Consider the following 50,514-nt stretch of genomic DNA (forward strand, 5'->3'; position numbering starts at 1 on the left):
CCCGTACGCGAGAGGGCCCCGACCGGCATGTGCCGGTCGGGGCCCTCCTGGCTGTCCGGGGTCGGCTCGCGCTCCTCCCCGGCTCGTGGCCGTACTGTCAGACGGTCACGCGATCGCCGGGACACCGAGCATCGCGGAGGCGTGCTCGAACGCGTCGGCGGCGCGCGTGGGCGCGGGGCTGCGCGGCAGGCTCCGGCAGGTGAACCCGAGCTTGGTCAGGGCCCGGACGACTTCGGCGGAGCTGAAGTCGCGGCGGTCCTGACGGGTGATGACCTGGCCGACCTGCTTGACCGGATAGGTGCGGCGGCCGACGATCACGGACTCACCCGTCACCTCCTCGGGCTTGACGCCCTTCATGGAAGCCAGGACGCCACTCTTGGTGAGTTCGAACGGGAAGCGGGCGATGACACAGCGCACGATGCCTCACAGGGGAGAAGGGGGAGATGGTTCCGCCGCGGTGAAGGCGGCTCAGCGGGCGGGGGCGAGGAGCCCCCGGGCACTGTCCTGGCCGTCCCCCGGGCACCGGGCGACGAGCGGGCGGTGGCGCGAGGCGCGCCCGGCCGCCGGGGTGGTGGGCGGCCCGCCGTCGCCGGTGATGTCGCGCAGCCGGAGCCGGTCCGAATAGGCGGAGCTCTCGCGGACGGCGGTGAGCTGCGCCCGCGTGACCAGTCCGGTGCACACGCCGTCGTCGTCGGTGACGCTCAGGTGCCCGGTGAGGGCACTGGCCATGACGGACAGGGCCACCTCGACGGTCATGTCGTCATGGACCCGCGGTCCGGTCGTGTCCATGGCTTCGGCCACCGTCAGGTGCAGCGGCGCGGCGTGCGCCGAGCGGGGTTGCGTCTGGACCAGCGTCACGACGTGCCTCCTGCAGAGATGGATGAACCTTCGGATCACGCGGTGTGTCAGGCCGCCGCGTCGAACGCGGCCTGCCTCGCGCCCAGGCGCCGGGACGTCGAACCGGGGCCGCGCCGGCCGCGGGCGGACGACGTGCCGCGCTTGGGCCGTGCGGGCGCCGGCGCGGTGATCGTCACGGGGATGCCGGACGGGGTGCGGGCGCCGGTGATCCGGCTGAGCGCTTCCTCACCGGAGCGGACCTGGGTGGTCAGGGGGGTGATGCCGGCGGCCGCCATGAGGCGGGTCATGTCACGGCGGTGGTTGGGGGTGACCAGCGTGACGACGCTGCCGGACTCCCCGGCACGGGCGGTACGGCCGCCGCGGTGGAGGTAGTCCTTGTGGTCGGTGGGCGGGTCCACGTTGACGACCAGGTCGAGGTTGTCGACGTGGATGCCGCGGGCCGCCACGTTCGTCGCGACGAGGACGGTGACGTGCCCGGTCTTGAACTGGGTGAGGGTGCGGGTGCGCTGCGGCTGTGACTTCCCGCCGTGCAGGGAGGCGGCCCGGACACCGCAGTCCAGGAGGTCCTGGGTGAGGCGGTCCACGGCGTGCTTGGTGTCGAGGAACATGATCACCCGGCCTTCGCGCGCCGCGATCTCCGTCGTCATGCGGTGCTTGTCGGCGGCGTGCACGTACAGGACGTGGTGCTCCATCGTGGTGACCGCGCCCTGGGAGGGGTCCACGGAGTGGACGACGGGGTCGGCGAGGTAGCGGCGGACCAGGAGGTCGACGTTGCGGTCCAGGGTCGCGGAGAACAGCATCCGCTGGCCCTCCGGGCGTACCTGGTCCAGGAGCGCGGTGACCTGGGGCATGAAGCCCATGTCGGCCATCTGGTCGGCCTCGTCCAGGACGGTGACCGCGACCCGGTCGAGCCGGCAGTCACCCCGGTCGATGAGGTCCTTGAGGCGGCCGGGGGTGGCCACGACGACCTCGGCGCCACCGCGCAGCGCGGCCGCCTGCCGGCCGATCGGCATCCCGCCGACGACGGTGGCCAGGCGCAGCTTCACGGCACGGGCGTACGGGGTCAGGGCGTCGGTGACCTGCTGGGCGAGCTCCCGGGTGGGCACCAGGACCAGGGCCAGCGGCTGGTGGGGCTCGGCGCGCTGACCGGCGGTACGGGCCAGCAGGGCCAGGCCGAAGGCGAGGGTCTTGCCGGAGCCGGTCCGGCCGCGGCCGAGGACGTCACGGCCCGCCAGGGAGTTCGGCAGCGTCGCGCCCTGGATCGGGAAAGGGACGGTCACGCCCTGCGCGGAGAGCGCGGCCAGGAGCTCCTGGGGCATGTCGAGGTCGGCGAACGCCTCGACGGAGGGCAGTGCCGGGGTGATCGTCTTCGGCAGGGCGAACTCGCCCGACGCCGAGGAGGCGCGCCGGCCGTAGCCGCCGGAGCGGCCGGGAGCGCCGGAACGGCTCGGCGCGGACGAACCGGAGCGACCGCCCCGGACGGGGGCCGCGCCGGAGTCGTACGAGTGGCCGCCGGTGTGGCGACGGGTGCGGGAGGAGCGGCTGTTCGTGCGTGCGGGGTTCATTCAGAACCTTCCTGGATACGGTACGCATCAAGGAATTCCCGCAGTGGAAGAACGGTGCGGAGAATCGCAGGCACGGACCGAATGGAATGCGAAAGCGAACGCGGACCACGGGGAAATCCGTGTCGGCGCGGGGGGAAACGGGATGGCGCACGGAAATGGATCCGGCGCACCGGCGGAGCGGGTGAGGCTCCGGGGAGGCTGTTCCCTCGGATCCCGGGTGGAACCACTGCGGAAAAGCGTGCAGCTGGGGCCCGCACCCCGAGGGATGCGGGCCCCAGCTGCAAAATGTGCGTGAGCGTCAGGCGGAGACGATGTTCTCGGCCGTCGGGCCCTTCTGGCCCTGCGCGATGTCGAAGGACACCTTCTGGCCCTCCTGGAGCTCACGGAAGCCCTGGGCGGCGATGTTCGAGAAGTGGGCGAACACGTCAGCGCCGCCACCGTCCTGCTCGATGAAGCCGAAACCCTTTTCCGCGTTGAACCACTTCACGGTGCCAGTAGCCATGTCATATCTCCTTTGGGCATTGCCTCGGAATCCGCGCTTTACGGATGCCGTGTCGCCGCGATGATGCCCCGACCGGAAAATGACCGGAAAGACGAAGCGCTTCCGTCCGGCCGTAGCCGGGCGGAGGCGCTTGAAGTTTTTTGGGTACCAAAACTGCAACTGACTTCGACAGTAGCACGCCATGACGGATCGCGTGGGGCGAACATTTTCCCCGGCGTGGTGCCCGTAAAAACTCTCCCGGCGAGGACCGTCAAATTCTCCGGCCGCGAAGACAGGTATTCATTCCCCGTGGCGAGGGTCCCGCCGGGACCGGTCAGTTCCCCTCGGCCCGGGCATCGACGTCGGTGGAGGATCTGCTGGTGGCCAGCCAGGAGCGGGCGGGGCCGGCGACGGCCTCGGTGTCGACGGTGAGGTGGAGCCGGGTACCGCCGCCCGGGGCGGGGTAGCTGCGCTGTTCCGTCGCGTCGAAGCAGCGGCGCAGCACTTCCGCGACCGCGCGGGCCGCGTCGGGGCTGGCGGCGACGATCCGGACCTCGGCGTTTCCGGCCACCGGGACCGCTTCCGTCTCGTGGGGGTCCAAGGGGGGTGTCCTTCCGTCAGGGCGGTGCTCACCGCCGGGTGTTCCCGGGTACCGGGGGAGAGGGCCCGTCGCCCCCGACGAGGTGCCCGGAGCGTACTGCCCGGTTCTTCCTGATCCCCGGAGACGACACCCGCGTGGGAGCCGGTGCGCGAAGTGCTCCCGGTGCTTCCACCGTACGCCCGTCCGGCGCGCCCCCACCCGCCGCGACCAGGCATTTCCGGGGGCCGTACGGGAGGCCGGGCCGGGCGGCGACCCGGCGCCGGGGGTACCGTGAAGGGGACGGCAGTGCCGCGTTCGCCGGCGGGCGCCACCGCAGGCTTCGGCGCCGGTCCGGGCCGGGCGCGGCCGTACTCCGCAGACGGGCGGACCATGATGGCTGACGCCGAAACCCCGCGCACGCCCCCGATGCTGTTGCCGGACGCGATCCATTCGGCGGTCCGGCCCGGTATCGCCCTGCTGCGGCTGGAGACCACGCACACCCGGGAAGGAGTCCTGGACGGGGCGTGGTGGCCGCGCTCGCGCGACGTCGAGAGCGAGCTCCCCGCACTGATCGGCGCGCTGACCGAGCACCTCGGACCCATCACCCGCGTGGCCCTGGACGCCTCGGCCTGGAACGGCCTGCCGGCCCGTCTGGTCGTCGACGACCGCGTCATCCACCTGGACACCGACCCCGTCGGAGACGACACCGTCCTCGTCACCCGCGGTGACAAGGACCACTTCGCCCTGCTGGTGGTACCGCCCGGCACCACGCCGGACGCCGCACGCGCCGCCATGGCCCGCGCGGTCCGCGCCGACAACATCACCTCGGCCGCCGAGATCCTGGTGGCGTCCGGGCCCGCCCCCCTATCCGGACAGGCGGAACCGGCGTGATCCGGAGGGCGGACGTCCGTCAGTGGCGCACCCAGGACGTGGTGGGCGGCCCCCATGACGGTCTTCCGGTCACATCGACTCGTCGTGGAGGTCCTCTTCGCGCAGCAGGTCGTCCTCACCGCGGCGCGAGGTCTCCTTGCGCCCCTGCTCCCGTCCCCGTTCACGGGACTGCTTTCCCGGCTGGGGGTGCGCGGGGTCGCCGGGACGCTGGTGCCCCTGCGCCTCGCTCCCCTTGCCCGGCTCCTGACGCTTGTGCTGCGCACCGCCCATGACCGCGACTCCTTCTGTCGTGCGGGGATCGTCGTACGGGGACTGCCGTGCGGGGATCGGATCCCTCCCGGACCACGCTCACACGCCCCGTGGCGGACCGCATCACGTCGACTGCGATACGGGGCACTCGGGTGACGGCACAGGGGTTCAGCCGGCCGGACCGGCCTGGTTCGGCACCAGGGCGGATCCCCTCCGGAACCGGAGCCGCGTCATCCAGGAGCCTCCGGGCCGGAAGGCCCTCCGCCACAGGCTCCCCGAGGACCGGTAGAAGCGGTCCGGAAGGAACACGGCGTCCGCGACGATCATCACTCCGGAGAAGACGGGAAGCCCCAGGAGGACCGCGATCCCGAGGTGCAGGCCCACCAGCATGATCAGGACGGGGTATTTGAGCCTGCCGAACAGGACGAACGGGAACGCGACCTGCAGCAGCACCGTCAGGTAACCGGCGATGGCCACCGCGACCGGGTGTTCGTCCAACAGGAGGGACAGCGCGGGCCACGGGCGGAAGAGGTCGAGGTTCAACACGTAGTGGAGGGCGGTGCCGTTGCCCCAGGAGCCGCCCTGCACCTTGTACAGGCCCGCTGATCCGTAGAGGAAGCAGACCTGGGCGGCGATGACGAACATGCCGCAGTTGTGCAGCACGGTGCTCGCCGTGTCGCGGAACTCGCGGAACCGGCGCCGGTGCCGGCCGCCGTCCACGGCCGCACGCGCCTTCCTGCGTGCGTCCAGCGACCAGCGGCGGCCGCACGCGGTGAAGGCGAGGTACACGGCCATGAGGAGGAAGAGGTTGTCGCCTCCGTCCGTCATGAAGACCGCCCGGGCGTGGAACGACGCCACCACGACCGCGAACAGCACGGACACCGCTCTGGTCCGCCAGCCCAGCATGAACAGGGCGGACGTCACGACGGCAGCCGCGTAGCAGGTCTCGAAGTACGCCCGGCTGTCGGACAGCGTGAGAAGGCTGAACCACTCGGTCTGGTCGAACAGCTGCCGCGCCAGCGCGGGTGTCCAGGGCGATCCCGGACCCCAGATCTCGTCGCGGTGCGGAAACTCGCGCAACAGGAAGACGAGGTAGAGCAGTCCGTACCCGATGCGCAGGACCGCAGCGGCGTACAAGGAGACCGGCCGGTCGATGAGCAGGGCGATGAGCACGCTCATGCGGTCGAGTACGCGCTGCCCTGCCGGCCGGGCGGGTGGCGCTGCCGCTGCCGGTGCCGGGTCAGTCCGTTCCATGGGGGGCCACCTTCCACCAGGGCAGGTAACGGGTGTCGATGGGAGTGGCCGGGCGGGTGGCGCCCGACGCCGTCGGAGCGGTGACAGGGAGCGTGATCACCCGCAGCTGGACGGAGTCGAAGGGGCCCGGCCGGTGGGCGGCGACGCGGGCCGCCGTGATGTTGCGCAGGTACGTCCGCATCATGACGGCACGCTCGGAACGCGGCTCGTCGTCACCGCCGAACGCTTCGAGGTAGGAACTCCAGGAGCGGCGGAGCATGTTCTGCGCCGTGTGGCTCGGAAAGGCGTTGTGCTCGACGGCGGACTTGTCCACGGCGCTCAGGTCGAACCAGCCGCTCGTCCGCACACTGCCGTCAGGGGCGGTGTGCCTGGTCCTCGCCGAGATCTGTCGGTTGACCGACTCGGGGTCCGGGGCGAAGAGGCGCCAGTTCTGCTCGAAGAGCGGATAGACCCATGCGTTGACCGGCCCGCTGTACAGCTGGGAGACGGCGTTCGCCGGAGCCACGTGCAGAAAGACCACGAGCACATGGATCAGCGTCGCCGCCAGGCACAGCACGATGAGGGCCGCTGTTCCCGGCCCCGGCGGCCGTCGCGGCCCGCGGTCACCCGAGAGCGATTCCGGACCACCGTCGCGGCCCTTCTCCGCCGGCTCGGCTCCTGAGCGCTCCGTTCCCTCCACGTCCGCTGAAGTGACGCCACTCGGCACGACCCCACCCGGCCTTCCCATCCCGACTGTTCATCCATCCGATCCTTCCGGCTTGCGCGAGCGGGGGGGGGGGGGGGGGGGGGGGGGGGGGGGGGGGGGGGGGCTCTCCCTCTTTTTTTCTTCTTTCCCTTCCTCCCTCCTCTTTACCCCCCCCCCCCCCCCCCCCCCCCCCCCCCCCCCCCCCCCCCCCCCGCCCCCCCCCCCCCCCCCCCCCCCCCCCCCCCCCCCCCCCCCCCCCCCCCCCCCCCCCCCCCCTCCTCCCCCCCCTCCCCCCCCCCCCCCCCCCCCCCCCCCCCCCCCCCCCCGCCCCCGTCCTACTGGTGCGTCACCCGTGACCGCCTGGCCGTCCAGGCCCCCGCGGGAGCCACGGGCGACTCACCGTCTTCGGTCCGCCTCGTGTGCGGAGTGTTCACCCGTCGTGGCCCGGGCCGTCGTGTTCGCCGTGCTGATCCCCGTGATCGGGCCGGCCCGGCTTTTCGTGCTCGTCGTGACCGGGGCCGCCGGGGCCGTCGTGACCGGGCCCGCCCGGGCCGTCGTGACCGGGCCCGCCGGGGCCGTCGTGACCGGGGCCGCCCGGGCCGTCATGACCGGGGCCGCCCGGGCCGTCATGACCGGGCCATCCGGGCTTGTCCGGCCAACCGGGCTTGTCCGGCCATCCGGGCTTGCCGGGCTTGCCGGGGGGCGGCTTGGGAATCCCGCCGGTCACGCCACCGTTGGTCCCGCCCGTCGTCGCGCCCGTGACGCCACTCGTGGTGGTACCCGCGATGAGACCGCCGCCCGACGTCACTCCGCCGAGCACGCCGCCGAGAAGACCGCCGTTGGTGCCACCCGTCGTCGTGCCACCGAGAACGCCACCGAGAACGCCACCGGTCGTGGTGCCACCTGTCGTCGGGCCACCGGTCGTGGTGCCTCCCGTCGTGGGGCCACCGGTCGTGGTGCCTCCCGTCGTGGTGCCGCCGGTCGTGGTGCCTCCCGTCGTGGTGCCGCCGGTGGTGCCGCCGGCACACGATCCGCGGTTGATCACGTTGGTGTCCATGGTCACCGCGCCGTTGCGGGCCAGCGCCCGTCCGTCGATGTCCGCACCCGTGGTCAGAGTGATGGAGGTGAGGGCCATGATGGTGCCGATGAAGTCGGTCTCGGTGCCGAGCGTGGCCGAACTGCCGATCTGCCAGAACACGTTGCACGGCGAGGCCCCGTTGATGAGGGACACGCTGCTGGAGCTGGCCGTCGTCAGTGCCGAACCGACCTGGAACACCCACACGGCGCTGGGGTCGCCCTGGGCGTCCAGGGTGAGCGTGCCGGTGAGTCCGAGGGTGGACGGGGCGGTGTACACACCCGGAACCAGCGTCAGGCCTCCGGCGTCCGGGGGAAGGATCGCGTCCGTGGACTGCCCGGCGGCGTTGTTGTACGCCACGACCAGGTCGCTCTTGGCCTGGAGGCCCACGGCGTCGACCGGGCCGGAGTGCATGGTGCCGTTCACGATGCCGGGGGGAAATCCGCTGATGGCGGTTCCGGGACTCACCCCGAGGTCGCCGGTGATCACCGAGGGGCCGGTGTTGGTGATCTCCGAGCCGGCCAGCACGGCAAAGCTGGCGGCCGTGCCCAGAGGTACGGGTGTTGCGATGGCATGAGCCCGGATCGGCGTCACGGCTACCACGGCAGAGGCGATCACCGTGGCCAGTGCCGTCGCGATCCAGACAGGCGTCGTGCGCTTGAGCGCCGCGCCAGAGATTTTCAGCGTCATCGAGGGGCCAACTCCTGTGAGTGGATGGTGGCGTATCTGATGGTCTCGGCCGCATGGGGCCGTCTCACTGTCGCTGGCATATTACGCAGCAACCTGCGAAAGGCCCGGGATTTGTCCGGCGATTTCTTCGCCCTCCGGCATTCGCCTCTACGGGTGAATAACGCACACAGCCGAACGGCTTTAATGGGCCGTGTGGGGGAAATGGTGATCCCGCGTGTCCGCGGCCCGGGCGGTGCGGATTCGTGAGCCGACGGCGCCGGCGAGAGTGGCTGGATCCCGTGCGCGACACGGTGCCGAGGCGGCTCCAACTGCCCGCCGGCACCTGGCAGTCTGCTCGCCGGAGCAGGATTCTCGGAGCGGAGGAACGCACCCCGTGGGCGTCAATGTCAACCCCACCGTCAGCAGGCGCCGACTGGGATCGGAGCTGCGCCGGCTCCGGCAGACCAGCGGCATGACGACGCAGCAGGTGGCGGAGCGCCTGCTGATCTCGCAGCCGAAGATCAGCCTTCTGGAGAACGGCCGCCGCCTCGTCAAGCCCCGCGACGTCCGCGATCTGTGCCAGTTGTACGCGGTCCAGGACGCGCAGCTCGTCGACGACCTGATGCGGCTGGCCCGGGAATCGGGCCGGCAGGGCTGGTGGAACGCCTACGGTGACATCCGCTACGGCGCCTACATCGGCCTGGAGGCCGAGGCCGCCTCGATCCGGACCTACGAGCCCCTGGTGATCCCGGGCCTGCTGCAGACCCCCGCCTATGCCCGGGCGGTCATCGCAGGAACGATCCCTCACGCCGCCGACGACCAGGCCGCCACGCGCCTCCAGGTACGGCTGCGGCGCCAGCGCCGGCTGGCCGTCCCCGGCAACCCGCTGCGCTTATGGGCCGTACTGGACGAAGCGGCACTGCGGCGCGTCGTGGGCAGCCGCGAGGTCATGCGCGAGCAGCTGGAGCATCTGAACAGCCTCGGTGTCCAGCCGCACATCACCGTGCAGGTCCTCCCTCACGAGGTGGGGGCGCACCCGGGCGTGTCCGGACAGTTCTCGCTGCTCGAATTCTCCGATGCCACCGATGTGAGTGTGGTGTATCTGGAGAGGTTCACCAGCGACCTCTACCTGGAGAAGCAATCCGATGTGCGTCTCTTCGGCGATATGTATGCCCATTTGCAAGCCCAGGCGCTGAGCCCCGACAGCACGCGAGAGTTCCTGGCCGAAGTCGTGAAGACATACGTCGGCACGGAATTCCGGGCGGCGACCTGAGGAGCGGTGCCGGAGGGCGGGCACCGCAGGCGGCTCAGCCCGTTCGGGCACCGACCGAGTCGGCGTCCTCCATGAAGGACAGCATCCGGGCGTTGACCACGTCGGGGTGGTCGATCTGCGGGCCGTGCCCGGTGGCGGTGATGATCTCGGCTCGGGCGCCGGGTATCAGGCGCGGTACGCGTTCCAGCTGCCGCTTGGGGTGTACGAGCAGGCTGTGCTTGCCCATGATCACGTAGAGCGGGGTCCGGATGGAGCGCAGCGCGTCCTCGGCCAGCGGCAGGGGTGCGGGGCGGCGGATCCGGTACGCGCGGGCGCCGAGCTGGATCCACTTGCGCATCTCGGGGACGGCGATCACCGGCTGGTCCAGCCACTTGGCGAGCCGGGGGCGCAGCGCCTCCGGGGCGAAGGTGGCGAACAGGCTCACGAAGACCCAGGCGAAGAAGCGCAGGCCGACCTTCTCCAGGCCGCCGGGGTCGAGGGCGGTGACCGAGGCGAGCCGTCCGGGCCGCCGGTGGGCCTGGTTGAGGACGAGCCAGCCGCCGTAGGAGGAGCCGACGAGGTGCACCCGGTCGAGGCCGAGCGCTTCGAGGGCCTCGTCCATCCACTGGGCGGCGCGCTCGGGCTGCCACATGGGCTCGCGGTGGACGCTGCGGTTCGCGTCGCCCGGGGTGTCGAGGGCGTAGACGGGGCGGTCGAGGCTGAGCCCGGGGGTGTTGGGGTACCACATCGCCGAGCTGTAGCCCGCGCCGTGGATCAGGACGATCGGGGTCCGTGACTCGGCCGCGGGGTCCGCGGGCCCGTACCGGTAGACGTGGGTGGTGCCGAAGCTCGTCTCGACGTCCGACTCGGAGCGGACGGGTGCCCCCATCGCGTAGAGGACCTCGGCGGCGGCGAAGTAGCGGTCGCGCAGGGTGTCGTTGACGTAGCGGCCGACATCGCGGCGTACGCGGGCGGTGTTCTCGGGCACGGCGGCACCTCCTGTGAAGATCCGTTCTTCGTGGTACGACCGTACCATCAATGTGGTACATCGGTATCATGAAGGTGTCCGGGTAGCGGAGCGCGCCCACTGTCGACAGGCGGAGATGCCGAACATGCCGAAGCGTGTGGACCACGAGGAGCGGCGCGCCCAGATCGCCGAGGCGCTCATCCAGGTCGCGGGGCGGCGGGGGCTGCATGCCGTCGGCATGCGCGACGTGGCCGCGGAGGCCGGTGTGTCGCTCCGGCTCGTGCAGTACTACTTCGAGACCAAGGAGAAGCTGCTCTTCCACGGCCTGCGGCACCTCACCGACCGCTTCACCGCGAGGGTGGCCGCCCGCCTGGCCGCCGCGGGACCGGACCCGGGCCCGCGCGCCACGGTGGAGGCACTGCTGCTGGCCTCGCTCCCGACCGACGAGGAGAGCCGTACGTTCCACCTGCTGTACAGCTCCTACGCGATCCTGTCCGTGACCGACGGGGCGCTGGCCGCCCAGCCCTTCATCGACAACCCCGACGCCGCGGAGAACGCCCTGACCGGACTCCTCGAGCAGGCGCAGGAGGCCGGCCTGGCCGACCCGGACGCCGACGCGCGCACGGAGGCGATCAGCCTCCTCGCGATGACGGCGACCATGGGCACCAGCATCCTCGTGGGCCAGCGGAGTCCGGAGGCCACGATCGCCGTGCTCCGTCACCACCTGGACCGGATCTTCACTCCTGCCGGCACGTCCGGGAGGGGAGCGGGACCGGCCTGATGCCGGCGGCCCGCCCGCGGCCGGGGCGCGCGTCGGGCGGGTCGGTGATCGTCACTCCGTGCTCGTCCCCGTACGGGTTGTGCGACGGGACCCGGGGTTGTCGGCCTCCGCATGGGGGTCGTGGAGCCGATCACGCGGAACGCTCCAGGGCGGCACGCCAGACGGGGCTGTCGACGTAGTGGTTGTCGAAGCGCTCCGAGGACTCGGCGATCTCCTTCGGGTCCGCCTCGCCGCGCATCACCCGGCCGAGCAGGCGCAGGTAGTCGAACCTGCCCATGCCGGGAGTGAAGACGAAGAGGACGTCCGCCTCGCAGCCCGGGGCGGCCGCGAAGGCGTGCGGCGTGCGGGGCGGCACCGCGAGGAAGTCGCCCTCCTTCAGGACGGTGACCTCCTCGCCCACCAGGACCCGCAGGGCTCCGCCGATCACGAAGAACAGTTCTGTCGCCCGGGTGTGGAAGTGGGCCGGCGCTCCCACCGCGCCCTCGGCGAAGGTGGACCGGTAGCTCGTGATGCCGCCTTCCGTGCCGTCCGAGTCGGCCAGGAGGGTCATCACGCTGCTCGGGTCGGCGCAGGTCTCGGCATCCGTGTGGCGGGTCAGCACCGCCGCCGGAGGAGTCTTGGACGCGGGCACGGAGGGTGTCTTCTCGTTCATGATCATGGTCCTAGGGTGGTGAGTGGTTGTCGTACGGGTCGTCACGGGCGTCGCGTGGGAGGCCGGGCGGGCCTTTCAGCCGCCCGGGGTGACCAGAACCGCGATCGCCGGGGCGAAGGCGCCGCCGAGCTGGTAGCAGAGGTTGAACAGCCCTATCGCCGTGGGGCGTTGGGCGGGCGGCGCGGCATGGGTGGCGTACACCGCGAGCGTCGCCTGGCCCGCGCTGGTCGCGAGGACGGCGAGCGCCGCGACCAGCAGGAGCAGGGGCGGCCAGGGGGTCAGTGCCGCGGTGAGCGGGGCCAGCGCCCCGGCCGTGAGCAGGACGGTCAGCACGCGCGGACGGCTCATCCGGGCCGAGGCGGCGGCCAGCGCCATGGAGAGCGCCGAGCCCGCGAGGAGGGCGACCAGCTGACCGGTGCCGATGGTGGCGGTCGACCAGCCGGTACGGTCGCGCAGCAGCTGCGGGACGGTGAAGAGCAGCGTGAAGTACGAGGTGGCCAGGGTGCAGGCGAGCGCGGCGGAGACGGCGAACGTCCGGCTGCGCAGCAGCGATGCCGGGACGAAGCCCGTGGGGCGGGACCGTACGTGCAGGGCCAGCAGCACGGCCATGGCCGACGAGGCGGACACCGCCGGGAGCGGGTAGCGCGGGATGAGTACCAGGGCCGTCGCCGTCAGGGCCAGCAGGGTTGCCCCGCGACCGTCGAAGGGGGTGCTCTGTCGCGGTGCGGACAGGTCGGCGTGGCGCATGACGGCCGGCACGGCGAGGAGCGCGACCGCCCCGACGGCGAGGGACACCCGCCAGGAGGCCGAGTCCGCGATCGCCGAACCGAGCAGCGGCCCGACCGCCCCCAGTGTTCCGAAGCCCGCCGAGATCACGCCCATCCGGCGGACCGAGCCGGCCAGGTTCATCGCCGCGGTGACCAGACCGGCGCCGCCCACCGCCTGGGCCGCCCGGCCTGCCATGGCCAGGGGCAGCCAGGGCGCCACGGCGACGACCGCGGTGCCGGCCACGACCAGGACCGTGCTCAGCCGGAGCAGGCTGCCCAGCCCGCGGCGGCGCAGCAGGCCCGCCATCAGCGGGGTGCCGACGGCGATGGCCCAGGCGAAGACCGTCACCAGCCAGGTGGCCGTGGTGGTGCGCACGCCGAGCGAGCCGGCCATGTCGGGGAGGATCAGGACCGGGCTGTTGGCGCTCGCGGCGAGCGGAGTGGCCAGCAGCGCCAGCCACATGACGGGAACGTGGCGCCGATGTCCCGGCACGTCGGCCGCGGGAGCCGGGGTCCGCACGGGGCGGCGGGAACGTGTCGCGGACACGGCGTACTCCTGTCGTTCAGCCTTGATAATCTCAACGTTGAGATAAAAGCAGCTCGACTCTCTCAGCGTCAAGTATCTCAACGTTGAGAAGATGTCCATTGAGAGGAGTGCGGGATGAGCGATGCCGTGGACGCGATCATCGGTCAGTGGGTCAAGGAGCGCCCCGACGTGGCGGAGGACCTCTGGCCGGTGGAACTCTTCGCCCGGATCCAGCGGCTGGCCCGGGTCGTCGACAAGTCCGCCAAGGCCTCCGCCGCCGCGCACGGAGTGGAGCACGGCGAGTTCGACGTGCTCACCACGCTTCAGCGCTCCGGGCCGCCCTACGCCCTCACGGCCGGGGCCTTCCTCAAGGCGTCCATGGTGACCTCCGGTGCGATCACCAACCGCATCGACAGGATGGAGGCCAAGGGCCTGGTCGAGCGGGTGCGCGAGGGCGACGACCGGCGCACCATCAAGATCCGCCTCACGGAACACGGACACGAGGTCACACGGGCCGCCTTCGCCGACCATCTGGCGAACTACGCACGGCTGCTGGCCGACGTGGACCGCGACCTGGTCACGAAGACCGCCGAGGGCCTCCGGCAGGTACTGGAGACCCTCGGCGACACCAGCATCAAGTGACGGCCGCCCCCCGGTACGGGCCGAAATCGGGCGCCTCGACGCGCATGCGCCCGCTGAACACCCTCTCCACGGCGACGCGGAGGGCCTCGGCGTCGGATCTCGTCTCAGCTGTCGACGAGCCCGCGGAGGAGGTCCAGGCCCGCCTGCCAGTGCCCGAGGCCGCTGCCGGAATTGATGTGGCCGCGGCCTTCGACGAGGTGGCCTCGCGCCCGCCACTCGTGTGCGAAGGACGCGGACGTCTTCGGCTCGCAGTAGGGGTCGTCGTCGCTGGCCACCATCAGGCTCGGGCACGGCAAGGGGCGAGCGGACAGGCCCAGGAACGTCGGTGCGGCCTCACTCGGGAACGCCGGCCCCCGGGGATCGGGAGGCGCGACCAGGAACGCCGCCACCGTGTCGGGTCGCGCCTGCTCCAGCCAGTGCGCGGCCGCCCAGCAGCCAAGGCTGTGAGCCACCAACGCCACCTGGTCGTCGCGCCGGGAAGCGATCTCGTAGGCAGCCTGAATCGCGGCGACCCAGCCCAGCAGGTCCGGCCTGCTCCACGAGGCGGGCGCGATCCGGACCGCCGAGGACTCCCAGCGCCCCTCCCACAAGCTCTGCCAGTGGCCCTCGTCCGAACCGTCGATCCCAGGAATGATCACGTACGCGACCATCGTCCACCGCCCTTCTCATCGTGGCCCCCGTGCTTCGCGGGGGGCGCGCTGGGGCGATCCTCGATGGAACGGCGCCGCAGACCGGGCTCAGCAAGTGATCTCAAAGAAAGTGGGGGCGACAACGATGGAATCACTCGATGAGATCGACCGAGCCATCCTTGACCTGCTCCAGGCCGACGGCCGGCTCACCGGAGCCGAGGTCGGACGCCGGGTCGGGCTGTCCCAGCCGGCAGCCGGCGCCCGCATCCAACGCCTGGAGAAGAACGGGATCATCACCGGCTACCGCGCCGTCGTCGCCCCGGTCGCGGTGGGGTTGAACATCCACGCCGTCGTCCGGCTGCGCACCACCCACGCGCAGCTGACCCAAGCGCTCACCCTTGTCGCCCGGACTCCCGAGGTCGTCTCGACCCTCCGCGTGACCGGCGAGGACTGCCTGGTGCTCGACGTGTACTGCTCTCACGCCGAACGCCTCGAGCAGATCGTGGACTCCCTGGCCCGCCACGGACCGGTCACCACCTCCCTCGTCCTGCGCAGCTACCCGCCCAAGTCCCTGCCGACGGCACCGTAGACAAGGCCCTGACCCTCAACACGGGTCGCTCTCACCCCTTGTAGGAGTCGATGAGCCGGGCAAGGTGCTCGCCCGCGACCGTCAGCGGCGTCTCGCTCCTGGCGACCTGGGCGGTGAGCTCGGCGCCTTCGAGGGTGCTGATGACGGTGATGGACAGGTCGCTCGCGTCGTCTTCCGGGAATCCGGCTTCGCGAAGCGTGCCCGCCACCAAGTCCCGCCAGTGCTGGAAGGCCTCAGCGACGGCCTGCTCGATGTCGGGGGCCCGCCCGGTGGTTTCCAGCGCTGTCGCGCTGATCGGGCAGCCGTCCACCCATCCGGATTCGCGCAGGAGGCGGGCGAGTTCGCGGGCGCAGGCGGCGATGGCCTTCGCCGGGTCGGCCTCCGCGGACAGCGAAGCCGACAGCAGCTCCGCGAACTCCTGGTCGGCGTGCTGGACCGCGGCCACGCCCAGCTCCTGCTTGCCGCCGGGGAAGAAGTGGTAGACCGAGCCGAGGGTGGCCTTGGCCTCCTGGGCGACCTGTTTGATGCCGGTCCCCTCGTACCCCTGCCGCTGCATCAGCAGAGAGGCCGCGCGGACGACGCGCTCCCGAGTGCCCGGCTGTGGTGTGTTCGCCATGCGGCCAAGCCTACTGGATAGAGCGTTCGTTCTAGCTTGTGGACCGCGTGAGCGCCGTGCTAGCTTCCGACTAGTTAGAACGTTCGTTTTAGCGACTCTTGGACGCCAAGGAGCTGGAAATGGAGCACAAGCGGATCACCGTCAACGGCCTGGACCTGGCCTACGTCGAGGCGGGGGAAGGGCCGCTCGCCCTGATGCTGCACGGCTTCGACACGCCCCACCTGTACCGGTACCTCATGCCCGCGCTGGCCGGGGCGGGATACCGCGCCGTGGTCCCCACCATGCGGGGGTTCGCCCCGTCCCAGGTGCCGCCGGACGGCAGCATGCGCCTTCCCGACCTGATCGCCGACGCCAACGGCCTGCACGAGGTGCTCGGCGGCGGGTCCGACGCGGTCCTCATCGGGCACGACTGGGGCGGCTTCACCACCTGGGGCGCCGCCGCGGCCGCACCCGAGCGGTGGGCCAAGGTGGTCGTCAACGACGTACCGCCCTTGTCGTTCTACGACCGCAACAGCGCGGATCCCGGCAGGATCGAGAGGTACGTCCACTTCTACTTCTTCCAGATGGCCATAGCCGACCAGCTCGTCGCGGCCAACGACCTCGCCTACCTCGACTGGCTCTGGGAGCACTGGACGGGGACCGTCCCCGGCTACGACTCCACCGAGGACCGCAAGGCGATGAAGGAGGGACTCAACACGCCGGAGAGGCTCCACCTCGGCCTGGAGCTCTACCGGCAGAACTTCCCGGCCGCGACATTCGGCACCCCGCAGTGGGAAATGGTCCGCGTGCTGGACAAGCTGCCGTCCCAGCCCACCCTGTACCTCCACGGAACCGAGGACCCCGTGGTCGACGAGGCGACGCTCGCCGAGATCATCGCCATGCTGCCCCCCGGATCGGACGGCGCGATGATCGAAGGCGCCGGCCACCATCTCCTTGCCGAGAAGCCGCAGGAAGTCAACGAGCGCATCCTCGCCTTCCTGGCCCGCTGATCGCGCGAAAGCCCGCCACCCGGACCTGCCGCCGCGTGAGTCCGGCAACAACCAAGCCCCAGGTCTCTGACCTGGGGCTTCGTGGAAGAGCGGATGACGGGAATCGAACCCGCGCCATAAGCTTGGGAATCCCCCGACACGTGCGTGCCTTGATGGTCGCTGACCTGGGAAAGCGCCCGTGTGGAGCGCCGTCTGGCAGATCGCCGAGGAAGGCATCGAGCGACCACGCGAGTGGACCTGCGCCGAACCCGGTCGGGAGCGCATCGGGTGGTGCTCAGGCGGCGCCGGGGTCGTACCTGGACAGGGAGGCCTTGACCTCGCGGGCGTATGGGCCTTCCCACCAGGGGATCGTCTCCACCAGGACCGGTTTGGTGCCCGAGGCCAGGACGAGGGCCCGGCCGGGGGGCATCGAGCCCAGGTCGGAGACCTGCAGGACGCGCTCGCGGCGGACCGACTCGTTCACCGTGCGGTTGCCGGACCAGCCGCCGAACTCGGACTCCCGCGTCGCGGAGTACTCGCGAAGCTCGTACTCGCCCGCGAGCTCCGAGAGGTCGCCGAGGAAGCGGGTGTCGGAGACACCGCCGCCGTAGACCCGGATGTTCGCGGCGGACCAGAGCTTCTCCATGCCGCGGTCCCCCCACACCTCGACGCCTTGGGCCCAGGACTGGAGGATGGTCATCAGGACGATGCCGCGCGAGCCGTAGTGCGAGTAGAGGTCGGGCAGCGCGCGCCAGCGGCAGACGTTCGCCGCCTCGTCCAGGACGCCGACCATCGGGAGCGACAGCCGGCCGCCGCGCTGGGTGGTGGCGTACTCCTCGGCCGCCTCGACGACGGCCACGGTCAGGGCCGTCACCAGCGGGCCCGCGGAGTCACTGCCCTCGCGGGAGAGCGAGTAGAGCGTCGAGCGGGTGCGGACGAACTCGCGGGGATCGAACTCGGGGCGGTCGTCGGTCGGGCCGAGCGGGGTCACCCACTTGTTGACCTCGGGGTTGATCAGGCAGGACGCCATCTGCTGGGCGACGCCGTAGATGCCGCTGCGCTGCTTGTCGGGAGCCGTGATCACGCCGTTCAGGGAGTCGGCGGGCATGACGTGCCCGGCGCCGCGCAGGATGCGCTCGGGGGTGTCGTCCTTCGGGTTGGACAGCCAGGTGTAGATCTGGGTGATGGAGGTCTTGGCGGTCGCCGCCGCGAGCAGCAGGTTGGCGAGGAGGTCCTGGCCGGCCGGATCGAAGAACGCGTCGGTGGAGGCGTTGGCGTCGCGCGAGCCCGAGGCGAAGTGGTCGGCCAGCTTGCGGGCCTTGGCCACGTCGGTGACGTACGAGAGGGGGTTCCACCACCAGGTGGGCGGCTCCTGGGCCACCTGCTGCGGGTCGAAGACCCACACCTGCCCGTGGGCCTGGCGAGGTCCGCGCGTGCCGTCGACGATGTCGCGCTTGTTGGAGGTGACGAGCACCGCCCCCGGGGCGGACAGGATCGCCGGGATGGCGCGCCGGGTCGTCTTGCCGGTACGCGGGCCCCAGATGTCGACGTGCATGTCCTCGAAGGAGCCGAACAGCGGCTGCCGGCCCTTCACCGACCGGCCGATGAAGACGCCGGGCACCTGGGCCTTTACCCCGAGGCGCTCCGCCGTCGCGGCAGCCCCCTTCATGGTGAGCTTGCCGAGCTCCGCGCCGTCCGTCATGTGCTTGGCGGCCCGGTCCACGTCGGGCTTGTCGCGCAGCCGCCGGCGTATCCGGTACCCGGCGGTGACCAGGCCCGCGAGCAGCAGTGCCTCGGCGGCGGCGAGGGCGTTGGCCGCGCCGCCCGGCCAGGAGTAGTCGCCCTTGGCCAGGGCGATGGCGAAGGAGAAGGGGTTGCCCGGGGGCTCCGGCTGTTCGGTGAACGCCGCGCCGAGGCGGGCCGCGAGCCAGGCGGCGGACAGGAGGGCCAGGACGCTGACGACGAGGAGGACGATCTCGATCGTCCAGTCGTCTTCGGCGCGCGGCTTCTTCTGTGGTTCGGGGGCCATGGTCAGGGCGTTCCTTCCGCCGGGCCCGGGGTGGACGTCGGCATCTCGTTCTGTCGGTGGTCCGGGGCGCTGCGCGCGCCGCTGGTCTAGGGGAAGCTCCCGGCCGTGGGCACCCGGTAGACGCCCGTGATCTCCCCCTGCCACTCCCAGGGGCTGAACTCGACGTTCTTGCCGGGCCTCGGAGCGTGCAGGATCGTGTGCTTGGCGGGATCCCAGACGATGCCGACGTGCTCGGAGCGGTTCGGGCCGCTGGGCTGGAAGAAGATCACGTCGCCCGGCTTGGACTGGCTCAGGTCGACCTTGTACTTCGCGAGGTTGGGCTGCTGGTCGTAGGTGGTGAAACCGAGGTTGATCTTGCCGCCGCTGGCTTGGTAGTACATCCACTGCGTGAAGCTGGAGCAGTCGAAGGACGTCGGGTAGTCGCCCTGGAGGCGGGGGGCGCCCCACTTGTAGGGCTTGCCGATGCCGCGCTGGGCCCAGCCGAGCGCCGCGCGGACGACCGTGTCGTCGACGTCGGGCAGGGGTCCGGTCGAGCCGGCGCCGTCCGGCGGGACGGCCGTGCCCTTGCCGTTCTCGGCGCAGCCGCGGTAGTCGGTGTCCTTGCCGTTGCCGCTGCCTCCGGGAACGCCGCCGTAGTCGGGGCTGGCCGTGATCTTGCCGGCCAGCCATGACGCCGGGTCGATCTGGCCCGGGCCGTTGTCCTGGCCACTGCGGAAGGGGTCGTCGACGCCCGGCATCAGCACCTCCCAGTGGAGGTGCGCGCCGGTCACGTTGCCGGTTTCGCCGACCTTGCCGATCAGGTCGCCGCGCTTGACGGTGTCGCCCGTCTTCACGGAGATGCTGCTCTGGTGGGCGTACAGGGTGATGACGCCGTTGGCGTGCTCCAGGCGCGTCTGGTTGCCGTACGCGCCGCCGCTGCCGATCTTCACGACCTTGCCGTCGGCCGGGGCGTGGATCGGGGTGCCGGTGGGCGCTTCCAGGTCGACCCCGGTGTGGTAGCCGAGGCTCCAGTGCGGGCCCTCCTGGTGGTACTTGGTGCCGAGCTTGTACGAGCCCTCCTTCATCGGCCACTGCCAGTCCTTGCCGCTGGTCGTCGCGGGCGGGTCGTCCGGGCGGAACGGGGCCGCGAGCGGACGGGAGAAGCCCATCGGTGCCATGGCCGTCGTCGTGCCGCCCTGTCCGGCTCCGTCGAGGGGCGGGGTGGACCAGCTGCGGGGGCCCTTGGAGCGGATGCTCAGCGCCTCGCTCGGCTGGGCGTTGTTGCCGACGGGCTCGGGGATGTCCGAGGTCTTGCCCAGGACCGGGAAGGAAGGATTCTTCTCGACGGTGGTCTTCAAGTGCGCGTACCAGCGGTTGATGAGGTCCTTGTCGCCGGTGAGGGTGCCGCGGTAGCGGGCGGCCTGGGTGAGGACCACGCGGGGGTAGACGGTGTTGGTCTTGAGCGAGCCGGAGTAGCCGAGCAGCGCGTCCCAGGCGTTGGTCTCCGCCTTCAGGGCGTGCATGTAGTTGGCCGCGGCGAAGGCCAGGTCGTCGATGCTGTAGCGGTCCTTCTGGCCGTCGCCATTGCCGTCCTCGCCATACTGGCCCCAGGCCCAGTCACCGAACTGCAGCAGGCCCTTGTAGCCGAAGCCGTTGTCGCCGCCGGGGGCCGCGGACTTGTCCTGGCCGTACCTCGTCTCCTGGTACATCTGCCCGGCGATGATCGTCCAGTCGAGGCCGTCGTAGCGCGCGGCCGCCCGCATCGAGGCGAGGATCATCTTCGGGGGTATCTCGTCGCGGGCGGTGTCGCTCGGCATGTACATCTTGCCCGCGGGCATGATCGGGTTCGTCGCGGCCTTGTCGCCCGTGTTGCCCGCTCCCGCGTTCTCCCCGTAGTTGCCGCAGGCCGCCTGGGCGGCGCCGCCGCCCAGGCCGCCCACGAGAGCCATGATCAGGAGCATGACGAGGAAGACGATGCCGAGGGCCGGCATCGAGCCGACGCCGGCGATGATCAACACCCACTTGAGGTTGTTCTTCTTCCCGCCTCCGCCTTTGCCGCCTTGTCCTGAAGCGACTTGGGCCGCGCTCTTGGCGGCCTTCGCCACCTTGGCCGCCTTTGACGCCGCCGCCAGTACGGCAGGAGCCACCACGGGTGCCTCACCCTCCCTTGGGCTCGGGCGCGCCCACGTTGCCCAGGCCGTAGATGTCGAAGCCGTTCACCTGCCACTTGCCGCCGCTCTTGCGCGCGCTCACCAGCCAGGTGTTGGTCTCGGTCTCGGTCTTGCGGCCGTCGCTCGAGCGGGTCGCGGTCACTTCCACCACGCTCGAGATCGCCTGACCGCTGCCGCGCGCGAGCTCGTCGGCGATCAGCGCGTCACGGCGTACGAAGGCCTGCCCCGCGGAAGAGCACTTGGCCTGCTGACAGGTGGCCCATGCCTTGTTGGCCGGCAGCACGGTCAGCTTCTTCATCGTCTCGCCGCCGTCGGTGAGCGCCAGCAGGCGGGGCGCCCAGGAGGCGTTGTCGTCGGTGTACTTGAAGGTGCTCAGGCCCGACATGTAGGCGGCCATCGCGCGGTGGGCCTCGTCCAGGTCGGCGGGCTGGACGATGGGGGGCACCCCGGCGGCCGACCCGGCCTGCGGAGCGGCGCCCCCGGCGGCGGAACCTGCGCCCGCACCGGCGCCCGTACCCCGTGTGGCTGCCGTCGCGGTCGCCTTGGGCTTGGCATCGGCCCCGGGGTCGTCTTCGCCGTCGAAGACGGTGAGGACGACCAGGCTGCCGACCAGTAGGGCACCGAGCAGTGCCAGCGCCAGTACGGCACTTCGCTTGTTCTCGGCAGGTGAATCCACCGTCCCGGGCCTCCCTCAGTCAGGTCGCCGAGACACCGTAGGTGGCGGGACGGCCGGACGGACGTGCGATTTCCTCGCGGGGAAAGTTGGGGAAAACGCGGAGGAGGGATGAGGAAAACGGCTCGACCGGTGGGTGGTTGACGGATGCGGAGAACCGTGAGGATCGCCACGCGCGCCCTCACCGTTCTCTCACAAGGGTTGCGCCTCGGGGTCGTACTCCTCCAGCGGGAGCGGGTCGAAGGGGTACGCGGTGTGTCCGCCCACCTTGGGCGAACAGGCGGCGAACGGGCCGAGGTCCGTGTCCATCAGCACCCGCAGGTGCGGATCGGCGTGGTGCAGCCACCACGTCGACAGGCCGAGGGTGGGCTCCAGGCGCAGTTGTTCCCAGGCGAGCCAGAGCGCGGAGAGGCGCGCGCCGGCCTCGGGGTGCTCCCACCAGCGGGGGCACCAAGTGGCGGAGGAACCGTTCAGGCGGCGGCGGACGGTCGGGGCGAGGAACTCGCTGACGAAGGCGAAGACGTCGGAGAAGTAAAGCTCGACCTGCTCGCCGGGCGCGGGTACGTCTGCGGGGCCGGTCACTGTCCGATCTCCGGGGCCTTGGGGGCGGCCTCGACCGCCGGGTTCATCACGCCGTGCGTACTCGCGACGGCCGGGGCGGGACGGGGCGGTACGACGAGGGTGCGGGGGAGGGTCGCCCCGTGTAGGAACGAGGCGCCGTGCACCGGTACACGGGGCTCGGGCCGGGCGGGCGCCGTGGGCGCCGACGCCGGCTGGTCCGGCGCGGGTTCGGTGAGCTCGGGGTCCTGGAACGTGAGGTGGCCCCCTGGCTGTCGGGGCTCCGGCGCGGTGAGCTCGGGTTCAGTGATCTCCGCCTGGCGCCGGTTCAGTTCGGCGTAGCTCTCCACCGCGTTCAGCTTCCCGACCGCCGCGGCGTGCGCCTCCTTCAGGTGCTCGGGGACGTCGATGGCGGCCAGCTTGCCGGCGAAGGAGGCGGGGGACTTGTCTTCTCCCTGTGCGTAGTCCTCCCTGCGCAGCTGGCACCGTACAGCCGGGTCCACCATGAGGTCGCGGATGTCCGCCGGCAGGTGCCCCTGGTGGGGGAAGTCGACCAGGAAGTCCACGTTCTCCTTGCCGACTCCCTCCGGTCCGAGGACCCGCTTCAGCTCCGTCGCACCCAGGACGGAGCCTTCGCCGATCTCGGCCGCGAAGACCAGCACCTGGCCTTTGGCCGCCTCGGCATAACGATCCGAGACGCGGGGCCAGATCTCGGCAGTGGTCTTCTGCAAGTCGGCTGCGCTCACGCCGTAGTCCGACGTGAGCACCTCGGCCATGAAGCGGTTGCCCAGGTAGTACCCGTCCATCCGGCCTGCTGCCGGAGTGTCCTCCAGAACCTGGTACCCGCGTGTTTCGCCACACGCCTGGGCCAGGAACCGGTGCTTTATCTCCCGGTCCATGCCCTCGGGCTGAGACTGCCAGGACCAGAGCGCCCGGTCATCGCCCCGGTCAGGGCGGGTGACCTCCTCCTTCTCGGCGACGCTCCGGATGAAGGACATCAGGTCGGGGAGTTCGTTCTCGCCTGCAGGCTCGATGCCTTCCTGCAGGGCGAGCTCCCTCTGTCGGTCGTGGGCCGCCTGCCGGTCCGCGAACATCTGGGCGACGAGCTTGCGCGCGTCCGCTCGCGAGCGCGGCTCTCCGGCCTTGTGCTTGGCCTCGAGTCGCTGCGCGAGCTCGATCTCTTCCCGTGTGAGCGGTGCGACTGGGCTCACCGATCACCTGCGAGGAACTCGAGCGGTGCGTAGACGTCCACGGAGATGGCCGAACCACCGGGGCCGCCGTCTGTGGTCCAGGTCTGGAACGACACCGACTGGCTCAGCGTGATGCAGGGCTGCCCGGGGACAGCCGCCTCCGGCGCCCAGCAAGCGAACCGGAACGGGTTGCGGCTCAGCGCCCGTTCCTCACGGTCGCGCCAGTAGGCGGGGTGGGGAGGCTCGGGGAAGTCGGGGGAGTCCCACTGCCCGGACCAGGTCGGGGCACCCAAGGCCGCCTCGGCGGCCTTGAGGTAGGAGGACCACACCTCCGCCGCGGCCGTGTGTACGTCCGGGTTCTCCTCCCCGGAGCCTGCGGTGATGTGCCATCCCTGGTGGCTGAGGCTCGCGAGGGGGCTCCAGTCGCCGCCCAACACCGGGAACAGCGTCCAGTCTCCTCCGCTGCGCGTGCGGACCCAGAGGCTGCGCTCGGTCGTCTGAGGCTCCCAGCCGTAGCGCTCGCACCACGCGTCGAACTCCGCCGTCCCGCCCTCCGGCGGGCCTGCCCAGACCGACGGCCAGTCCTCGACCGCGCGCAGGCCGGTCAGTTCGGCGGCAAGGTCCTGGGGCGTCCGGCCGGTGGTCTCCGTCAGCATGTGGGGCTCCTTCGTGCGTGGCGTGCAGTTGACGGTATCTCGTCAGGAAAGCAAGATCCCCAACACGAAGACGGCGACGACGATCGCGCCCATGATGAGGCGGACCTTCGGATCCTCGCGCTCCCACAGCTCGTGGACCACGGCCCAGCCGGTCAGGCGTGCCGCGCGGCCGTTGTGGATGGTCGGAGCGTCTGTCGGCTCGTCAGGACGCGCGTCGACCTCGGAGTCCTCGACTTCCGCGGTGTAGAAGGCGTCCGCCCCCGTCACCCCCTGCTGCTCCTGCGCGACCACCACCAGGCCCTCCAGGAGGTCCGGCATGGTGTGCGGCGTGAGGGGGTACGCGACCGTGCCGTGCGGGGTGCGCAGGCAGAGCTTCGACTGCCAGGGGTTTCCCGGCTCGTAGCCGGAGATCCAGGCGTGCTCGGCCTCCACCAACGGCGGTTCGGGGGCCTCGGGGGCGGTACCCGCGTCCTGCCACGGGTGAAGCTTCTGCTCGCTCAACTCTCGTCCTTCGGGAGGTCGGGGACGGCTCCGCGCCCGCGACTGGGGCACAACCCGGCATTGTGACGGAGTCGTGGGCGGGTGGCCGCGCCGTCGCCCCTCGGTTTTCCTCACAGGGATTCCTTATTTTTTCCTCACCTCTCCCCGCGAGGAAAAGCGGGAGGGGAATGTCGGTTCGATTTGCCACACTGCCGTCCGCACCTGGTCTCGCCAGGGCCCGCCGCACGCCCGACCGGCGGACGGGGATCACACGCGGGGAGAGAGCCGACTCGATGACGGACCACAGCAGTTCTGCGGACGGGATCGGCGAGGACCGGCCCGCCGGGCACCCCGCACAGCAGGCACCGGGTCCGTACGACTCCCCGGCCGTGCCCCAGCTCTCCGCCGAGGCGGCCCGCAGCCAGGTGGCCGCCGCGTGGGTGCGCGTGGCCCCGCAGTCCAACGTGCCGCCGGGTCAGGCGGCCGTACCGAGCTTGCCGCCGCGCGCGGACAGGCCCGCCGCCGAGTCGAAGAAGGGCAAGCGGGAGCAGGCGAAGGCCGAGCGCAAGGCCGAGTACGAACGCAAGAAGGCGGCGCGCAAGGCCGCGTACGAGAGCAAGAAGGCCGCGCGCGACAACCGCAAGGGGGGCGGGAAGGCTTCCGCAGCCGGGATACCGGCCGCTGCCGCCGCACCCGCTGCTGCCGCGGACCCGTCCGCCGCCGCCGTGACCGCGCCCGGCCGAAGCGGCGCCAAGGGGCCGGACGCCCGGTTCGAGGTGCCCCGCCCCGGAGGCCGGCTGCCCTCGAACGGCAGGAGCACGCACGTCGCCCTGCGCGCGACCCTGATGATCACCGCCTGCGCGTTCGCGCTCGGGTCGTGCGGTGTCACGGGCCTGGTCATCGGCAGGTCTTCCGTCTCCGTGCAGCCCGCTGCCCTGGACGGCAAGGACCTGGACCGCTACCGCCTGACCGACTTCCCGGTGCAGTCGGCGGCGGTCTTCGCCGAGGAGTACGCGTCCCTCTGCATGACGTACTCGCCGGAGAACACCGACAAGCGCCGCGAATCCCTCTCCCGTTACATCTCGGCCGGCGTCGACCGCGACTGCGGCTGGAACGGGAAGGGCAAGCAGCAGGTCAAGCAGGCGAACTGGGACGGGACCGTCGAAGAGCTCCCCGAGTACGGGAAGAACGGCCGGTACCTCAACATCCAGGTCACCTACACGGGCGGCCGCACCACCACCTTGTCCGTACCGGTGTACGTCAAGGACCTCGCCGGTGCGTCCGGGCTGCGGGTCGTCGGCAACGTCGGCGAGATGCCGCTGCCGATCCGCGACACCGCGCCCGCGCTGGAGAAGGGCGAAGAGGTCATCGACCAGGAACTGTCCACGCAGCTCAGGGACCAGGTCCTGGCCGGCTACTTCAAGGCGTGGGCCGCGTCCGACACCACCGCCCTGACCCGTTTCACCACCCCCGACGCCACCCCCGCGGCGGTCTCGGGCCTGGCCGGCGTGCTGAACTCACCGGTGGTCCAGGAGGTCCAGGCGCTGGCGCCCGAGGGCACCGAGGCCGGCAAGAAGGTCACGTACAGCCAGGGCCAGGCGGTCCCGGCACGGGTGACGGTCGTCTGGGGCGGCGGAGGGGCCGACGACGCGAAGGCGGAGGTGGCCCTGAAGCGCTCGTACCGGGTGACCGTGGTGAACACGGCACAGGGCTGGTTCATCAAGGACATCCGCGGCGGTGTCATGGACCCCACGGGCGGGCGGGCGGACACACCCGGCACGGCCTCCCCGAGCGCCGCCCCGGCCGCAGGAGCGAGCACCCCGCCCGCCCCGTCCGGCTCGGCCTCTCCGTCCGGCTCGGCCTCCCCCGGCGCCTCCCCATCGCCCAAGCCGTCCGCTTCCCAGTCGGCCCACTGACGCGTCATCGCGCAAGGCGGCGTACCGACCCTCCTGCACGACTGCACGACGCGACACCCATCCGTACGCCCCTCACAACGAAGGACACGCCATGATCCTGGCAGCAACGACCCTCGAAGGCATGTTCGGCAAGATCCAGGGCATCCTGGCCGGCCTCGGCCTTACGGTGGCCTCCTGCGCCCTCCTCATCCTCGGCATCCGGATGCTGCTGTCGATGAAGCGCGGCGACGGCATGCGCGAGGCCTTCCAGGGCTTCGGCATGATCGCGCTGGCCGCGTTCATCATCGGTGGCGCCGCCGGCCTTGCCGGAATGCTCATCAGCCTCGGCGAGCAGATCGGCGGTAAGGGCTGATCCCGGGGACGGGCCGTGAGGAACGGAACCCGGCCCGCGACCTTGGACGTGCCGCCCGCGATCGCGGCGCGGAGCACGCGGCCACACCAGAGAGGGGGACCGACTGATGACGCAGGACACGCCGGACGCACCGGCGCCCATGGTCGCCTATGACCACACGGACCTGCTGAACCGGCCCAAGCGCATCTGGAACTGGGGCAACATCCCGCTTCCCGGTCTGCTCCTGCCCGCCCTGGGCGCCGCCTTCGGTTTCGGCGTGCTGTGGTTCGTGGTGCTGCTGACGCTGTCGGCCCTCCTGCCCTTCCTGGGCCTGTCGCTCATCACGTCGGTCCTGTACCTCGGGCCGCCGGTCGGCGTCTACTTCGTCTGGGGCCGGCCGCTGCCCTCGTCCCTGACCCTCCGCCAGCAGGTGGTGGTGTGGGCCGATTACTGGATGCAGCCCAAGCGCCTCCAGGGGCTGGCCGCGGACCGCGAGCCGGAGGAGCTGCACTGGCAGGTCATCCTCTGGCAGCCGGGCGCGAGCCGCTGGCACAAGCGGTACGACGCGGCACTCGTGACGGCGGCCCTGCACGGCTCCTCGTACGCCGCGTCCGCTCCACCCCCGATCGCGCCCTCACCGAGCGCACCCGCCGAGACCGCAACCACCGAGACCGCAGGATGACTCCTCCATGTTCGTGCTGATCTTTTTTGGCGGGGCGGTCGCCTTCTTCCTGATCGCCATGCTCCTCGCGTCCACTTCCTCGAAGAAGAACGCCGGGGCCAAGAACGGCGGCTCCGGTAGCCCGGGGAAGCCGGGCGGCGGCTCCTCCCGTGGCCAGGCCCCGGCCAAGCGGCGCGAGGAGATGCGGCTGCCCTACCGGTACGCCGACGACATGATCTTCGTCCACGGGGACTCCGTCTGGACGGGCATCGCCCTGCCCACGGCCATCGACGAGTACCTCAATGCCGTCGAGCTCCAGGCCATGGCCGAGGCGCCGGCCCGCGCGTTGCTCAACCTCGCCCGGGGCGACCGCAACGTCGAGTGCCACTACCGCAAGGTGTACCGGCCGATCACCGCCCAGGACTGGGCCGAGCAGCTCAACGCCGTGGCCTGGGAGCCGACGGAGAACTACAAGGCGTACAACTTCCGCAAGGCCGAGTACCAGGAGCGCATCGGCGCGCAGCGCGAGCGCAACATCCTGCTGGTCAAGCTGGGTTCGATGAAGCGGAAGTCCGGCGGCAACCACGGGGTGCTCCCCGGCGGGGACGACCCGGTCGAGGAGTCGGGCGTCACGCGCTCGGTGCGGGACGCCGCCGACGCGGCCGCGGCCGGTGCCACGGGCGTGCACGACGAGTACCTGTCGCCGGAGCTGCTGGCCCAGTGGACCCAGGTCGCGCGCGAGATCCACGAGGGTCTCGAGGGCCTCGGCGGCAGTCCGCTGAGCCGCGAGGAACTGGTCTGGCTGATCCGCAAGCCGCTCCACGGCGACCTGCCGATTCCCGCCGAGCCGGTGCTCGGCAGCCGGGCCTGGGGCCCCGATCAGTTCGACCTGGTCGTCGACTTCTCCGGTGAGAACCGCAAGACGCACATCGTGCTGCACCAGTACGACGAGATGACCGGCGAGCGGCGCACCAGCTACACGACCACCCTCGTCGCGGCCAGCTGGCCTACCGAGACCCGCTTCCGGCAGTCCACCGCGTGGGCCCGCTACGCGGCGCAGCACGTCGACTTCCCGGTCGAGATCGACATGCGGTTCACCCTCATCCCGTACCTGAAGTTCCAGGACCGGGCGAAGAAGATCAGCGGCAACCTCGTCGACGAGATGAACGACATGGCCAACTCCGGCCGTTCCCCCGGCACCCAGCTCGCCGCGCAGGTCACCCGTGCCCAGAACCTCGTTGACGACGTGGAAGAGCACAAGATGCCGGGCATGGAGGCGCAGATACGCTTCACCATCTCCGCCTCCGACCTATCCGAGCTCGAGCGACGCCGCCGCGTCCTGGAGATGCAGTTCAAGCAGGACCTGAAGGTCACCCTGCTGCGCCCGAGCCGCCAGCAGTGGCGCCTGCTGCAGTCGCAGCTGCCGGGTGACGCGCCCAAGCTGCCGATCGCGCCGTACCTGCGGCTCCAGGAGGTCGAGCAGCTCGGCGCCGGGCTGCCCACGGCCGGCACCGAGCTGGGTGACAACCCCGAGCGCCGGTCGGGCAAGCAGCTCGGCTGGGTCGGCAACCTGGTCGGCTGGGCCGGCAAGACTCCGGTCCACTACTCGCTGCACGTCGGCCCTGCCCGCAACGACGGCGGGGGCGTGGCCATCGTCGGCGCGTCCGGTGGTGGCAAGTCCTCACTGGCCCTGCAGAAGTTCTACGAGGAGTCGGAGTCGGGCGTGCGCTGCCTGGTCATCGACCCCAAGACGGACTTCGCCCAGCTCTGCTACTACCTGGCCTTCGGATCCCAGGTCAACGACCCCGAGTTCCCCCTCGACGCCGAGGCGGGCCTCCTCGGCACCCCGCAGAGCCGCTTCCAGCCGGTGAACCCGGAGTTCTGGGCCGAGACCGAGGTCGTCGACCTCCTCAAGGGACAGGCCGGCGTGCTCGACCCGTGGGTGGTCGCGCGCGACGTGCCCTCCGGGCGACTGCTCGCCGAAACGATGCTGCGCGGTTTCCTCGGTGACGAGGACTACCAGCGGGTGCGCCTGCCCGTCATCGAGGCGATGGCCGCGGTGGTCGGCTGGTACAACTCCGCGATCCGGCAGGCCACCGAACAGGGCCTGAGCGCCCGCGACGCCGAGCGGCAGGTGCCCCGGCCGACGCTGTGGCAGGTCGTCGACGAGGTCGTACGCGCCTACGACGACGCGGTGGCGAGCGGGGACCGCGAGGCCGTCAAGGACCTCAAGCTCGCCCAGATGCTGCTCACGGAGCTGCGTACCCTGCCGTACGCGCGACTCGCCTTCGCGGAGAAGCCACAGACGCTGTCCGCGATGCGCAAACGCCGCACGGTGATCACCCTGCGCGGTTTCCAGACCCCGGCCTCCTCCGACCCGCGCAGCTGGAACCCGGCCGAGCGGCTGGCCGCGACCGCGCTGATGGCGGTCGTAGAGCTGGGCAGCCAGATGCTCGACGTCGGCTACGAGAAGAACCCCGTGACGGGGGAGGTCGGACTGCGGCCCAAGGCGCTGTTCGTCGACGAGGCGTACGTCGTCACCGCGACCGAGAGCGGTCGCGACCTGATGCGGCGCGCGCTCAAGCAGGGCCGTTCGTACCTGGCGGTCATCGTGCTGATCACGCAGCAGGCCATCGACCTCGTCCAGATCGAGGACTCCGAGGCCCGCAGCGGTGGCGCCAACCAGATCCATACCGTCTTCGCCTTCAAACAGAAGTCCACCCAGGAGGCCTCGTTGGTGGCCCCGCTGCTCGGCCGGCCGGAGAGCGACACCAAGGTGTCCAACTCCCTCCAGGAACTGCGGACGGGTGTCTGTCTGCAGCGGGACGTGGACAAGCGGGTCGGCACGGTCGCGGTGGACCTGGTCTTCCAGGAGATCCTCGCCGCCACGGACACCAACGGCACCACCCGTCCCGGCCGCCAGTCCATCGACCCGCCGCTCAGCGTGTGGGACTGGACCTTCATGCAGGAGGCCGCCCGCGAGGAGCGGTCGGCCGCTGAGAACACGGAGCCTGCTGCCTCGCGGTAGCGGCGCCCTCGCCCCGAGACCGATCCGAACACACCACCACAGGAGACCCCATGCGCATGTCCAGGACCCTCACCGCCGCAGCCGCTCTCACGGCGCTCGCGGCCCTTACGGGCTGCGGCGGCGAGGGAGACTCCGATATGGGAAGCGGCGGCAAGAGCCTGCCGAAGGCGAAGGACGTGGCCGCGATGGAGCGCTTCGTCAACCAGTACACCCAGTGCAACGACCTGGAAAAGAATCCGCCGGAGGAGCGGCACGGCGGCACGGCGTTCGAAGACGTCCCCAAGGGCGCCGGAGCGGGCGTGAAGGAACAGGTGTACTGCGATGCCGAGAGGGGACACATGGCCCTGGTCGCCATCTCCGACATGAAGAAGTTCCAGCAGGCGCTCAAGGCGAACGCCGAAGCCGGGAAGGAGGGCGACGCGGTCGCCTTGGTCGGGGTGGACTTCGCCGTCATTCCCAACCAGGGCGGCGGCCTGCGCGAGCTGAAGTCCTCCGGACTCCTCGTCGCCTCGTGCAACCCCAAATTCAACAGCGAGATCCCCAGCGGCTACGTGAAGCGCGATGCCAAGGTCGAGGGCTGCATCCTGACGGACTACATCCCCGCGTAGCCCCCACAGCGCCGCCTGCTCACTTGCCCGTTGCGGAACTCCAGAAGGAAGCTGATGTCCGTGCGCCGTAGCGCCAAGCCACGTGGAGATCTCTCCGCCCGCCCCTCGCCCCGCGAACGGGCGAAGGCGGCCGGGCGCGCGGTGCGGATCGGCGCATTCCTGATGTTCGCGCTGTTCTCCTTGACCATGGCCGTGCCCGGCCCGGCACGCGCCATTGACTTCGCCTGTTCCTTCACGGGCGATGACAACTACCAGATGGACAACCCGGGCCACATCGAGTCGGTCTTCCCGGCCGTCAAGCAGTGGGAGGAGTCGCGCCCCAAGACGCTCAACGATACGACGGGTCTGTATGGCGGCCCTGTCAAGCTGTCCGGGCCCCCTGAGAACTACACGATGTACGAGCTCGCAGGCATGCGCGGCCTCAACTGGTCCATGACCATGCGGGGCCGGGGAGACGCCTCCCAGGACAAAGGCTTCATGGGCTCCAACGCCAATGGCGCGGACAGCTGCGCCATCATGGACTACGTCAACAACGGCATCGCGGACACGGTGTTCGACATCACCAAGCTGGTCACCCGTGCCGGTATCTCCATCAAGGAGTACGCCTCCAACCCCAGCCCGCTCGCCGGCCTGTATACGGGCCGCAACAATGCTGTGGACAAGCTCAAGGACAACCTCTTCGTCCCCGCCGTCCCGGTCCTGATCACACTCACCGGGTTCTGGGTGTTCGGCAAGTGGCGCAAGAACCAGATGCGAGAGGCCTGGTCGGGCATCGGTTGGGCATCACTGACCACCGTCGCGGTGGTGGCCATGCTCACTGGTGGCAACTACCAGAAGTTCATCGACACGGCGGATGCCGGCATCGCTCAGGCCAACGCCGCGCTCAGCGAGGCGGTTCTCAGCGGACTCTCCGGGGAAGCACAACCCCCCTGCGACCTGCCCGTCAACAAGGACGTTCCCAACCGGGGCGTGCGTGTCAACAGCTGTGCCATGTACGACACGCTGATATTCCGGCCCTGGGCCTTGGGTCAGTTCGGCGAAGCCGGTTCCGACTGCATCTTCCGTAAGACCGGGGAGGACGCCAAGAGCGGTGGATGCTCTCCGACGGGCCACGATGACAAGTGCTATTGGGGCGTCAAGGGAAGCGCACGGTGCGAGGATCTCCGCATCCGCCAGCTGGTGGCCCAGGCCCGGACCAACATGGAGATCGGCAAGGACCTCGACAAGGAAAATGACGACTGGGTCCCCATCCGCTACGACATGGCGGGAGGCAAGGACAAGGGTGACAACGAGGGAACGAACGAGCGTGTTTACCCCGTCCCCTTCGAGCAGTGGGCCGGAAGGAACGCCGGGGACCGTGTCGGAATCGCGATCTACTCGCTGATTGCCGCTCTGATCGTCGCCGTCATGGTGATCGTGCTCAGCGTGCTCACCCTGCTGTGGCACGCCGTGACGCTCATCATGATCATCATGCTCCCGCTGATCGCCACGCTGGGAATTCACCCTTCGCAGCAGAAACTGCTGAAGGGCTGGCTGCAGACGTTCATCCACAGCTTCGTCCTCAGAGCGGGCTTCGGCGTCATCCTGACCGTGCTGCTCGTTCTGTACCAGATGATCCTGCCCGCCAAGATCTCCCTCGGCATGCAGCTGCTGATGCTGGTACTGGTCAGCGTCGCCGTCGTGATGATGCTGAAGAAGCTGCTGTCGGGGGCCTACAGTCCGCAGATCGCCGGGGCAGAGGATGCCCTGGGCGTCGGGGACATGGCGAACACGGTGGGCGGCAAGCTGGGCCAGTACGCCCCTGGGGCCGCGGCCGGCGCCGCGAAGGCGACGGGCCGTGTCGCCGGCGGCACGGCGAAGGTGGCGAAGAAGGGCACGCTGGCCGCTGTACGGACCTACGACAACAAGAAGAACGACGGTCGGTGGCAGAAGGAAGGCAAGCTTTCCACCCCCCAACCCTCCAAGCGTGAACAGCGCAAGACCGCCTACCAGACCGCAACGGTCCAGAAGGACCAGCTCGGGGAGCAGTACGCGGCAGTCGAGGCCAAGCGGGAGCGGCAAGCCGCAGAAGCTGACCAGGCCCAGAGCAGCAGCGGCCGTCTCGTTGGCGGTGGCACGCCGTCGGCCTACGTGCCGCGGCCGCAGCCCGCACCGCCCCTGCCGGCACCGGCACCGGCACCGGCCCCCGCGCCCGCCGTTCCCGCGCAGCAGGACCCCCAGTCCTCCAGGGGCCGGGTCAACACGCCGGACAACGGACCCGTGCACCAGCAGCCGCGTGTGCCCGCGCCCGACCCGCGCGCCACTCCGACACCGCCCACCCCGCCGACGCTGCCCACCCCGCCGACGCCGCGGGACGGCGGCGACGGCCGTGTGTCCCGCTAGGAAGGCCTGAGCCATGGCAAGCGTCATCACCGACCAGCCCCCGCAGGAGCTCGCCGCCGAGCTGGGCGCGCTCCTGCGGGTGGACTGGCGTGCCGTGTGGCCAGGCGTACCGGACGGTGAGGCCGAGCGCGCCGAGTGGTGCGCGGGCTTCGGCTGGGAGCCGCTGTGGTCCCAGTCGGGCCTGTGGGTGCGTACGCCGCAGGGCGGCCGCCTGCACCTGGCGTCACGGGCCGGCCTCGGCCGGCCCGTGACCCGGGCGGCGTACACCGTCTGGAAGGCCGCGGCGGCCGGGGACTACGAAGGCGAGGCCGTGCTGGCGATCGCCCTCGACCGCTACGCGGCCCACCTCGCCCGGATGACCGCCGCGTTGGGCGCACCGGGCTGGGAGGGCGCCTGGGACAGCCCGGACTTCCCGGAGCCGCCCGCGCCGGGCCGGTGGGGCGACGCCGAGGAGCGGCGGGAGCTCCGGGCCCCGTACCGGCTGGCCCAGTGGCGGTACCCCAACCCGCTCGCCCCGGTCATCGTGCTCGCCCTGGAGCACCGGACGGACGGGTTCGCGGGGGGTGGGACGATCTCCCTCACCTTCCACGGACCGGCCGACCCGAGGGCGCTCGACGGCCCCGGCTGGCTGCTGTGACGTACCAGACACCAGAAAGAGAGACCACGACATGGGCACGCCCTTCGAACCGCCGGTGGACCGCACCCCGGAGGAACTCGTCACCGAGCTGCGGGGGCTGACCGACGTCCACTGGGAGACCGTCTGGAACGGGCCGCCCCTGCCCAGCCAGGGGTTGGACGAGTGGTGCGCCCAGTTCGGCTGGACACCGACCCAGTTCGAGTACGTCCTCAATGTGCGCACGCGCACGGGGGGCGAGCTGACGCTGAACGCGATGGGCGGCAGCTGGGCGCCTGTGCAGAGTCTGCGTCACTGGGTGTGGGGCGAGTCGGCGATGAATCCAGAGGGCAACGAGCACGTGCTGGCCGAGGCCGACCGGGTCTGGCCTCTCTACCGCGACGCCGTGTCATCGGTACTCGGCGAACCGGCCTGGGACGGCGCATGGGACTCCACCTCCTTCCCCGATGAGCTCCCTCTGTACTCCGTCCCGAAGCTGGAGACCCGGCTAAAGGAGAAGCGCCCCTATCGCATCGCCTACTGGGAGCTCACAGCACCGCACGGTGCCCTCGTCAGCCTGACGATCACACCTGCCATGGGCACTGCCGACGGGTCCGACACCGGAGTGGTGAACATGAGCCTTCGGGTCTATCCCCGTCCGCTGGAGGCCTGACAACGGTGAGTCCGGAACCGATACCGGAGGGCATACTGACCGGCGCTCTGCTTCGGGCGAAGGCCCGGGAGAAGGCGACCCTGGATGCCAAGAGCGACCCGGATGCCGTGGTGGCGCAGATCAAGGCCGCCGCTGCGGCCGCGAACATGAAGCCGAAGGCCTACATCGACGCCTTGGCCCGGGACAAGACGAAGCTCACTCCGCCCGAAGGGACGAAGCCGATCAGTGCCTTCTGGTCGTACGGCATCGAGCACCCGGACGCGCCGAAGAACGGCAAGGGCGGCCCGTTCCTGTCTCAGCGCTTCATAGCGGAGGAGTGGGCTGCGCAGCAGAACGAGACCAATCCCGGCACTGCACAAACCCTGGAGACGTCCCAGGGAGGTCGTGAACTCGATGACATGTTCCTCTGGGAAGACGAGGTCATCGAGGTACTCGGTGGTGAGGATGCGGGCTTCGGCCCGGGCTACGCCAAGGCCAAATGGGACGAGATCTCCGCGACGTACGGGGGGCTGGCCGAAGGCCGGGTGGTGGTCTTCGCGGACGTCGGCAACACCCGGGCGGTCCTGCACCAGAAGGAACTCGGCACGCTCTGCGGGAACGAGAACGTCGGGCTGCACAACATCAACTTCGTGTACGAGGCCCCCCAGTCCTGGCCCGAGGTGACCCGGGCGGAGGCCGGTACGAACGCGGTTCGGGCCGTCGCGCAGTTCGACAACAAGGACCTCCCGCGCTACATCGACCCGCACGCCTTCGCGGCCGAGACCCCCGAGGCCCGCAAGGAGAAGATCGACAGTGTGATGGAGGCCGTTGCCCCGGCCCAGGCACAGGCCGCCGCCGTCGAGGCGCCCGAGCAGCAGGCCACGCCGAAGCGCCTGCCCAGCCCGCTCTGGCAGATGGGCTTCCAGCAGCCGACCACCATCACCCGGCGCGAGACCGCTGGACCGGCCTCCGGAGCTGAAAGCGCGGGCGCTCCGGCCCTCACCCTCCGCACCCCCGCAACAGGTATGGACGGTCCGTGATGACCCCTCGCCCCTCCCTCGACCCCCTCCGCCGGCTGCTCCGTCAGGAGCGCGACGACGCCTGGGCCGTGCGGCTGCTCCGCCGGATCGTCTTCGGCATCGCCGGCGCCTACACCCTCTTCGTGCTCGCCTCGACCAGTACGGCCTCGTTCGTCACGATGGCCGTGCTGCTCGTCCTCGCCGTGCTGGTGTGGCTGCTGCGCCGTCGCGGCCAGCTGCTGCTCGGTCTCGCCTCGACCGTCGTCACCGCCGCGATGACCGGCTACCTGGCGGCCGCGGGCGACATCGCGCGCGGGTCCTCCGGCGGACTCCTCAGCGGCCAGGCGGTCTTCGGCTACTGGGCGCTCGGCGGTATGGCTCTGCTGGGTGCCTGGATGCTCAAGCGGCCCCGGGGCCGCCGGGGCGTCACCGTCGTACTGGCCGACGTGCTGCTCGTCGGCGCGTCCGGGGTGGGCATGTTGGCGCCGCTGTACGGCGTACCCCTTGGATTCCTGTGCGTCGTCGGTGTGCTGATGCTTCGTAGCAGAACGTTCTCCTGCGTTAACCGGCGTGAACCCAGGCTGGAGCGCCGAGGTCTCCGCCGGATGGCGGCAGCCGCTGACACGGATGCTCGGTGAGCTGGTGGGTCGGCATTTCCGTTGTGTAATAAGTGATCTACAGCAGGTGGTTCGGCTTTGCCGCTGCCAATTGTCCTGCTCTAGAGTCCCCGTTGGTCACAAAGAACATCGGGGGACTTCTTTCATGGCGAGGACAGCGATGAGAACCCGGCCGGCAGCGATGCTGCCGGCCGCCACGACGCTTCTGCCTTGCCAGCGGCGGCCCGACATCTTCGCGGAGCCGCTCCTGGAACGTCCGTCCGCGGGTGCTCCGGAACTTCCCTTCCGCATGCGGCGGAGCCAGGCCCTCACCCATGCGGCCCGGCAGCTGTGCTTCTCCTGCCCCGTGTGGGCTGAATGCCTGCAAGGCTCCGTCGTCCGGTCCGATCCGGGCGGTTACGCCGCCGCCACCACAGAGCAGGACCGGCGCTGGATCCGCAGGTGGCTGCACATCGGCGACAGCCGGGGACGCTTGACCGCCGCCGCGTCCGACACGGGCGGCGGCTGCGGTGAAGCGGTTGAAGCAGCCGCGGTACTCGACGCGTTCAGCGCCCTCCAGGAGCATCGGGCACGCCGAACATTGGGTTCCGGCCGGGGCCCGGTTCCCGCCCAGCGGCAGGATCCGGCACAGCACTTCCCAGCAGACCGCCGACAGCGCGCCGACACAGACGAGGTGTCGAAGACGGGCGCTCCGGCCGTGTCGGGAGCACGGATCACCTACTCGCTCGCCGATCCGGCCCTGGCCATACAGAAGGCCGTGCTCGGCCCGCTGGCGTGCGCCACGCTCCCCATACTCAAGGTCACCGAGCAGCTCGCCGGGATGCTCGCGTTCACCCCGTCCGCCGCCGTGGCGCCCGAGTTCCTCGCCGCGGTCACCCGGACCCGCATGAGCCTGGAGTCCTGGCGTGCGGCAGCAGGTGACGAGACCGCCTACGAGGTGACGGACAGCGCTCTGACCGGTTCCGTGAGCATCGAGCTCGCGACCAGCGACCCCGTCGCCGCGCTGCGGCAGGACATCTTCGAGCCCCTGCTGCGCCGCCTGGCGGACTCGCTGCACCATGTGGAGGCCATCACGGCGGTGCTCGTCCCCGCAGCCCACACCGCGGACCCCGCCGCCGTCGCGCACGCCCGGAACCTGGCGGCCGTACTGGAAGCGGTGCGCGAGCTCGGCTCCCACCTGGAGCGCTACCAGCGCCTCGCCCCGCGCCAGGACCACGGCGAGGGCCACGCGGGCATCCAGTGCGACAATCACCCGCACCACTCCGCCACGGGGGCGGGCGGGTCCGGTCCCTGGGGCGCCCCCAGCCTGCGGCGCGCTGTGGAGACGGCGGTGTCCTCCTTCCCGGGTCACTTCACCAGCCGCGACGTGGTCGGGGCGCTACCCCCGGGTGCGTACCAGGACGCGGGGAAGTCGGTCAGCAACGCCCTGTCCGCCATGGTCAAGGCGGGCCGACTACTACGGGTCTCGCGCGGCACCTACACCGCGATCCCGCCGTCCACCGGCGAAGCCGTCCCGAACTCCTGAAAGGCAGTCGCCGTGCAGCCCACCCCTCCGGCCGCGGAAGTCCGCGTCTTCTCCCACCACGCGGGCCTGATCGACGAGGTCCCCGTGACGGCCCCGCCCTTCGGCAACATCCAGGACGTCGTCATCGGCATCCTCCAGCAGCGCGCCCAGCAGCTCGGCTTTCCGACCCCTGCTGTGATAACCGACGACCGCTACGGCGGTGCGGTCCGCCTCCTCATCCACCCCGACGGCAGCACCGAAACCCTGCCCGACGCGCCCCGCTGACCGCGGTTCCGCAGGATGCGTCCATGCCCCATCACTCCCCGACCCTCGAGGGCCTCGGAAACGGCCCTGTCCAGACAACGGGCCACCCCGGCAGCCGGACCGGAGCCGATCCGTGCGGAGTCGGAATCCGCGGTACCGCCTGGAGGCCGGGTCGATGTGGCATCAGGAAGGCTCGGGACAAAGGTGGCTTGGCTCGTGTCAGCGATGCTCGCCGAGGGTCGAGAGGTCTAGACAACGGAGAAGGCCCAGGTCGCTGACCTGGGCCTTCTTGCAAGAGCGGATGATCGGGAATCGAACCCGCGCTATAAGCTTGGGAATCACCCGGTACCTGAGCATAGAAATGGGCTCTGACCTGCGGAAACGGTCGGCATCGGGTTCGGCCTGACTGCCTCGTCGGCCCCCTTGCCGACCGCTGTTTACCGTCTCGACTGGCACGTCGTGGCACGACCCCTCATGCGGGGACAGGAACCTGCCTCTCGAAGTCCTTGGTAGCAGTTGCTCTCCGCGAGGTCCGCTGTCGGTGCCGGCCGGCGTGGGGAGCCGTCGTCTTACGGGCTGTCCGCCTCGTGTTCCCTGATCGCTGCCTCTACCAGGGCGCGCGCCGCCCAGGTGATGGCCTCCTCCTCGGCCTCCGGGCCAAGACCGCGGACGTCGCGCAGGGCGATCTGCGCCTCCCAGCCGACCACGATGGTCAGGGCCGAGATCAGCCGCTGGTACGACTCCTGGCTCAGGGTGTCGCGGAGCGGTTCGCAGGCCTGCTCCAGCCACTGGATCCGGCGGGGGCCGCGGCGCGGCCCGGTCGGCTCCGGAGTTTCGCCTGCCGGTTGATCGACGGTCAGGCGGATCAGTCGGCGGCCGAGGGGAAGCGACTGCGGTGAGTACTTCAACAGCGTCCTTATGAGGGCGTCCACCCGGCCCGCGGGGTCGCCGGCCAGTGCGGGGTCGTTCAGCGCTTCCTCGACCGGGGGCTCGTTGAGCGCGCCGGCGGTCGCGTCGATCAGCAGGTGGTCGAGGCTCGGGAAGTACGCGTAGACCGTGCGCCGCGACACGTCGGCGGCGGCCGCGATCTCGTCGATGGACGGCGTCGCTCCGCCGGCGCTCAGCCGGACCGCCGCGTCGACGATCGCCTTGCGGGTGCGGCGGCGCTGCGCTTCACGACCGCCGCGGCGGACCGGATCGTCACTGGTCATCGTGGCCTCTCGCTCCCGGATCGGGTGGGTGGGGTCTTGACGCCCCCTCAGGGAGTAAGTATATCTTCATGCAGTCGCTGCACAGATGTGCAGTGACCGCACGGTCGTGTACGTGATGGTGGGGCAGGTCACACAGCCGTACCTGTCACAGGAACCGGGGCGTCGGTGTCTTGAGGCCGAACCCCCTTGAAGTGGAGGACGCACCATGAACGAGAACACCGATGTGGTCGTGATCGGCGGAGGGTACGCGGGCGTCATGGCGGCCAACCGTCTGACGCAGCGCGGTGACGTGACGGTGACGCTGGTCAATCCGCGCCCGGACTTCGTCCACCGCATCCGCCTCCACCAGCTGGTGGGCGGGACCGACACGGCGGTCGTCGGCTACCGGGAGGTCCTGGCTGAGGGCGTACGGCTGGTGGTCGACAGCGTGACCCGGATCGACTCGGCCGGGCGTGCCGTGGAGCTGGCGGGCGGCGGCACGGTCGGCTACGACTATCTGGTCTACGCGGTGGGCAGTGGCAGCGCCGACCCGAGCGTGCCCGGGGCGGCCGAGTTCGCCTATCCCATCGGCACCTTCGAGGAGGCCGGGCGGCTGCGGCCGGTCCTCGACGCCGCGCCCGCGACGGCCGCGGTGACCGTCGTCGGAGCCGGCCCGACCGGCATCGAGACCGCCGCCGAGCTTTCGGAGGCGGGCCGCACCGTGACGCTGGTGTGCGGCGGGGCGCTCGGCCCGTACCTGCACCCCCGGGGCCGGCGCTCGGTCGCCAAGCGGCTGGCCAAACTCGGGGTGACCGTCCTCGACGGCCCCGGCGCGAAGGTGACGGCCGTGACCCGCGACGCCGTACGGCTCGCCGACGGCCGCACGCTGTCGAGCGAGGTGACCATCTGGACCGTCGGCTTCGGCGTACCGGACCTGGCCGTGCGCAGTGGGCTGAGCGCCGACGCCCTGGGCCGGCTGCTCACGGACGAGACGCTGACCAGCGTGGACGACGTACGCATCATCGCCGCCGGGGACTCGGCGGCGCCGTCGGGCCTGCCGCTGCGGATGAGTTGCCAGGCCGCGATGCCGATGGGCGCGCGCGCCGCCGACACGGTGCTGGCCCGGATCGCGGGTGAGCGGCCCGAGACCCTCAACCAGTCCTTCGCCGCCCAGTGCATCAGCCTGGGCCGGGCAGACGGCATCTTCCAGTTCGCCAACCGGGCCGACGTCGCGGTGTGGTTCAACATCGACGGCCGCCTGGGCGCGAAGCTCAAGGAGGCGGTGTGCACGGGCGTCGTCAAGCACCTGGCCGACGAGGCGGGCAAGCCCGGCGCGTACCGCCTTCACCGCGTCTCGGGAGGCGCCACGCGACAGCGACTGCTCCAGGCCAAGCAGGCCGGGCAGGCCGAAGCGCCGGTGGCAGTGGCCGCGCTGTGAGCATCGGGGCGCAAGGCGACGACAGGGTGACGTTCGGCCGTTTCCACGATGCCGTGAACAGCGGCGATCTGGAGGTCATCTCGAAGACGATCGACGAGGTCGTCGAGCCGGACGTGCTGTTCCACGCGCCGATACCGACAGGTGTGATGGGGGCGCAGGCACTCAAGCAAGTGTGGGAGGTGCTCCTTCGGGCGTTCCCCGACCTTCACGTCAGGGTCGAGGACGTGATCACCGAGGGGGACAGGATCGTCTTCAGGAACACCGTCACCGGGACCCACCGAGGCGAGTACAGGGGCCTTCCTCCGACCGGAAGATCCGTGGCATACAACGAGATCTTCATCTTCCGCTTCGCAGGCGGCAGGATCGCCGAGATCTGGGGGGTCGTCGACATCTTCTCGCAGATGCGGCAGCTCGGCATGCTTACCGGAGCCGGCCAGGGGGAGGCGCCGACTGAGCGAGCCGACGATCGGGCATGAGCCCCCTTACTGCCCAGCACCAGCAGGCAACCCGGCACTCCGTTGTCGCAGTTGGGGCACGTGCATGGCGTGCGTGCCCCGAGAGGTCCGGGCAACAAACAAAGCCCCAGGTCGCTGACCTGGGGCTTCGTGGCGGGCACGCCCTACTGGCGGCTAAGGCCAACAGCCCGGCCGCGTCGTTGCCGGTACCGGGGCCGAACTCGGCGTCGCTTCGGCTGCCGCCCTTCATGGCCATGGGCAGGGGTGACCTGGTCGGTGGGTTCGCATCCCGCCACCCCGACTTCGTAAGACCAGGTCAGGGGCCGGTCAGGCCTGATGCGTGGCGGCTATGCGGTGGTAGCCGCGTCGGAAGTACACGAGGGGTTCCGCCGTGCGCAGGGGCTGGGCGCGGGTGAGGCGGACGATGGCTATGGTGTGGTCTCCTCCGGGGACCTCGTACTGGATGTCGGCCTCGAAGCAGGTGAGTGCGCCGGCCAGCAAGGGTGCGCCGTTCTCGCCCGGTTCCCAGTCCACTCCGTGGAACTTGTCGCCGCCGCTGACCGCGAACCGCCGGGACAGTTCGCTCTGGTCGGCGGCCAGCACGTTCACCGCGAGCCGCCCGGCCGAACGGATGCGCGGCCAGCTCCTGGAGGTGCGGCTCGGGCTGAAGGAGGCGAGCGGCGGGTCGATGGAGAGGGAGACGAACGACTGCACGGACATCCCGACGGGCTCCCCCTCGCTCATCGCCGTGATCACCACGACTCCGGTACAGAACGTCGCTGCCGCATCACGAAGTGCGGATTCGTCGACGGCAGCGGTCATGCGGTCTCCTTGGCGGGCTGGCTCGGGCGCCCTGTGGTGTGGACGGTGGTCGTGAGGACGACTGTCCACCAGCTTGGCCCGGGGTCGGTGGATCGCCTAGGGGCTGAGGGGCGCATGAACCTGCTTGGCAGCAACATGAGGGGCGGGGCGAAAGCACGCCGGAAAGCACGCCGGGTGGGAACGAGAGTCTCGTTCCCACCCGGCGTGCGTGTTCCTACGGTGCCGCGCTCGCCAGTCAGTCCCTGGTGCGTTCGCGCACGGCCTTGAGGATCTCCTCGACCGCCTCGTCCACCGGGACGAAGTTCTTCTGCTCGCCGCTGCGGTAGCGGAAGGAGACCGCGCCCTTGGCCACGTCCTCCTGGCCGGCCAGCAGCATGTAGGGGATCTTCTGCTGCTGGGCAGTGCGGATCTTCTTCTGCATGCGGTCCGGGCCCGCGTTGATCTCGACCCTGATCTCGTGCTCGCGCAGCCGGTCGGCGATCTCCTGGAGGTAGGGGACCTGCTCGTCGGTGATTGGGATCCCCACGACCTGGACCGGGGCCATCCAGGCGGGGAAGGCTCCCGCGTAGTGCTCGGTGAGCACACCGAAGAACCGCTCGATGGAGCCGAACAGGGCGCGGTGGACCATGATGGGCCGCTCCCTGGTCCCCTCCGCGGACTGGTATTCCAGGTCGAACCGCTGCGGCAGCTGGAAGTCGACCTGGATCGTGGACATCTGCCACGACCGGCCGATGGCATCCCTGGCCTGCACGGAGATCTTCGGGCCGTAGAAGGCCGCGCCGCCCTCGTCGAGGACCAGATCCAGGTTCTCGCTGCCCGCGGCCTCCCTGAGCGCTTCGGTGGCCTCGGCCCAGTCCTCGTCCGAGCCGACGTACTTGGGGCTGGCCGGGTCCTTGGTGGACAGCTCCAGGTAGAAGTCGGTCAGACCGTAGTCCGCGAGCAGGTCGAGGACGAAGCGCAGCAGGTTGCGCAGTTCCCCGCCGAGCTGCTCCCGGGTGCAGTAGATGTGCGCGTCGTCCATCGTCAGGCCGCGCACCCGGGTCAGGCCGTGCACCACGCCCGACTTCTCGTACCGGTACACCGTGCCGAACTCGAAGAGCCGCAGCGGCAGTTCACGGTAGGAACGCCCGCGGGACTTGTAGATCAGGTTGTGGAACGGGCAGTTCATGGGCTTGAGGTAGTAGTTCTGGCCCTCGTCCAGCTCCATGGGCGGGAACATGCCCTCCGCGTACCACTGGAGGTGCCCCGAGGTGCGGAACAGGTTCTCCTTGGTGATGTGCGGGGTGTTGACGAACTGGTAGCCCGCCTCACGGTGGCGCTTGCGGGAGTAGTCTTCCAGCGCCTGGCGCACGGCCGCGCCCTTGGGGTGGAACACCGGGAGACCGGAGCCGATCTCGTCCGGGAAGGAGAAGAGGTCGAGCTCGTTGCCGAGCTTGCGGTGGTCGCGCTTCTCGGCCTCGGCGAGGAAGTCGAGGTGGGCCTTGAGCTCGTCCTTCGAGGGCCACGCGGTGCCGTAGATGCGCTGGAGCATCGGGTTCTTCTCGCTGCCGCGCCAGTAGGCGGCCGCGTTGCGCATCAGCTTGAACGCCGGGATGTTGCGGGTGGTGGGCAGGTGGGGACCGCGGCAGAGGTCCTTCCAGCACAGCTCGCCGGTCTTCGCGTCGAGGTTGTCGTAGATGGTCAGCTCGCCGCCGCCCACCTCGACGTTCGCGCCGTCGTCGGTCGACGCGGAGCCCTTGATGCCGATGAGCTCCAGCTTGTAGGGCTCGTCGGCGAGCTCCTCGCGGGCCGCCTCGTCGGAGACCACGCGGCGGGCGAACTTCTGCCCGCGCTTCTGGATCTCCTGCATCTTCTTCTCGATGGCCTTGAGGTCCTCGGGGGTGAAGGGCCTGGCGACGTCGAAGTCGTAGTAGAAGCCGTCGCGGACCGGCGGGCCGATGCCCAGCTTGGCCTCGGGGAAGAGCTCCTGCACGGCCTGCGCCATGACGTGCGCGGTCGAGTGGCGCAGGATGTTCAGGCCGTCCTCGGAGGAGATTTCCACCGGCTCGACGCTCTCGCCGCCGACGACGGTGGAACCCAGGTCGCGGAGCTCACCGTTGACCCGCGCGGCAATCACGGTGCGGTCCTGGGCGTACAGCTCGGCGAACGTCGTGCCCGCGGGAACTGTCTCGTCGGACTGCTGACTGTCACGGGTGACGGAGATGGTCACGTCGGTCAAGGAGGGCTCCTCGGTGTTCTTGGGGCTTTCTGATCATATTGACAGGCCCGTCGCCCCTGGGGTGGGCCGTCCTGCCGGAGTTGGCCCCGCAGAGCCGGGGCGGAGGCGGGTGGACCCTATCCGAGCGCCCCCGCTCGCGCGGCACGGCGCAGCCCCCACGGGACCAGCAGGGCGGCCGCAGCGGCCCAGCCGCCGCACACCAGGAGCTCACCCAGCAGGTCCGCCCCGGGCAGGGGGCCGCCCGCGGCGAGCTTGCGTATGCCGGCCAGGGCGTGGGTCATCGGCAGGACGGCGCCGACCACCCCGCCCGGGCCTTCGGCGGGCTGGGTGTTCACCCCGCTGAACAGCATCATCAGGATCAGCAGCCCAGAGGTCAGATAGCCCCGGGACTCGGGGAACCGCATGCTCACGGGCGTCAGAGCCAGCGCTAGGGCGTAACAGGACAGCGTAGCCAGGGCCTCCAGGCCGAGAATCCCGGGCAGCGCGGCCGGCGGCAGCGCCGCCCCGGTGATCAGCGGCAGCAGTGCGGTGGCCAGCATCGCGGTCGCCATGGCGTCGCAGACCCAGTACACGCCCCGCGCGGCCAGCACCGGCAGCGGCCCCGTGCGGCTCAGCAGCAGCAGCGGCAGGGTTCCGGCCCGGCGCTCGGCGGCACTGGAGGACACCACACCCAGCGCGCCCAGCGGGCCGAGCAGGGCGGCGTTGCCGAGCGCGATGTAGTCCTGGCTGTCCGGTGTGCCGAGCAGCCGGCCCAGCGACGCGAAGAAGGCGACCTGGGCCAGGAGCCGCAGCGCCCAGCCGAACAGCCAGGACCGCCAGGTGAACATCCGCCGATAGTCGTGGAAGCCGGCCTGGACCCCGATCTGGAACAGGTGCAGCCGGCGGTCCACCGCCCCCACCAGGCCGGCGAGCCGGCCCGAGGGCAGGGCGGAGGTGGCGAGGGGGTACTCGGTCAGTGGGTGCTCGGACATGGGGTACTCAGACATGGAGAGCGATGCTCCCTTCACGGGCGCGGGTCATGACACGTCGCAGAACCAGTACGCCCAGCAGGCACTGGATGCCTGCCAGGAGCGCCAGGACCAGCAGCCGGGCGTACAGGTCCGCCGGAGTCGCGCGGAGCGCGTCCCGCATCAGGTCGGCGCCCCACGACAGGAACCAGAGCCGGCTCAAGGCCGCCAGCGGCTGCGGCAGCAGCGAGGCGGGGACCACCAGTCCGGCGAGGAGATAGCAGGGGTAGGTGAGGGCGTTCTGATAGGTACGGGCGCCCCGGACCAGCGCGAACACTCCCGCCAGCAGTGTTGCCGCGCCCACGGTGCCCGCGAACGTCAGCAGCAGCGCCGCCAGGAAGGAAGCCGGTGCGGCCACCCGCAGGGGGAAGCCGTACCCGTAGACGCCGATCAGTACGATCTCGGCCGCGGCGGGCAGGCAGAGGGTCGCGGTGGCGGCGATCCGCAGGGTCAGCGAGCGGGTGTACGAGCCGGGGGCGGCCAGCAGCACCTCCAGCATCCCTTCGGCGCGGTCGTGGTCGACCGCCTCGGAGGCGACGAAGACGGCGTGCGACCACATCGTCATGACGAAGGTGGTCAGTGCCACCGGGGCCGCCAGCTCGGGACGGCCGCCGGACCGCACCACGGTGAAGAACACCAGGGAGTAGAGCGGGACGAAGACCAGCAGGGACAGGACGCCCGGGCGGCGGACGATCAGCAGCCAGGCGGTGCGGGTGTGTTCGTTCATCGGACGCTGAACTCCCGGTCGGGTATGACAGCGCGGTAGACGTCACCGAGGCCGGGGGCACTGATCGAGACCCCGGCACAGCCGGTCCTGGCCAGCACGCCCAGGACCAGGGCCAGTTGTTCCGTACCGGTGACGGTGAAGCGCAGTTCGCCGGTCTCGGTCCGGTGGCAGCCGGCTGCGGCGAAGTCGCCGTCCCAGGTGCGGCGGAGCTCGTCCAGGGCGGGGTCGGTCGCCGTGGCGACGCTCACGAGCCGCTGGTCGGCCAGCCCGGCGAGCAGTTCTCCCGGGGTGCCCCTGGCCACGATCCGGCCCTGGTCGAGGAGGAGTACGCGGTGGCACAACTCCTGGGCCTCGCGCATGTCGTGCGTGGTGAGGAGGATGGTGGTGCCCTGGGCCTGGAGCTCCCGTACGAGCTCGAGGAAGCCGAAGGCCGCGTTGGGGTCCATGCCGCTGGTGGGCTCGTCGAGCACGAGCACCTCGGGCTCGGCGACGAGGGCCCTGGCCAGGTGCACGCGCTGGAGCATGCCCCGGGAGAACTTCTCCACCGGGCGGTCCGCGTGCTCGGTGAGCCCCAGCTCCGCGAGCACGGAGCGGGTGCGCTCGCGGCACTCGCGGCGGCCGAGGCCACACATCGCGGCCCAGTAGCGGACGTTCTGCTCGGCGGTCAGCCGCCCGTACAGGCCCCGTTCCCCGCCGAGCACCAGGCCGATGGACGCCCGTACCGCCCGGGGCTCCCGGACCACGTCGAACCCGGCCACCCGGGCCGTGCCCGAGGTGGGGGTGAGCAGCGTGGACAGCACCCGGGCGAGCGTGGTCTTGCCGGCGCCGTTGGGCCCGAGCAGGCCCATGGTCTCGCCGCGCCGCACGGTGAAGGAGATCCCGTCGAGTGCGTTGCGCTGGCCGGGCTTGCCGCCCTTGTACGCACGGACCAGGTCGGAGACCTCGATGCTGGGGGCGGCGTCCGACAGCGGGGACAGCGGGGACAGGAGGGACAGGGGGGACGGGGGTGGTGCAACGGATGACGACGGGGACATGACTGCGCTCCTCACGATCCACTCGGTGGTGCTGCGGACTCGGCGGCCGTGGCGGTCTGGGCCTGGGCGAGTTCCCGGGCGAACTCCTGCGCCCGCCGGTACTGGACGGGGTCGACCCACTCCTGCGTGACCAGCAGGAACGCACCCAGCGGGCTGGTCAGTACGATGAAGTCACCTGATGCGTGCACCGCGGCCCGGTCCCGCGGCCAGAAGGGGCCGTCGACCCGCAGCGGCATGCCGAAGACCGGGAAGGCCGTACGCAGCCGCTCCGCGACCGACCCGCCGGCTACCAGCTTGCGCTGGACCCGTTCGAGCACGGTCTCGCCGTCGGGGCCGGAGCCCTCGGCCACGGCCGGGCAGAGCCCGGTGCGGCGCTCCCGCTCGGCTTCCGCCGGCTCGGCCAGCGCCGATCCGTAGGCGGCGGCGATGACGGGTGCCACGCTCGGGAAGCCCCGTGCGAAGTCGATCAGCTCCAGCAGTTCCGGGGAGATGTTCGCCTCGGCGGCGGCCTCGGCCAGCTCGGCCGGGTTCGGGGCCTCCGACGAAGCCAGTACCGCGGCGCAGTCCAGTACGTCCCGCACCGTGAAGTCTCGCTGGAAGCGTTCCTCGGCCACCGCGAGAAGCTGCGCCACGCTCTCCCGCGCAGGCATCGCGCTGCGCAGCGGCACGGCCTCGCAGTCGCCGGGGTAGGCGTAGGTGGCGATCTCCACCCTGAGTTCGGGGTCCAGCCAGGGGTCCTCGGAAGGGGCGAACAGGCCGACCATGAAGTGCCCGCCCGCTCCCCACCCGGTGACGGTCAGCATGAGGTCGTAGACCGGCAGGATGTCGGCGACGATCCGGGCGGAACGCCACAGTGCCACCTCGTCGGCGGCCAGCAGATCCAGGTCGCCGGAGGTGCGCACCACCCAGTCGGGCTGGAACCGCGACAGGCCCGGTCCCTTCACCACCCGTGCGCCGTGGGGCGCCACCGCCGCGGCGATCTCGGCGTAGACCGCGAGGCGGGACCGGTGGCGCCGTAGTTCGTCCTCGGAACCGGAGCCCATCCGCCGACCCTCGTGGGCGGCGGCGGACAGCAGCAGCGGGGACAGCGTGTAGGACGCCGTGCGGGCCCGGTGGAGGAGCTCGTCGGGGGGACAGTCCTCATCGGTGCCGAGCAGTTCGCACAGCACTCCGAGGGTGGGCTCGAAGCCTCGGTCGTTGCCTCGGCCGTTCTCGGGCGCGCTCATGGGGACTCCCAGACTTCGGGGTCGAGGGGGCAGCGCCAGTAGGTGTCCAGGAGCTGCCAGCCCTGACGGATCAGTGAGGTGACCACGTGCTCTCCCTGGACGGCGCCTTCGGCGTCCAGGCCGTGTACGACGTTGCCCACGAGGGGCAGGCCGACGTCGGCGGCGTGCCGGGCGGACGCCGCGACCAGGGCCCGGGTCAGGAGCGGGACGTCCTGGTCCTCGTCCACCAGGATGTCGACGAGGTCCACGAAGGGGGTGCCGTACACCTCGTCCACGGCCCCGGTGAGCAGGGTCGCGTGGGCGATGGGGCGAGGACCTCCGGGGGTGTCGAGAGAGGCGATGAGCGACACCCGGTCGGGGGCGGCGAGGTAGGCGTCGACGGTCTCGTCCACCAGCGCGCCGCCGTCGGGAAGCCCGCGCTGGCTGTTGCCGTCGGCGACGGCCCGGCGCAGCCAGTCGCCGACGCGGGCGTCCGCGCCGGGTCCCGCCGAGGGGGCGATCGAGATGCCCGGCGGAAGCAGCGGGCCGGGTCCGGCGGCACGGTCGAGGACGAGGTGGGTCAGATCGCGGACCATCGGCGCGGGCAGGGCCACCTCGCCGCGCGAGCGGACCACGAGATTCCGCCACCGCGGGCGCGGCTGCCCGGCCATCACCTCGTGCACCAGCAGCGCCAGGGCGGACGGGTCGGTGAGCAGCGGCTCGGGTGCGTACTCCACCAGGCAGTCGACCCGGCCGTCGGCGGGGTCGGTGCTCGTGCCCGCTATGCACGGGTGGCCCGCGACCTCCCACAGCAGGCCGGTGCCGGCGAAGGACTCCAGGTCCGGCGCGGCCGTGGTGACGGCGACCGCGGTGACGGCGGCGGCGCTCATCGGTCCGCCTCCGGGCGTACGACCACCGACAGCTCCCGCAGCAGCCGTTCGGCGGCGGCCCCGACCTCGTCGGCGGTGACCGCCTGGAGCGCGGCGGCGTCCTCGGCCGCCGACCAGGGGCGGTCCCCGGCGTAGGTGCCGCGGGCCAGCTGGATCGCCTGTCCGAGGGGGTTGTCGGCTTCCTCCAGCAGTTCGAAGGCGGCCTGGCGGCAGGCGGTGGCGACCCGCTGGGGGTCGGGCTCCGCCGCGACCTCCGCGAGGCAGGACCGTACGGTGTCGAGCACCAGCGGGCCGTTCTCCGGTTCGGTACCGACCAGTACCCGCCATGAGCCGCCGTCGCGGTAGCTGCGGTTCCAGGACTGGAAGTGGTAGCCGAGGCCCTTCTCGTGGCGCAGCCTGCGGTACAGCAGCGAGGCGGAGCCGCCGCCCAGTACGTGGCTGAGCACGGTGTAGGCGTGGCGGCCCGGATCGTCGACCGCCGGGGAGCGGCCGCCGATCGACAGCCAGCAGAACTCCTCGGGCCAGTCCTGGACCGGGTCGCTGGCGGCGAGGGGGGCCAGGGCGAGGCGGGCGGGGGCGGCGGTGCGGCGGGGAAGCTCGTCGATTCCGGTACCGCGTACGGCCTCCCGTACGTCCTCGGCGGTGAGCGGGCCGACGGCGATCAGGGCGATGGGGGCCGAGGCCAGCAGGTCACGGTGGACGCCGAGGACCTGTTCCATGGAAGCCGCCTGCACTTCGGCCGCGGTTCCGCCGACCGGGCGGCCGAGCGGGTGGCCGGGGAAGAGCTCGCGGATGTAGGCGTCCTGGATGACATCGCACGGGTCGGAGGCGGCTGCGGCGAGTTCCTGGAGCACCGCCTTGCGCTCGGCCTCGAAGTGTTCCTCGGTCACATGGGGCCGGGCGACGGCGGAGGCGAGCGCGGCCATGGTCTGCGCCGCGAGCTCGGGCAGCACCTGGGCGTGGAGCAGCATCAGCTCCAGGCCGGTAACCGCGTTCCCGCTGCCTCCCACGAGCTCGATCTCCTCGGCCAGCGGCCGGGGTTCGGCGCCGTCGGCGCGGTCCACCCGGGAGGACATCAGGATGTGTTCCAGGAGGTGCAGGGTGCCGCCCTGGCCGGCTGGGTCGTGGCGGGAGCCCGCTCCGATCGCCACGGACACGGCGGCGGTGGCGAACCGGTGGTCGGTGCGGGTGAGGATGCAGACGCCGTTGGAGAGGGTCAGCTGGTCGACGGCTGACATCGGACCTCCTGGGTCACGGTGGTGGGGCGGGAAGGAGGAAGAGGTGGGGCCCAGCACCCCGAGGGGCGCCGGGCCCGTGGACGTTCTTCAGGGAGAAGGGCAGGTCACTTGCCCTGGTTGGCCTTGTCCAGGCTGGGGCGCATGCCGACCGCGTGCTGGCGGATGGAACCGGCCTTGTCGAGGGCGGGGCGCATGCCGACCTTGTGCTGGCGGACGGATCCGGCCTTGTCGAGGGCGGGGCGCATGCCGACCTTGTGCTGGCG

Annotated in this window: 50 protein-coding genes and 1 pseudogene; 21 read left to right on the forward strand and 30 right to left on the reverse strand. The window is 70.9% G+C overall.

The genetic code is table 11. The features are described 5' to 3' along the window. Positions 1-105: 105 nt before the first annotated feature. The 5 genes from ACZ4WZ_RS06210 to ACZ4WZ_RS06230 all read right to left on the reverse strand — a co-directional run bounded on the left by ACZ4WZ_RS06210 (position 106) and on the right by ACZ4WZ_RS06230 (position 3,505). The gene (locus ACZ4WZ_RS06210) at positions 106-417 is read right to left on the reverse strand and encodes an SCO5918 family protein (protein WP_467885723.1); all 312 of its coding nucleotides are present in this window, start codon (positions 415-417) and stop codon (positions 106-108) included. Positions 418-468: 51 nt separating this feature from the next. Next, positions 469-858 carry a CBS domain-containing protein gene (locus tag ACZ4WZ_RS06215; protein WP_467885725.1) on the reverse strand — a complete coding sequence of 130 codons (390 nt, stop codon included), beginning with the start codon at positions 856-858 and terminating at the stop codon, positions 469-471. Positions 859-905: 47 nt separating this feature from the next. Further along, positions 906-2,423 (reverse strand): DEAD/DEAH box helicase, encoded by a 1,518-nt coding sequence (locus ACZ4WZ_RS06220; protein WP_467885727.1) that lies wholly within the window; start codon positions 2,421-2,423, stop codon positions 906-908. Positions 2,424-2,721: 298 nt separating this feature from the next. Continuing rightward, complete coding sequence (locus ACZ4WZ_RS06225; RefSeq protein WP_072489439.1) at positions 2,722-2,925, reverse strand: cold-shock protein; 204 nt, start codon at positions 2,923-2,925, stop codon at positions 2,722-2,724. 313 nt (positions 2,926-3,238) lie between these two features. Continuing rightward, entirely contained in the window at positions 3,239-3,505 is a 267-nt protein-coding gene (locus tag ACZ4WZ_RS06230; protein ID WP_467885730.1) for a hypothetical protein, read from the reverse strand. 372 nt (positions 3,506-3,877) lie between these two features. Between ACZ4WZ_RS06230 and ACZ4WZ_RS06235 the strand changes: the two genes are divergently transcribed. Next, positions 3,878-4,375 (forward strand): DUF5994 family protein, encoded by a 498-nt coding sequence (locus ACZ4WZ_RS06235; protein ID WP_467885733.1) that lies wholly within the window; start codon positions 3,878-3,880, stop codon positions 4,373-4,375. Between the two features lie 69 nt (positions 4,376-4,444). Here ACZ4WZ_RS06235 and ACZ4WZ_RS06240 read toward each other — a convergent pair whose 3' ends face one another. From ACZ4WZ_RS06240 to ACZ4WZ_RS06255, 4 genes are all read right to left on the reverse strand, one after another. Further along, positions 4,445-4,645: a hypothetical protein gene (locus ACZ4WZ_RS06240; RefSeq protein WP_467885736.1), complete on the reverse strand. Its 201-nt coding sequence runs from the start codon at positions 4,643-4,645 to the stop codon at positions 4,445-4,447. A gap of 147 nt (positions 4,646-4,792) precedes the next feature. After that, positions 4,793-5,803, reverse strand: coding sequence for an HTTM domain-containing protein (locus tag ACZ4WZ_RS06245; protein ID WP_467885739.1), 1,011 nt, complete (start codon positions 5,801-5,803; stop codon positions 4,793-4,795). Between the two features lie 61 nt (positions 5,804-5,864). Further along, positions 5,865-6,404 carry a DUF5819 family protein gene (locus ACZ4WZ_RS06250; protein WP_467885742.1) on the reverse strand — a complete coding sequence of 180 codons (540 nt, stop codon included), beginning with the start codon at positions 6,402-6,404 and terminating at the stop codon, positions 5,865-5,867. 589 nt (positions 6,405-6,993) lie between these two features. Continuing rightward, a complete protein-coding gene (locus ACZ4WZ_RS06255) occupies positions 6,994-8,328 on the reverse strand; it encodes an ice-binding family protein (RefSeq protein WP_467885745.1) in 1,335 nt (444 codons plus the stop codon). Between the two features lie 373 nt (positions 8,329-8,701). Between ACZ4WZ_RS06255 and ACZ4WZ_RS06260 the strand changes: the two genes are divergently transcribed. Beyond that, on the forward strand, positions 8,702-9,580 hold the full coding sequence (locus ACZ4WZ_RS06260) for a helix-turn-helix domain-containing protein (RefSeq protein WP_467885748.1): 879 nt from the start codon (positions 8,702-8,704) through the stop codon (positions 9,578-9,580). A gap of 34 nt (positions 9,581-9,614) precedes the next feature. Here the strand turns inward: ACZ4WZ_RS06260 and ACZ4WZ_RS06265 are convergent, their stop codons facing one another. Beyond that, positions 9,615-10,547 carry an alpha/beta fold hydrolase gene (locus ACZ4WZ_RS06265; RefSeq protein ID WP_467885750.1) on the reverse strand — a complete coding sequence of 311 codons (933 nt, stop codon included), beginning with the start codon at positions 10,545-10,547 and terminating at the stop codon, positions 9,615-9,617. Between the two features lie 124 nt (positions 10,548-10,671). Between ACZ4WZ_RS06265 and ACZ4WZ_RS06270 the strand changes: the two genes are divergently transcribed. Next, complete coding sequence (locus ACZ4WZ_RS06270) at positions 10,672-11,307, forward strand: TetR/AcrR family transcriptional regulator (RefSeq protein ID WP_467885753.1); 636 nt, start codon at positions 10,672-10,674, stop codon at positions 11,305-11,307. A 130-nt stretch (positions 11,308-11,437) separates the two neighbouring features. On the opposite strand, the gene ACZ4WZ_RS06275 is transcribed toward ACZ4WZ_RS06270, so the two are convergent. Both ACZ4WZ_RS06275 and ACZ4WZ_RS06280 read right to left on the reverse strand, forming a co-directional pair. Continuing rightward, positions 11,438-11,965: a cupin domain-containing protein gene (locus ACZ4WZ_RS06275; protein WP_467885756.1), complete on the reverse strand. Its 528-nt coding sequence runs from the start codon at positions 11,963-11,965 to the stop codon at positions 11,438-11,440. Between the two features lie 69 nt (positions 11,966-12,034). Further along, entirely contained in the window at positions 12,035-13,273 is a 1,239-nt protein-coding gene (locus tag ACZ4WZ_RS06280; protein WP_467885759.1) for an MFS transporter, read from the reverse strand. Between the two features lie 114 nt (positions 13,274-13,387). Between ACZ4WZ_RS06280 and ACZ4WZ_RS06285 the strand changes: the two genes are divergently transcribed. Next, positions 13,388-13,894 (forward strand): MarR family winged helix-turn-helix transcriptional regulator, encoded by a 507-nt coding sequence (locus ACZ4WZ_RS06285; RefSeq protein WP_467885763.1) that lies wholly within the window; start codon positions 13,388-13,390, stop codon positions 13,892-13,894. A 104-nt stretch (positions 13,895-13,998) separates the two neighbouring features. On the opposite strand, the gene ACZ4WZ_RS06290 is transcribed toward ACZ4WZ_RS06285, so the two are convergent. Continuing rightward, on the reverse strand, positions 13,999-14,544 hold the full coding sequence (locus ACZ4WZ_RS06290) for an RBBP9/YdeN family alpha/beta hydrolase (protein ID WP_467885766.1): 546 nt from the start codon (positions 14,542-14,544) through the stop codon (positions 13,999-14,001). Positions 14,545-14,668: 124 nt separating this feature from the next. Here ACZ4WZ_RS06290 and ACZ4WZ_RS06295 point away from each other — a divergent pair, with 124 nt between their 5' ends. After that, entirely contained in the window at positions 14,669-15,112 is a 444-nt protein-coding gene (locus tag ACZ4WZ_RS06295; RefSeq protein ID WP_467885769.1) for an Lrp/AsnC family transcriptional regulator, read from the forward strand. Between the two features lie 31 nt (positions 15,113-15,143). On the opposite strand, the gene ACZ4WZ_RS06300 is transcribed toward ACZ4WZ_RS06295, so the two are convergent. Beyond that, complete coding sequence (locus ACZ4WZ_RS06300) at positions 15,144-15,728, reverse strand: TetR/AcrR family transcriptional regulator (protein WP_467885772.1); 585 nt, start codon at positions 15,726-15,728, stop codon at positions 15,144-15,146. 119 nt (positions 15,729-15,847) lie between these two features. Between ACZ4WZ_RS06300 and ACZ4WZ_RS06305 the strand changes: the two genes are divergently transcribed. Further along, the gene (locus ACZ4WZ_RS06305; RefSeq protein ID WP_467885775.1) at positions 15,848-16,717 is read left to right on the forward strand and encodes an alpha/beta fold hydrolase; all 870 of its coding nucleotides are present in this window, start codon (positions 15,848-15,850) and stop codon (positions 16,715-16,717) included. A 274-nt stretch (positions 16,718-16,991) separates the two neighbouring features. Here the strand turns inward: ACZ4WZ_RS06305 and ACZ4WZ_RS06310 are convergent, their stop codons facing one another. The 7 genes from ACZ4WZ_RS06310 to ACZ4WZ_RS06340 form a co-directional block, all read right to left on the reverse strand. After that, on the reverse strand, positions 16,992-18,725 hold the full coding sequence (locus ACZ4WZ_RS06310; protein WP_467885778.1) for a type IV secretory system conjugative DNA transfer family protein: 1,734 nt from the start codon (positions 18,723-18,725) through the stop codon (positions 16,992-16,994). An 86-nt stretch (positions 18,726-18,811) separates the two neighbouring features. Beyond that, positions 18,812-20,854, reverse strand: a complete 2,043-nt coding sequence (locus ACZ4WZ_RS06315; RefSeq protein ID WP_467885781.1) for a peptidoglycan DD-metalloendopeptidase family protein — start codon at positions 20,852-20,854, stop codon at positions 18,812-18,814. A 7-nt stretch (positions 20,855-20,861) separates the two neighbouring features. Continuing rightward, the gene (locus ACZ4WZ_RS06320; protein ID WP_467885784.1) at positions 20,862-21,551 is read right to left on the reverse strand and encodes a hypothetical protein; all 690 of its coding nucleotides are present in this window, start codon (positions 21,549-21,551) and stop codon (positions 20,862-20,864) included. A gap of 189 nt (positions 21,552-21,740) precedes the next feature. Then, entirely contained in the window at positions 21,741-22,130 is a 390-nt protein-coding gene (locus tag ACZ4WZ_RS06325; RefSeq protein ID WP_467885787.1) for a DUF4913 domain-containing protein, read from the reverse strand. Beyond that, the gene (locus ACZ4WZ_RS06330) at positions 22,127-23,317 is read right to left on the reverse strand and encodes a hypothetical protein (protein WP_467885790.1); all 1,191 of its coding nucleotides are present in this window, start codon (positions 23,315-23,317) and stop codon (positions 22,127-22,129) included. The genes ACZ4WZ_RS06325 and ACZ4WZ_RS06330 overlap by 4 nt, the downstream gene beginning before the upstream one ends. After that, a complete protein-coding gene (locus ACZ4WZ_RS06335) occupies positions 23,314-23,952 on the reverse strand; it encodes a hypothetical protein (protein WP_467885792.1) in 639 nt (212 codons plus the stop codon). The genes ACZ4WZ_RS06330 and ACZ4WZ_RS06335 overlap by 4 nt, the downstream gene beginning before the upstream one ends. Before the next feature lie 42 nt (positions 23,953-23,994). After that, positions 23,995-24,453 carry a hypothetical protein gene (locus ACZ4WZ_RS06340; protein WP_467885795.1) on the reverse strand — a complete coding sequence of 153 codons (459 nt, stop codon included), beginning with the start codon at positions 24,451-24,453 and terminating at the stop codon, positions 23,995-23,997. Between the two features lie 272 nt (positions 24,454-24,725). Between ACZ4WZ_RS06340 and ACZ4WZ_RS06345 the strand changes: the two genes are divergently transcribed. From ACZ4WZ_RS06345 to ACZ4WZ_RS06405, 13 genes and pseudogenes are all read left to right on the forward strand, one after another. Then, entirely contained in the window at positions 24,726-26,348 is a 1,623-nt protein-coding gene (locus ACZ4WZ_RS06345; RefSeq protein ID WP_467885797.1) for a conjugal transfer protein, read from the forward strand. A 91-nt stretch (positions 26,349-26,439) separates the two neighbouring features. Continuing rightward, positions 26,440-26,700 (forward strand): hypothetical protein, encoded by a 261-nt coding sequence (locus ACZ4WZ_RS06350; RefSeq protein WP_388933220.1) that lies wholly within the window; start codon positions 26,440-26,442, stop codon positions 26,698-26,700. Positions 26,701-26,806: 106 nt separating this feature from the next. Beyond that, positions 26,807-27,361: a hypothetical protein gene (locus tag ACZ4WZ_RS06355; RefSeq protein WP_467885800.1), complete on the forward strand. Its 555-nt coding sequence runs from the start codon at positions 26,807-26,809 to the stop codon at positions 27,359-27,361. 7 nt (positions 27,362-27,368) lie between these two features. Beyond that, the gene (locus tag ACZ4WZ_RS06360) at positions 27,369-30,368 is read left to right on the forward strand and encodes an ATP-binding protein (RefSeq protein ID WP_467885803.1); all 3,000 of its coding nucleotides are present in this window, start codon (positions 27,369-27,371) and stop codon (positions 30,366-30,368) included. A gap of 50 nt (positions 30,369-30,418) precedes the next feature. Continuing rightward, entirely contained in the window at positions 30,419-30,976 is a 558-nt protein-coding gene (locus tag ACZ4WZ_RS06365; protein ID WP_467885806.1) for a hypothetical protein, read from the forward strand. Between the two features lie 60 nt (positions 30,977-31,036). Next, entirely contained in the window at positions 31,037-33,358 is a 2,322-nt protein-coding gene (locus ACZ4WZ_RS06370) for a hypothetical protein (protein ID WP_467885808.1), read from the forward strand. A gap of 13 nt (positions 33,359-33,371) precedes the next feature. Next, positions 33,372-33,995 (forward strand): hypothetical protein, encoded by a 624-nt coding sequence (locus tag ACZ4WZ_RS06375; RefSeq protein WP_467885811.1) that lies wholly within the window; start codon positions 33,372-33,374, stop codon positions 33,993-33,995. Between the two features lie 31 nt (positions 33,996-34,026). Next, positions 34,027-34,644 (forward strand): hypothetical protein, encoded by a 618-nt coding sequence (locus ACZ4WZ_RS06380; protein WP_467885813.1) that lies wholly within the window; start codon positions 34,027-34,029, stop codon positions 34,642-34,644. Between the two features lie 5 nt (positions 34,645-34,649). After that, positions 34,650-35,663, forward strand: coding sequence for a hypothetical protein (locus ACZ4WZ_RS06385; protein WP_467885814.1), 1,014 nt, complete (start codon positions 34,650-34,652; stop codon positions 35,661-35,663). Beyond that, positions 35,663-36,280: a hypothetical protein gene (locus ACZ4WZ_RS06390; RefSeq protein WP_467885816.1), complete on the forward strand. Its 618-nt coding sequence runs from the start codon at positions 35,663-35,665 to the stop codon at positions 36,278-36,280. Before ACZ4WZ_RS06385 ends, ACZ4WZ_RS06390 begins: the two co-directional genes overlap by 1 nt. 160 nt (positions 36,281-36,440) lie before the next feature. Next, positions 36,441-36,677 (forward strand): annotated as a pseudogene (locus tag ACZ4WZ_RS06395) (WhiB family transcriptional regulator); the annotation flags it as partial. Positions 36,678-36,932: 255 nt separating this feature from the next. Beyond that, positions 36,933-37,784 (forward strand): hypothetical protein, encoded by an 852-nt coding sequence (locus ACZ4WZ_RS06400; protein ID WP_467885929.1) that lies wholly within the window; start codon positions 36,933-36,935, stop codon positions 37,782-37,784. Positions 37,785-37,796: 12 nt separating this feature from the next. After that, positions 37,797-38,048 carry a hypothetical protein gene (locus tag ACZ4WZ_RS06405; RefSeq protein WP_467885818.1) on the forward strand — a complete coding sequence of 84 codons (252 nt, stop codon included), beginning with the start codon at positions 37,797-37,799 and terminating at the stop codon, positions 38,046-38,048. A 548-nt stretch (positions 38,049-38,596) separates the two neighbouring features. Here the strand turns inward: ACZ4WZ_RS06405 and ACZ4WZ_RS06410 are convergent. Then, positions 38,597-39,238: a TetR/AcrR family transcriptional regulator gene (locus tag ACZ4WZ_RS06410; protein WP_031154819.1), complete on the reverse strand. Its 642-nt coding sequence runs from the start codon at positions 39,236-39,238 to the stop codon at positions 38,597-38,599. Between the two features lie 205 nt (positions 39,239-39,443). Between ACZ4WZ_RS06410 and ACZ4WZ_RS06415 the strand changes: the two genes are divergently transcribed. Beyond that, a complete protein-coding gene (locus tag ACZ4WZ_RS06415; protein WP_467885821.1) occupies positions 39,444-40,655 on the forward strand; it encodes an NAD(P)/FAD-dependent oxidoreductase in 1,212 nt (403 codons plus the stop codon). A gap of 26 nt (positions 40,656-40,681) precedes the next feature. Beyond that, entirely contained in the window at positions 40,682-41,131 is a 450-nt protein-coding gene (locus tag ACZ4WZ_RS06420) for an ester cyclase (protein ID WP_467885824.1), read from the forward strand. A gap of 306 nt (positions 41,132-41,437) precedes the next feature. On the opposite strand, the gene ACZ4WZ_RS06425 is transcribed toward ACZ4WZ_RS06420, so the two are convergent. The 8 genes from ACZ4WZ_RS06425 to ACZ4WZ_RS06460 form a co-directional block, all read right to left on the reverse strand. Next, the gene (locus ACZ4WZ_RS06425; protein WP_467885825.1) at positions 41,438-41,932 is read right to left on the reverse strand and encodes a flavin reductase family protein; all 495 of its coding nucleotides are present in this window, start codon (positions 41,930-41,932) and stop codon (positions 41,438-41,440) included. 235 nt (positions 41,933-42,167) lie between these two features. After that, positions 42,168-44,135: a threonine--tRNA ligase gene (thrS, locus tag ACZ4WZ_RS06430; RefSeq protein WP_467885926.1), complete on the reverse strand. Its 1,968-nt coding sequence runs from the start codon at positions 44,133-44,135 to the stop codon at positions 42,168-42,170. Between the two features lie 131 nt (positions 44,136-44,266). Then, positions 44,267-45,136, reverse strand: a complete 870-nt coding sequence (locus tag ACZ4WZ_RS06435) for an ABC transporter permease (protein ID WP_362044284.1) — start codon at positions 45,134-45,136, stop codon at positions 44,267-44,269. Continuing rightward, positions 45,129-45,884 (reverse strand): ABC transporter permease, encoded by a 756-nt coding sequence (locus tag ACZ4WZ_RS06440; protein ID WP_362044287.1) that lies wholly within the window; start codon positions 45,882-45,884, stop codon positions 45,129-45,131. Before ACZ4WZ_RS06440 ends, ACZ4WZ_RS06435 begins: the two co-directional genes overlap by 8 nt. After that, positions 45,881-46,918 (reverse strand): ABC transporter ATP-binding protein, encoded by a 1,038-nt coding sequence (locus tag ACZ4WZ_RS06445; protein WP_467885828.1) that lies wholly within the window; start codon positions 46,916-46,918, stop codon positions 45,881-45,883. The genes ACZ4WZ_RS06440 and ACZ4WZ_RS06445 overlap by 4 nt, the downstream gene beginning before the upstream one ends. A gap of 11 nt (positions 46,919-46,929) precedes the next feature. After that, the gene (locus tag ACZ4WZ_RS06450; RefSeq protein WP_467885829.1) at positions 46,930-48,144 is read right to left on the reverse strand and encodes a hypothetical protein; all 1,215 of its coding nucleotides are present in this window, start codon (positions 48,142-48,144) and stop codon (positions 46,930-46,932) included. Further along, positions 48,141-49,013 (reverse strand): hypothetical protein, encoded by an 873-nt coding sequence (locus ACZ4WZ_RS06455; RefSeq protein ID WP_467885831.1) that lies wholly within the window; start codon positions 49,011-49,013, stop codon positions 48,141-48,143. Before ACZ4WZ_RS06455 ends, ACZ4WZ_RS06450 begins: the two co-directional genes overlap by 4 nt. Next, the gene (locus ACZ4WZ_RS06460; RefSeq protein WP_467885833.1) at positions 49,010-50,251 is read right to left on the reverse strand and encodes a M16 family metallopeptidase; all 1,242 of its coding nucleotides are present in this window, start codon (positions 50,249-50,251) and stop codon (positions 49,010-49,012) included. The genes ACZ4WZ_RS06455 and ACZ4WZ_RS06460 overlap by 4 nt, the downstream gene beginning before the upstream one ends. Positions 50,252-50,514: the final 263 nt, after the last annotated feature.

This window comes from Streptomyces sp. NPDC029122, assembly GCF_055569445.1.

Coding starts and splice junctions, on each gene's coding strand:
- ACZ4WZ_RS06220 (WP_467885727.1), bottom strand. CDS start 2,423: ATGAACCCCGCACGCACGAACAGCCGCTCCTCCCGCACCCGTCGCCAC.
- ACZ4WZ_RS06225 (WP_072489439.1), bottom strand. CDS start 2,925: ATGGCTACTGGCACCGTGAAGTGGTTCAACGCGGAAAAGGGTTTCGGC.
- ACZ4WZ_RS06235 (WP_467885733.1), top strand. CDS start 3,878: ATGGCTGACGCCGAAACCCCGCGCACGCCCCCGATGCTGTTGCCGGAC.
- ACZ4WZ_RS06240 (WP_467885736.1), bottom strand. CDS start 4,645: ATGGGCGGTGCGCAGCACAAGCGTCAGGAGCCGGGCAAGGGGAGCGAG.
- ACZ4WZ_RS06245 (WP_467885739.1), bottom strand. CDS start 5,803: ATGAGCGTGCTCATCGCCCTGCTCATCGACCGGCCGGTCTCCTTGTAC.
- ACZ4WZ_RS06255 (WP_467885745.1), bottom strand. CDS start 8,328: ATGACGCTGAAAATCTCTGGCGCGGCGCTCAAGCGCACGACGCCTGTC.
- ACZ4WZ_RS06270 (WP_467885753.1), top strand. CDS start 10,672: ATGCCGAAGCGTGTGGACCACGAGGAGCGGCGCGCCCAGATCGCCGAG.
- ACZ4WZ_RS06275 (WP_467885756.1), bottom strand. CDS start 11,965: ATGATCATGAACGAGAAGACACCCTCCGTGCCCGCGTCCAAGACTCCT.
- ACZ4WZ_RS06285 (WP_467885763.1), top strand. CDS start 13,388: ATGAGCGATGCCGTGGACGCGATCATCGGTCAGTGGGTCAAGGAGCGC.
- ACZ4WZ_RS06290 (WP_467885766.1), bottom strand. CDS start 14,544: ATGGTCGCGTACGTGATCATTCCTGGGATCGACGGTTCGGACGAGGGC.
- ACZ4WZ_RS06295 (WP_467885769.1), top strand. CDS start 14,669: ATGGAATCACTCGATGAGATCGACCGAGCCATCCTTGACCTGCTCCAG.
- ACZ4WZ_RS06300 (WP_467885772.1), bottom strand. CDS start 15,728: ATGGCGAACACACCACAGCCGGGCACTCGGGAGCGCGTCGTCCGCGCG.
- ACZ4WZ_RS06305 (WP_467885775.1), top strand. CDS start 15,848: ATGGAGCACAAGCGGATCACCGTCAACGGCCTGGACCTGGCCTACGTC.
- ACZ4WZ_RS06310 (WP_467885778.1), bottom strand. CDS start 18,725: ATGGCCCCCGAACCACAGAAGAAGCCGCGCGCCGAAGACGACTGGACG.
- ACZ4WZ_RS06335 (WP_467885792.1), bottom strand. CDS start 23,952: ATGCTGACGGAGACCACCGGCCGGACGCCCCAGGACCTTGCCGCCGAA.
- ACZ4WZ_RS06345 (WP_467885797.1), top strand. CDS start 24,726: ATGACGGACCACAGCAGTTCTGCGGACGGGATCGGCGAGGACCGGCCC.
- ACZ4WZ_RS06350 (WP_388933220.1), top strand. CDS start 26,440: ATGATCCTGGCAGCAACGACCCTCGAAGGCATGTTCGGCAAGATCCAG.
- ACZ4WZ_RS06355 (WP_467885800.1), top strand. CDS start 26,807: ATGACGCAGGACACGCCGGACGCACCGGCGCCCATGGTCGCCTATGAC.
- ACZ4WZ_RS06360 (WP_467885803.1), top strand. CDS start 27,369: ATGTTCGTGCTGATCTTTTTTGGCGGGGCGGTCGCCTTCTTCCTGATC.
- ACZ4WZ_RS06365 (WP_467885806.1), top strand. CDS start 30,419: ATGCGCATGTCCAGGACCCTCACCGCCGCAGCCGCTCTCACGGCGCTC.
- ACZ4WZ_RS06375 (WP_467885811.1), top strand. CDS start 33,372: ATGGCAAGCGTCATCACCGACCAGCCCCCGCAGGAGCTCGCCGCCGAG.
- ACZ4WZ_RS06380 (WP_467885813.1), top strand. CDS start 34,027: ATGGGCACGCCCTTCGAACCGCCGGTGGACCGCACCCCGGAGGAACTC.
- ACZ4WZ_RS06390 (WP_467885816.1), top strand. CDS start 35,663: ATGACCCCTCGCCCCTCCCTCGACCCCCTCCGCCGGCTGCTCCGTCAG.
- ACZ4WZ_RS06410 (WP_031154819.1), bottom strand. CDS start 39,238: ATGACCAGTGACGATCCGGTCCGCCGCGGCGGTCGTGAAGCGCAGCGC.
- ACZ4WZ_RS06415 (WP_467885821.1), top strand. CDS start 39,444: ATGAACGAGAACACCGATGTGGTCGTGATCGGCGGAGGGTACGCGGGC.
- ACZ4WZ_RS06425 (WP_467885825.1), bottom strand. CDS start 41,932: ATGACCGCTGCCGTCGACGAATCCGCACTTCGTGATGCGGCAGCGACG.
- ACZ4WZ_RS06435 (WP_362044284.1), bottom strand. CDS start 45,136: ATGTCTGAGTACCCCATGTCCGAGCACCCACTGACCGAGTACCCCCTC.
- ACZ4WZ_RS06440 (WP_362044287.1), bottom strand. CDS start 45,884: ATGAACGAACACACCCGCACCGCCTGGCTGCTGATCGTCCGCCGCCCG.
- ACZ4WZ_RS06445 (WP_467885828.1), bottom strand. CDS start 46,918: ATGTCCCCGTCGTCATCCGTTGCACCACCCCCGTCCCCCCTGTCCCTC.
- ACZ4WZ_RS06450 (WP_467885829.1), bottom strand. CDS start 48,144: ATGAGCGCGCCCGAGAACGGCCGAGGCAACGACCGAGGCTTCGAGCCC.
- ACZ4WZ_RS06455 (WP_467885831.1), bottom strand. CDS start 49,013: ATGAGCGCCGCCGCCGTCACCGCGGTCGCCGTCACCACGGCCGCGCCG.
- ACZ4WZ_RS06460 (WP_467885833.1), bottom strand. CDS start 50,251: ATGTCAGCCGTCGACCAGCTGACCCTCTCCAACGGCGTCTGCATCCTC.